The sequence below is a fragment of the Pedobacter psychrotolerans genome (genome assembly GCF_004340665.1).
Taxonomy (GTDB): domain Bacteria; phylum Bacteroidota; class Bacteroidia; order Sphingobacteriales; family Sphingobacteriaceae; genus Pedobacter; species Pedobacter psychrotolerans.
Genome location: NZ_SLWO01000007.1, coordinates 253,062 through 310,732, shown reverse-complemented (window position 1 = coordinate 310,732; position 57,671 = coordinate 253,062). Strand labels below are relative to the sequence as shown.

Here is a 57,671-nt window from a genome sequence, read left to right as displayed (position 1 = left end):
GAGAAGAGATTTCTTCTGGTGGACAATCTACCGTGATCTTTTTATTGTGTCTGATCTTTATTTACTTCTTATTATCTGCTCAATACGAAAGCTATATTTTGCCTTTAGCGGTAATTTTATCTATCCCTGCCGGAATATTTGGGGTATTTGTTGCAATAGGTTTAACTGGAATTGTAAATAATATTTATGTTCAGGTGGCCTTGATCATGCTCATTGGACTGTTGGCAAAAAATGCGATCCTTATTGTGGAATTTGCTGTTCAGCGACGACGAGCAGGTGAACCATTAATCGCTGCCGCATTAGAGGCTGCAAAATCAAGATTACGTCCGATTATTATGACTTCTCTTGCTTTCATCGTTGGTTTAATACCTATGATGGGGGCCACTGGTCCATCGGCGCAGGGTAACCATTCGATTAGTATTGGTGCCGCAGGCGGAATGGTTTCGGGGGTAATTCTGGGCTTGTTCATCATCCCGGTACTCTTCGTGATTTTCCAGGCTTTACAAGAAAAAATTTCAAAATCAAATGAGGTTGTTCATCATGAAGAACCTGTAAAAAATGTAGTTTATGAAACGGTTTAATATATTTATCATCCTGCTCCTTGCTATGATCTGGAGCGGATGTTCAGTTTCTCAAAATCTGGCTTTACCAGAAAGTCTGGCTCCTGGAATGTTTAGAAATTCAATGCCAAAAGATTCTTCAAGCATTGGCGACTTACCGCTAAAGAGCTTTATCAATGACCTTACGGTGCAAAATTTAATTGATACAGCACTGGTTAGAAATTATGATATGCAGATTGCCTTGAAGAACATCGATGCTGCTGAAGTATTGTTCAAACAATCTAAGTTAGGTTATCTTCCAGAATTGAAGTTGCAGGTTACGGGCAGTTCGAGTCGCCCTTCTGATAACAGTTTGAACGGCTTAAGTTTAAATCAATTTACCGGAACTACCCATATCGAAGATTACAATGCGAATCTGGGTGTGTTTTGGGAAGCAGATATCTGGGGTAAAATCCGCAATCAAAAAGCTGGCGCTTTAGCCAGTTTTTTGCAAACCGGAGAGGCTAGAAAAGCGATTCAAACCCGTTTGGTCGCCAATGTAGCACAGGGTTATTACAATTTGCTAATGCTGGATGCACAATTGGATATTGCAAGAAAAAATCTGATGCTGAATGATAGTACTTTAAGGATTATCAACTTACAGTTTGATGCGGGCCAGGTAACTTCATTGGCCATACAACAGGCTGAAGCGCAGCAATTAAATGCGGCTCAACTCATCCCTCGTTTGGAGCAGAACGTAGCCCTACAGGAAAATGCCTTGAGTGTGTTGATTGGAACTTTGCCTAAGTCGATTGTCCGCTTAAGCCGATTAGATCAAATGACCATTCCAAAAGATTTAAATGCTGGTTTCCCTTCTGCGTTATTAAGTAGAAGGCCGGATATTAAATCTGCAGAGTTAGCTTTAAACGTAGCTAACGCCAGAGTAGGTGTGGCCAAAGCAAGTCTGTATCCTTCATTGGTGATTACGGCAAGTGGCGGAATCAACTCCTTTAAAGCAAGTAACTGGTTTAGTATGCCGGCATCATTGTTCGGTATGGTTTCAGGTGGAATTACGCAGCCGATTTTTCAACGCGGTCAGCTTAAATCCAATTTAGAACTGGCTAAAATTGACCGGGAGAAAACGGTGATTCAGTTTCGTCAGTCGGTAATTAATGCAGTGGGTGAGGTTTCTGATGAACTCACTAAGTTTGAGAAACTAAGAACTCAATATAGCATTGCTGAAAAGAGGGCACAGACTTTACAACAGGCTTCCAGAAACGCGAGTTTATTATTTAAAAGTGGTATGGCAAATTATTTAGAGGTGATAACTGCCCAAGGGAATTTATTGCAAAGTGAACTGGAATTAACGACCATTAAAACCGAACAGCTGAATGCGGTTGTAGGTTTATATCGTTCGTTAGGTGGTGGCTGGAATTAAATGCTATTAATTAAACGTATAAGGTCTTTAGGACCTTATACGTTTGCATATCCCTATGTTTGCTTCAAAATCGCCATTGGCATAATCCATGTGTGTGTTATCTTCTCTTCCCACCTTTGCTGTCATCCTGAGGCACGAAGGATCTCTGCGTTTTAATCTACTGACTTCATTCCACACAGAATCTACTATGCCCGATAGCAGTGTGCCAATCAGTTGGTGCGAAGAATGGCTTTTCTCTTTCCCTTTCAGGGGAAAGGTGCCGACAAGCGGATAGGGGTTAGTTCAATGATTCCTCCACTGCGGTAGGAATAACGAGGTTTTTCGAATCGAACCACCCCGCCCGATGGGCACCCCTCCTTAAAAAAAGGAGGGGAGTTGGATTCTACGATAGGGGTCTATGGCTTCTTACTAATATTCACCCTGATGTTCACTTCAAAATCGCCATTGGTATAACCGCTGATTGCAGAGGTTGCGGTGTTGTAATAGGCCATGAAATACAAGGAAGATTTGTAATTCATTCCAAAACCTATGGTGGCATTTTGTGTATTGTGGTACATGGCCATCACATATAGTTTATCATTGGCGAAATTGGCATTTACACCAGCATCCCAAAGGTTATCATAATTTTTAATGCCTCTGAAAACTGCCTTAGGCTCCAGACTAATGGCGTTGATGCCACTGCCGAAGTTAAATTTATAACTAACAGCTGAGTAAAATGTTGGCTTGTTCGCGAAATTCAAATCATCATTTCTGAAAACGGAACGCATATTGGGCAAAGCGCCCTCTACGGTAAGTCCGTTTGAAAGATAAGAAACACCAAAATCGCCATCTAAATAATAACCACGATCATTAAAACGGGCTATTGAAGGGTCATTAATATCGCTGTTCTGCACACTACTTAAATCTAGTTTATCCTGACTGGCACCGAATGAAATCCCGAAATTTAATTGTTGGTTATCGCTGCTTAAGGGTAAATGATAAGCGAAGGTTCCAACGGCTTTGGTGCGTTGCATACCGCCCGATTTTTCATTATAAATATTAACGCCCCAGCCAACTTTATTCACTTGTTGATCTAAAGTTACGCTTTGCGTGATGGGTGCACCAGGAATATTAGACCATTGCTTACGGAAGCTGGCATTGATATTAAAACCTTCATTAACACCCGCCATTGATGGATTAACGAGGTATTTATTCTGAAAATATTGCGCATTTAAAGGGAGGATTTGCGCCTCTGCTGTTTTAGAAAATATGATGCCCGCGGCAAATAGAAACGTTACGCGACTTATTTGCTTTATGTTTTTTGTAATTGCTTTCATGTCTGTAATTAGTCTCTGATGATATTGATATAACCTTTAAATGTTCGGATGCCTGTTCCTAAATCAATGATATAGTAATAGGTTCCTTCAGCAAGCGGACTTCCGTTTACCGTTCCATCCCAATCATTAGCGTAGGCTTGTTTGGTATATAAAATCCGACCGGCTTTATCAAAAATTTTCAGGGTGTTTTTTGGATAGTAATCAATGTTTTTAACAATGAACCGATCGTTATAGCCATCGCCATTTGGCGTAACTACCGTGCTGGCCTCTAATTTATAGTCATCTACCACATTGATGGAAATACTTTGATCGCTTGTGCAGCCGCTGGCATTGGTTACTGTTACTTTATAGTTTCCACTTTGTTTTGGCCTGATGGTGGCAGTAGCTGATGATTGCCCGCTGATGATGTCAGCTCCCGTCCAGCTATATTGTGAACCGCCGGTTGCTGTTAAAACTATGGATTCACCTTTTGAAACGGATACATTGCTGCTGCTGATGTTAATTACAGGAAGTGGATTTATCGTTACCGTTGCAGTTCCACTTTGTGTTTGTGTTGCAAAGGCATCTGTCACACTAATTAAACGATAAACAAATGTGCCTGTAATATTTGTAGGTGCACTTAAAGTAACGGTTGTTCCATTGGTAGTAATTGTTCTATTGCTGCCTCCATTTATAGCATAAGTAAAGGTATATGGAGCGGTACCAGCTGAACCTGTAAAAGTAATTACGGGCGAGTTGGTGAAATTACATACTGAAGAGTTTCCGGTAATGGTTGCTAAAGGTAATGGACGAACTGTTACAGTTGCAGAACCGGTTTGTGCTTGCCCACAATTGGCATCAGCAACATTAACTAAATTATAAACAAAGTTACCAACGGATGTTGTTGGTGCAACAATGGTTGCCACATTTCCTGTTGAGGTGATGGTGTTATTGTTGCCGCCGTTAATGTTGTAGGTGAAAGTATAAGGGGCAGTTCCGTTTGCACCGGTAAAAGTAATGGTTGGTGCAGTGCCATTTTGTGGAATAGCAGTAGATCCGGAAACACTTGCTGTTGCCAATGTTCTAATGGTTATTGTTGCTGTTCCGCTTTGGTTTTGTGCTGCATTTACATCAGAAACGCTTAATAAATTGTAATTGAAACTACCTGCTACATTTGTTGGTGCAACAAGGGTTGCAGTAGTATTTGTAGCAGTAGTGGTAATGGTTTGGCTGGTTCCTCCATTTATATTATAGGTAAAAACATATGGCCCGGTACCGTTTCCACCAGTAAAGGTTACCGTAGGTGCAGCACCATTTAAGCACAGTGCCGTTGTTCCTGAAATGGTTGCAACAGGAATTGGGTTGACTGTTACACTGGTAGAAATATTTTGCGGTTGGGTACTGTAGGCATCGGTAATACTGGTTACGGTATAAGTAAAGGTGCCCACTGTATTGGTAGGTGCTGTAATGGTTACCGTATTGGTGTTTGATGTTGCCGTTTGAGCTGTTCCGCCATTGATGTTGTAGGTAAAAGTAAATGGAGCTGTGCCTGCCGATGCGGTAAATGTGATTACCGGAGCTGTAGCATTAAGGGGAACCGAAACATTTGAACTTACAGCAGCAACTGGTTTAGCATAAATACGCAGGTTGGCGGTTTGATAATCAATGGCATAATTTGCGTTCAATGCCAATGTGCCTTGGGTAATGGCATAATCGCCTGCTGTTTCTCCAGGGTTTCTACTTAAGGCACCTGTGAAAATATCTGTTCCGATTAATGCTGGAGTAGATGTGTAGGTAAAAGCTGGATCTACAGTGGCCTCTACCTTGGTTTTTGCATCAGCAGTTACGGTAATTTTTTTAGGTGCAATGGTTAAAACTTGTTGTTTTGCCACGGCGGGATTGAAAAATGTATCGCCTGCCTGGTTCGCGGTGATGGTAACGGTACCTGCTTTTACAATATGGATATCGTTATTGCTAATGGTTGCAATGTTGGTATCGCTACTGGTATAGGTAATATTAATGTTGGTATTATCGCTTGTTGCACCAATCGGGAAATCAGGATCGCCATAGGTAACTGTTTTTGCAGCTGCAAGGGTGATGGTTTGGTCAGACTTGACGGTTGCATCATCTCTGCTGTACCAAATAGGAGAAGTAATGATCCGGCTTCCGTCTGCTTCTACAAGATCAGCATAGTAATAGCCTGTTGCCAGATTTGCCAGCGCATTATCTGTATAAGTTAAATTGGTGGTGGTGCTTGTGGTTAATTCGACTGGATTTACACCGCTGCCTGGGGTTCCGTAGAAGATTTTAATACTCGTTACCGGGCTGGTTGTAATCGAGTTTAACTCAATAAGTGGTGCGCCAGCTGTTTTGAATACACTGCCAACGGGTTGTTTATTTATAGTAAAGACGATTTTTGCCGCAGAATCCTGCGAAGCATAAAAGCGCATTTTCTTAATCGCATCTAACAAATCATTTTCGGTAAGGGCAGGGGCAAGTACCACTAACCTGGCCTTGGTGTGCCTGCCGAAGGTTAAATTATGGTTATCATGATCGATACTGGCACCCAGGTGATAACCCCTGGCGAGCATTCTGTTATAGTAACTCAGGTAACTCATAGAGCTGGCCGGGTCTGAATAGGTAATGTTGGTTGAAAATGCTGGTCCACTTTCTAAAGCGGCACCTACAATTGCACTGTCTGCACTTAAATCATACGTCGCAGAAATATTGTTATAATCGGTTGTATTAGGGTGTGCCAATGTTGCCACAGCATTTAATCCATGTCTGTTGATGATCCTGAATAATCCAGCAGGGCCGGTATACACACTTTTTGGTACGTAAATCTGATTTTCTCCCGGTTCCCAGCCAATCAATGAGTCAATTCCGTAAACAATCACGTGACCGCCACCACTAATTACGCCCCACTCCATACCGTGCATGGCCACGAAGGTAGATGTAGTGGCTTTCTTAGCAGCATCTATTCCAGGCTGCCAGCTTGCTAACGACATTCCGGCCTGTGTGTGGTTATGCTCCGATATGCCCAGGAAATCTAAATTCATAGAGTTCTTGGCAAATGCATAATCATCTTCAGGCTTTTTGGTTAGATCATCCTTATTTCCGTCAGAATAGCTACTGTGACTATGTAAATTTCCATAATAGAAATTGAGCTTATTTACATCTAAAATTCCGGTTTTAAGATTACCCAAAAGCGGTTGAGTGCTCAGGTATAATGGTCCGCCACTACAAGCACTGTTAATGGAATAGATGAAGAAATAGTAATTGGTATTTTGCGACAAACCATTTCTGATGAAAGTTCCGCCGGTTCCTCTTTTAACCACGATGCCTCCGCCCAATGGATCGCCAATGTTATAGGTCGTTTGATCTACCGGAGAAGTTGTTAAAGTAGGGGTGGTACTCATCACCACCAGGTATTCATCTGCACCGCTGGCTGCTGTAAATGCGCCCTGAATAAAATTATAGTTGGATGAAGTGATGGTAAAATTGGTTGGTTGGGCTACCGGAGTTGCACAGGGCAGCAAGGCTTTGGTAGCCTGGCTTGCGCTTAAAATATCAGTGGTTAAATATTTAGGGCCTCCTGTACAAGAGATGTTATTTAATGGAACAATGAAATAGGTATAGTTCGTTGCATCAGTTAATCCATTATCTGTAAATACGTTAGTCACGATTCTGTTAGCGATAACGCCGCCACCAAATGAGGTACCCACATTATAAACGGTTCCATCAACTGGCAAAGCAGTTAAAGTATTGTTCAGGCTTCTGATGATCAGATATTCGTTTGCATCGGTTGATTTAGTGAAACCTGCCGAAATGCTATTGGTGGTTACACTGTTAAAAGTTAATGCTGTAGCTGGGGTTGATGGCGCTGCGCAAACGGGTAAGTTTGGCGGGAAATGAACACCTAAACGATTTGCATCATCATCATCAATGGCATTTTGAACCAAGGCCATCGTGGTTCTAGTCCAGTCATCATCAATATAGGTCGGGCTTGGTGCCGTAACATTCAAACTTCTTACATAAGAAACATCCTTCGCATTTACCCCTTGCCCAAAAGCATCAATGATATTATTATTGGCATCGAGCAAAGCCACACCGTCGTTTCCATTAAAGTTAATTACGGCATTGCTATTTAATACTGCACTCGCAGTGGTTAGATACGGAATTTCGGTATTGCTATTTCCGGTGTTACCCAACAATACTGATCCACGTGCGGGAATGGTGAAGTTTAAATTTACGATTTGTGATGGTGCACCGGTGATATTGATGTTTCCGGCATCACCAGAAATATTATATAATGCCAGTTTTAATTGTGGTGAAGATGTATTAATAGGGGCATTGCTCAGGTTGGTTAATTCTATCCATTTATTTACAGATGTTCCCTCATAATACTGGCTGATGATAACGGGAGCACTTACCAAAGGTGGGTTGTTTGTAATTCCATCTGCAGTAGTTACAACTGTTTGTAAGTTTCCGGCGGCATCTTGTGCGACTACATAAAAGGTATAAGCTGTTCCGGCTGTTAAGCCAGTTACAGTTACCGAAGCATCTGTATTAGCCGTGTTGGCGAATGAACCTGACTTGAATGCTGCCGTTCCTGATGCATCTACACCAGCTTTTACCTGTGCCGGAGTTGGGGCATTTGCACCTGTAGGGAGTAAAATATAATAGCTGGTTCCAGCTTCGTTGATATTATTGGTTAAGGTCAGTTCTGTTAAAGTTGGATTACTGGTTTTTGGATAAGCACTGGTGGTAACTGGTGGAGAAACATCTCCCACTACACCTGTGCCGGATAAAGCAATATTTACAGTTGCTGCACCTGTGCTAGTAAGGGCAATATTGCCTGATGATGCACCCACTACCGTTGGGCTAAACCTGACATATACTGTTGGTGTTGCAGATATTTCTGCTGGTGTAAATGCAATTGAAGTAGAAAAAACGCTATTATCTTTCGATACTGAAAATGGCGTAGCGGTAGTTATATTGGTATTTGCAGTGGTGTTGGTTCCTTTTGCTGTAAAGCTTTGAGTACCAGAGTTTGTAGCGATGCTTTGGTTTCCGAAGGATAAACTTGTTGTTGATGCAGTTAAGGTAGGGGTTGATACGCCTCCACCCGATGTGAAGGACAAATTAAAATTATCAATACCTGTGGAAGGGCGGTTTCCTGCTCCGGTGGTTGCGGTTATGGTAACAATCCTGATCCAGACCGTATTCGAAATATTATCTAAGGCTGTTCCAAAATCAACATTTACCGTATTATTCGTGAAGGAAGTATTTCCTGTAGTTAATGTCCCGGTAGTGGTTGCTGGAGTAAATGCAGTGGGTGCCGCTCCAATTCCATAATCTACCCGCCAGGTGGCTTGCCTTGGTGATCCAGCATCTAAAGATTGTAAGTTAAAGCTTAGTTTTAAGCCAGTTTTGCCAGTGGTGTTGGCCAGTTGAAAAACAAAAGCCCCGTTAGGATCTCCTACACCTCCGGTTTGCCTTAAACCTAAAGCCCGATCTGTAGCTGAACCCTGAACAGTAGTTGTAGCGGTTGATCCGGCTGTTGCCGATGCAAAATTTTTGAATGCACCAGTTACATTGTTCCAGGCAGTAGCTGCTGTTGTAAGGTTTGCAGATGTTCCTAATGCAGTGGCTGTTGCATTTGTTCTCACGGTGAAACCAGCTGGAAGTGCGGTGCCAATTCCGTCAAAATTTTCGAGATAGGGCGAAGTGTTGAGTGTTACCTGAGCGAATAATCTGCCCGCAATCAGGAACAAGAGGGATAAAAGTAGAATTTTTTTCATACAGTTTTACAGGGATGATAAAGGCCTCCTTCTTGCAGACAAGAAAAGATGAAGCGATAATGGAATCTTTAGTCAGTATTTTAACTTACACGCTTAAAACTTACCGATTAATAGGTTAAGGATAATTGTTGGATCATATCCATAGCAAGATAATTCCACTAAAGGGTGTATCATTTTGCCTGAATAAATGGGAAATTGAATCGCACAGCGAAACAATTTAGCTGGAAAAGCAGCCTATTGAAGTAGATTTTTTTGCATATGGGATGTTTAGGACGTAAAAATAGGGTTCAAATATTAATTCAATATTGAGGGGATGTTAAATTAGTTGTGTTCGGTTATCAATGATAGTTAGCCATTGATGATTTAAATGTAGTTAATTATCAGAATATTAACTGCGATGTTAATAAATTTTTAGTAATGAGTTAATTGATAAATGATTGAATTATAGAATGATTGAATTATTGAATGAAAGAATGGGTGGATTATAAAGTTATTGAATGTGTAAATGGGCTAGGTGCTTAAAGAAAATCTTCAATATTGCCTTTTCCTTCACGGATTACTTCAAATTCGCCATTTGTACAATCCACTACAGTTGAAGCTTCATTATCTCCGAAGCCTCCGTCAATTACCAGATCCACCAGGTTTTCATATTTTTCATGAATTAATTCGGGGTCAGTAGAATATTCAATTACATCATCATCATCTTTAATGGAAGTAGATAGGATAGGATTACCCAATTCCTGTACAATAGCACGTGCAATGTTATTATCCGGAACACGGATACCTACTGTTTTTTTGTTGGAGCTAAGTAGCTTTGGTACATTATTATTTGCATTGAAAATAAATGTAAATGGCCCCGGTAATGCTTTCTTTAATACCCTGAATGCGGTATTGTCAATAGGTTTGATATAATCGGAAATATGCTTTAAATCATGACAGATAAAAGAAAAATTTGCTTTTTCAGGTTTGATTCCCCTCAAGCGGGCAATCTTTTCAATGGCTTTAGGATTGGTAATATCACAACCTAAACCATAAATGGTATCGGTAGGGTAAATAATCAAACCACCTTTCTTTAATACTTCAACCACCTGCTGGATGGCTTTTTCATTTGGGTTTTCTGGATAGATTTTAATAAGCATAGCGTAAAAATAACAATTTAATGGTGTCTGTTGTTTAATAATCATAATCTTTGTATGAACAAAACATACGCTAATCTATCATTATGAGAAAAGCTTTCGTGGCAATTGCCGCATTTTTAATTGCCCTAACCATTATGATGGGCTTATACCACCCATTTTTATGGTGGACATTCCTTTTCACAGGTCCTTTTGTAATCCTTGGTGTTTACGATTTATATCAACCTAAGCACAGTATTGTTAGAAACTATCCTGTTTTCGGTAGGTTAAGGTATTTCATGGAGGAATTAAGACCAAAAGTTTACCAGTATTTTGTAGAAAGCGATACGAATGGTACGCCTTATAACAGGTTAAATCGTTCTTTAATTTATCAGCGTGCTAAAACAGATAATGATACCATTCCCTTTGGAACACAATTAAATGTATACGAAAATGGTTATGAATGGTTAAGTCATAGTATTGCAGCCATTTCTCATCATGAATTAAATTTAGATCCACGGGTGCAAATTGGCGGTCCGGGTTGTAAGAAACCTTATTCTGCCAGTATATATAACATTTCAGCTATGAGTTTTGGCTCTTTAAGTCAGAATGCTATTTTAGCCTTAAATGGCGGTGCGAAGATGGGGAACTTTGCCCATAATACAGGTGAAGGTGGCATCAGTGATTATCACCGTAGGCCAGGGGGTGATTTAATCTGGCAAATAGGAACTGGTTATTTTGGTTGCCGTAATGATGACGGAACTTTTAATTATGATGCTTATGCTGAGCGAGCGCATTCAGATCAGGTTAAAATGATCGAAATTAAACTTTCTCAGGGAGCGAAACCTGGTCACGGTGGAATGTTGCCTGCAAAAAAGGTAACGGCTGAAGTGGCACGCATTCGTTTAGTGCCCGAAGGCAAAGATGTATTGTCGCCACCAGCGCATTCTGCTTTTAATACACCAATTGGGTTACTGGAGTTTGTGCAGAAGCTGAGAGATTTATCTGGCGGAAAGCCAGTGGGTTTCAAGCTATGTATTGGTCGTAAAAGTGAATTTTATGCCATTTGCAAAGCGATGATTGAAACGGGTATTTATCCTGATTTTATTACGGTTGATGGGGGAGAAGGTGGAACAGGTGCAGCACCTCAGGAGTTTTCTAACTCTGTGGGTATGCCATTGCGTGAAGGTGTTGCCTTTGTATATGATGTGCTAAATGGTTTTGATCTTAAAAAACACATTAAAATCATTGCATCAGGTAAGGTGGCGACAGGTTTTGATTTGGTTAAAAACATTGCTTTAGGTGCGGATTTATGTAATGCAGCCCGCGGGATGATGTTTGCCTTAGGTTGTATTCAGGCATTGGAATGTAACAGTAATACTTGCCCTACAGGTGTAGCCACACAAGATCAGAGCCTGATGAAGGGCTTGGTTGTAGAGGATAAAACAGTTCGTGTGAAAAACTTTCATAACCTTACTGTTGCGAGTGCGGTTGAATTGTTGGGCGCTGCAGGTTTACGTGAGCCCCACCAGTTAAGCAGGGCTTATATCAATCGAAGGGTAAGCTCAAGTGTAATGCAAAGTTACCTGGAAAGTTTTCCTTATATCCCTGCAGGAAGTTTATTACAAACCCCATACCCAACTCGTTTCGAACTGGGAATGGCGCTTAGCACTTCACAAAGTTTTGCACCAACAGATTATAAGGTTTCGGCAGTGGATTATGCACATGCAAATCCTTACAATGATACCATGCATGATGATGGAAGGTAGTTATTTCGGTTGGTGAGACACCAACCGATAGATTGAATGATACCATGCATGATGACGGAAGATAGTTATTTCAGTTGGTGAGACACCCAACCGATAGGTTAAAGTTCAAAGATTTCTCGGCTATGCTCGAAATGACGACGAATATTCTTTCTACTGGTTGGTGTCTCACCAACCAGATGTAATAGATGGAGTCTGGGAACGACGAAATAATCTAATTCGCTAAATAGATTGCTTCGACGGCTGAAAAAGCCTTTCTCGCAATGACGAGTGTGTTAGTTTGGCGTACCATCTTTTCTACTGGTTGGTGTCTCACCAACCAGTAGGTTGAAAGTTTCGGCAGCGGATTATGCACATGCAAATCCTTACAATGATACCATGCATGATGATGGAAGGTAATTATTTCGGTTGGTGAGACACCAACCGATAGGTTGAATGATACCATGCATGATGACGGAAGATAGTTATTTCGGTTGGTGAGACACCCAACCGATAGGTTAAAGTTCAAAGATTTCTCGGCTATGCTCGAAATGACGACGAATATTCTTTCTACTGGTTGGTGTCTCACCAACCAGATGTAATAGATGGAATCTGGGAATGACGAAATAATCTAATTCGCTAAATAGATTGCTTCGACGGCTGAAAAAGCCTTTCTCGCAATGACGAGTGTGTTAGTTTGGAGTACCATCTTTTCTACTGGTTGGTGTCTCACCAAGCAGTTGGTTGAAAGTTTCGGCAGTGGATTATGCACATGCAAATCCTTACAATGATACCATGCATGATGATGGAAGGTAATTATTTCGGTTGGTGAGACACCAACCGATAGATTGAATGATACCATGCATGATGACGGAATATAGTTATTTCGGTTGGTGAGACACCCAACCAATAGGTTGAAGTTCAAAGATTTCTCGGCTATGCTCGAAATGACGACGAATATTCCTTTCTACTGGTTGGTGTCTCACCAACCAGATGTAATAGATGGTGTCGGGGAACGACGAAATAATCTAATTCGCTAAATAGATTGCTTCGTCGGCTGAAAAAGCCTTTCTCGCAATGACGAGTGTGTTAGTTTGGCGTACTGGCCTTCTGTACTATGAACGTGAATTCGAGATATTTTTCTTCATGTTAATACCTAGAAATAACACATCATAGGCTGCCAACCAACTTAATCATCAAGTAAGTAGTTTTTTCTGTAAATTGCGTGGAAAGGATAAAAAAAAGAGTTCAAGCCTTTAAAAGCTTGAACTCCTATATGGTCGTTTGTTTACCCTAAACCCTAAACCCTAAACCCTAAACCCTAAACCCTAAACCCTAAACCCTAAACCCTAAAACTCTGCATTTTTAGGAAACCTTGGGAAGGCAATTACATCGCGGATATTCGTCATACCAGTGACGAACAATACTAAACGTTCGAAACCCAAACCGAAACCTGCATGTGGTGCTGTACCAAAACGGCGGGTATCTAAATACCACCAAAGTTCATCTTGTGGAATGTTCAGATCTTCCATTCTCTTTGTTAAACGATCCAGGCGCTCCTCACGTTGAGAACCACCAATCATTTCACCAATGCCAGGGAATAAGATATCCATTGCGGCTACAGTTTGTCTGCCTTCTGCATCAGGTTCATTCTGGCGCATGTAGAACGATTTAATATCAGCCGGATAATCTGTTAAGATTACTGGTTTTTTAAAATGCTTTTCAACAAGGAAACGTTCATGTTCACTTTGTAAATCAGCACCCCATTCATCAATTAAATATTTAAACTGTTTCTTCTGGTTCGGTTTTGATGATCTTAAAATTTTAATGGCCTCTGTATAGGTTAAACGCTCAAAATCATTTGCCAGGCAGAAATCTAATTTCTCTAACAAAGTAAATTCGCTGCGCTCATTCTGAGGTTTTTGTTTATCTTCTTCAGCCAGGCGGGTATTTAAAAATTCCAGTTCTTCTTTACAGTGATCTAAAGCATATTTAATTACATACTTCATCATATCCTCTGCCAACTGCATGTTATCTTCCAGATCAGCAAAGGCAAATTCAGGTTCTACCATCCAGAATTCTGCAAGGTGACGGGTAGTATTGGAGTTTTCAGCCCTGAATGTCGGACCAAAAGTGTAAATTTTTCCAAAGGCCATTGCTGCAAGTTCACCTTCCAGTTGTCCGGAAACAGTTAAGTTGGTTGCGCGTGCGAAGAAATCTTGTGAGAAATCTACTTTTCCATCTTCGGTACGTGGAGTATTGTCGAAATCTAATGTTGTTACCTTAAACATTTCACCTGCACCTTCAGCATCACTGGCTGTAATTACTGGCGTATGCATATACACAAAGCCGCGTTCATTGTAAAACTGGTGTATGGCAAAAGCCAAAGCATGACGTACTTTAAATACGGCATTAAAAGTATTGGTACGGAAACGCAAGTGCGCAATTTCACGCAAAAATTCTAAACTATGCTTTTTAGGTTGCAAAGGGAATTTTTCTGGGTCACTGTCACCCAAAATTTCTACAGTTGTTGCCTTAACTTCTACTGACTGACCTTTTCCTAATGATTCAACCAGGTTTCCAGTGGCAGAAATGGCTGCCCCAGTGGTGATTCTTTTCAACAGCTCATCAGGTAAATTATTAAAATCAATTACCACCTGGATATTGCTCATGCAACTTCCATCATTTAAAGCGATAAACTGATTATTGCGGAAAGTTCTTACCCATCCCATAACCGTTACTTCAGTGCCAAATGCAGTCGATTTTAATAAATCTTTAATTTGCTGTCTCTTAATCATAATGTTATTTGTAAAAGGCGCAAATTTAGGAAAAAAAAGTATATCAGCTGTCAGTTTTCAATTTGTAGTTTGCAGTTTTGAAATGATCACTGAAAACAGCTAAGTGAATTAACAAATTGTAATCTGATAAATATTTGGAAATAGTCTATGATTTTCTGCGCTGAATTGAAAATTAGACGAATCATCACCGGATGAGTACTGGCAAACAGGCTATATTCAACCAATTAGTTTCCTTTAGAACTGAGAACTCTGAGCTAAACGATTAGTCATCGAATGAATACTAACAAACAGGCTATATTCATCCGATGACTTAGAACGCGAACTGAAAATTACCTACTGTTGTTGTTGCTGCTGTTGCATCGCTTCCATATATTGCTGGTAACTATTTTGACTTCTGGTCGTTGCTGTGGTCATTCCGGATGGCTTCGTGTAGTTGACTTCCTTTGGTTGGTAATAATTTTCATTATCGCTAAAATCATCATCGTTATAGCCAACAGATACATTTACTTCCATGAAGTGCTCAAGACCACCCTTATATACTCCTTTTACTGGTGAGCAATTTGTAAAGTTGCGCCCAACAGCCAGGCGAACATGCTTTTCATTTGCGATGCAATTGTTTGTAGGATCTAAACCCAGCCACCCATATTCAGGTAAATAAGCTTCTGCCCAGGCATGAGTAGCACCTTCGCCACGCATGCCATCTTTATTCGGACAGATATATCCACTTACATAGCGTGCAGGGATTCCGGTTAAGCGTAACATTGCAGTAAGAACGTGTGCAAAATCCTGACAAACACCAGCTTTTAGTTTTAAAATTTCATCAATAGTGGTATCTACTGCTGTGATTCCTTTAATGTATTCAAATTGCTGAAAAACATGTGCGCAGTATTTAATAGCCGTTTGATAGGGGGTATCATCGGGAGTTTTAATTTGTAGTGCGGTTTCTTTCAGCTGAATAATGCCCTCAAAAGTTTCCTGACGAAGGTAATCAATATAGGGGACCTCATATTTCATCAAAGCCAGACTATTCCATTGTTCACTGCTAAACATATCGTCCTGTGGAAGTGGTTTTGGGAAAGTCTCCACGCAAACCTTAGAAAATATTTTTAACTGGTTATGTGGTTCATTTTGAGTAAATGTACCTACTTCATTGCCATAATAATCGATAAAGATTTCTATTTCCGGGCTTCCAGAGATATTCAGATCATGTTTCACTACTTTTTGAAAATCGTCTTTAATAGGGAATAAAATGATTTGGTTGGCACTATCCCGAACCGGCGATTCATATTTATAATTGGTGATATGTTTGATTTTAAATATTGGCATAATATAAATTGTTAAATAATTACAATTTTCAGTGCATTATGAATTTGCGAAGTAATATTCGTTAAGCAGGTTTCCGATACCAAAAAGCTCTGTCTTGATATCAGTTAAATAAAGATGAAGCTGATCTTCTGCCATGGTATTTACCGAGCTGTAAGTAATCATGCTTTTCAGCCTTCCTATTTTGAAGGATAAATTATTGTAATCTGCAATATTGCTTTCACTTTTGAGTCTGCTGAAATAACGCTCAATATTGTTCATCGAATAAAGTGCAGACCTTGGGAAATCGTTATTAAGCATTACCAATTCGATGATGTTCTTGGCATCAAATCCCTGTCTGTAAGTTTTAAGGTAGAGTTCATAGCCACCCAGCGAAAGTAGCAAGTGTTTCCAATAGGCTATATCTGTAAGTAAATCGGGATTGGTGCTGATGGAACTGAACTTAATATCTAAAATATCGATTGATTGAATGCTTCTTTCCAAGTGTTTACCAATCTTCATAAAGCTTCTGCTTTCACCACGTTCCATGGTGCTATCTGCCGTTCCATGATAGAGCATTACCTGCTTGATTAAAATGTCCAGGGCAGTAATGGGGTCATCTTTCTGCACATACCAGAGCAATTTTTCATCCTTTACGGTATGATAATACTCATTTAGGCACTGCCATAAGTCTTTTGGAATGTGTTCCTGGACACTTCTGGCATTTTCCCTGGCTAATGTTACAATATTTAAGATTGAATTGGGGTTCTCTCTGTTTAAAAGTAAATACTCAATTACCGCTCTGCTATCATGCTGGATATTGAGAAGTTCATGCTCATCATCCGAAGAAAAAATCCGGATAACGGGTTTCCATGTAAACTCCTGAACGGTGTCCTGAGAAGATGCATAATTAATTTTTAACATGCGCAGCATACCATCGCTGCGTTCTACATACCTACTTAGCCAATATAAACTTGATGCTACTCTACTTAACATATATTACAATCTAAGAAGTTAAAACCCAGGTATCTTTGCTGCCGCCACCTTGCGAACTGTTTACCACCAGCGAGCCTTCTTTCAGGGCTACACGTGTTAATCCACCCGGTACAATTGAAATCCCATCTGGTCCGTTCAATGCAAAAGGACGAAGATCTATTCTCCTTGGTGCCAGTTTGCCATTAATAAAACATGGTGCCGATGAAAGGCTGATGGTGGGCTGGGCAATAAAATTTCTAGGATCTTTGAGAATCTCTATTTTATATGCTTCGGTTTCCTCTTCTGATGCAGCGTGGCCCATTAACATTCCATAACCGCCACTTCCGTTGGTTTTTTTTACGACCATTTCGTTGATATTGGCAAATACATAATCAAGTTCATCGCGGTTACTTAACTGATAGGTGGGTACATTTTTTAGAATAGGCTCCTCATTCAGGTAATATTTAATCATATCCGGAACATAGGTATAAACAGCTTTGTCATCGGCAACACCGTTTCCAACTGCATTTACAATAGCAACATTTCCTTTGCGATATACGCCCATTAAGCCGGCAACACCTAGTACACTGTTCGGATTAAATACCAGCGGGTCCAGATAATCGTCATCTACACGCCGATAGATTACGTCAACCTGTTGTAATCCTGTAGTTGTTTTCATAAATACTTTTTGATTTTTCACGACCAAATCACGTCCTTCTACTAATTCTACACCCATTAAACGCGCTAATGTGGTGTGTTCATAATAGGCTGAGTTGTACATGCCAGGGCTAAGCAATACGATGGTAGGGTTGGAGACGGCCCGTGGAGAAAGTGCCATCAGGTTTTTATAGAGAATGGCCGGATATTCGGTTACGCTTCTTACGCCGCATTGCGGAATTAAATCAGGAAAAAGCCTTTTAGTGATTTCCCTGTTTTCGAGCATATAACTTACACCTGAGGGCGTTCGGAGATTATCTTCTAATACATAGAAAGTGCCGTCATGATCACGAATTAAATCGATACCAGCGATATGGATATAAATATCATGCAGAACATTTACATGATGCATTTCTCTTAAGAAGTGTGGGCAGGAATAAATCACATTAATAGGTACAATTTTATCTTTAAGGATAAACTGATTGCTGTAAACATCTTTCAAGAAGAGGTTTAAAGCCTTAAGCCGTTGTGTAATTCCTTTTTCTATGAACGCCCATTCGCTTGAGGTGATGATGCGTGGAATGATATCAAAAGGGAAAATTTTTTCGATACCCTCTCCGCTATCGTAAACGGTGAAGGTGATGCCCTGACTCATAAAGAGTTTTTTAGCTAACTCTTCCTTCTTGTTTAAATTCTCAAGTGATTCTTTTGAAAAGTTTTTGATAAAATTCTGATAGTGATTTCGATACTGATCACTACTTAAGAACATTTCATCATAAGTTTGTGGATGATTTAAGTAATTTTTTATAAAATTTTCTATCATTTGACTTAAATATTTCCTTAAAGTATGATTTTAAGTGAATAAAACATATTTATTTTATATAAAATCATATTTTTTATCATTAATTACCTTTTTTTATAATTTATAAATAGTTTTAAATGTATCATTTACGATTTTTTTATATTTATTTTAATTTTTTTATAAAAATATATTGATTATGTCGATATAATTACTACTTTTGTGATGCTCGTTAATTATTATTATATATTTGGTTTAAAAAAAGCGCTGGCAACGGCGCTTTTTTTACAGATTTCAAGAGACTTATTCATAATCAACATAAACTAAACAACCTAAACCAAAAGAAGCTTCCAAGGTAACGCCCTGGAAGCTTTCTTTTTTTAACCTTTTCTTTATTTATACATCCTTATAATGTTTTATGCATGAGCTTGATCAGAATATGTAAGAATATAATATGAAACTATGGTATAAAGAAAAAGCTATCTCAATTTTCATCGAGATAGCTTCTATTATATGTTTTGTTAGTGTTTAATTAATCTTCTGAATAAGTGATGTCATTAACATGCTTATCAATTTCCCATCTTCCAGTACCTTCTTCACCAATTACTTCGAACAATTCTAAAGCACGGCGGGCTTTGTACTCTTCTTCACGTTGTTCTTTTAAGAACCAGTTTAAGAATTCCATTGTAACAAAATCTTGTTCCTTCAAGCATCTTGAAGCTAAGTTTTTAAAGCTTTGTGTGATGGCAATTTCTGCTTCCAGGGCATCTTCAAAAACTTCTCTGAATCCAGCAAAATCTGTTTTGATACCAGTAACTTCAGGAGAGATTGCATTTCCTCCCATATCTAAAACATACTTGAATAATTTCAATTGGTGCATTCTTTCTTCTTCAGATTGTTTAGTGAAATAATCTGAGGAGAAATCATAACCATTTTGGTTACACCATGATGCCATTGATAAATATAGTGATGAAGAGTGTGCCTCTTTTTTAATCTGCTGATTTAAAAGTGTTTCAATATCCTGAGATATTAAACATTTAATACGCATTAAATCTTTCATAATTTCTGTGCTTTAATAACAATACAAATGTAACACAGAATTGTTCATTATTGTAAATTATTTGCTATATGAAATTAGTCTAAATTGCTGACTGGTAGGTATTTATAATGAGTTTAAATAGTGATAGCGAGATGGAAGATCAGAAATGGATAATGTAAAGCAATAACGCCAAACGGATACTGATTGGAAGACAGGGGGATAGCTGGTCTTTATGAGTGTGTAGTTTTAGGTTAGAGTATAACTTCAGATGATACGCAATCCCTAATCAATAACTATTGAATTAATAAACTAATCTATAAAGGCAGTCGTTCACCATATGATTTAAGTTAAACATGGTAAAAGTACCGTGCAATAAATCTTTCAAAGCAATAATTTCTAATGCATTTAATAAATAAATATGCTCACATCCATTAAAGGTAACCAATTCGAAATCGGCTCTATGTGTATCTAATAGGAGTGCCTCAATATTAATTTCTTCCACAACTTTCTTCAGTTTTTGAAGAGACAGGCAGTTGTAGCGGGCAAATTTACCACCAAAATCCACATAAAAGCAGTTTAGCTTATCAGATTGATAAACAGCACCTTCGTAATTTGAGAATACGTTAATTAGTTGATTAATATCTATACACGCTTTTTCCATCTGATGCGAAATTGATCATTATTTAGATTAAATACAAATAAAAGTTGAAAAAACTTTAAATGCTCATTTTTGGATGACGTTAAACTTAAATGATTTTTGATTATTGAACTGTATAAACCATGTGATAATACAAGCCGCCCATAAATAATTTTTGGTTTTGTATATTGAAGCCTTTATTTTGATATAGCTTTAAAGCCTTATGGTTCTCCATTTCAACTAATAAGCCAATACGCTTATGGCCAATACGTTTTCCCCATTCAACGCCAGCTTCAATTAACGCTTTACCGATTCCTTTTCCTTGTGCCTTTGGATCAACACTAATGGTATCCAGGTAAAATTCTCCTGCCTCAGTTTCAGGTTCGGGGTGGAAATTGATAAGATTATAGTTCTCGGTCAGGTGATTTAGGAAAGTTTTTCTTAATTCAAGGAGTTTGGCTCCATCATAAGCATTGATAGAGCCCAATACCTGATCATTTTCAATAAAAACTAAAGTATTCTGGTAGCTATATTGGTTATCCTTCTGTTTAAAGAAATGTTCAAATAATTGTTCAATGATTTTGGGATCACTGGAGTTTGCAAATTTACCAGCCAGTTCACCCATGGCCTGAATGATTAACGGCACAACGAATTTATAATCAGAAGGTTCTGCTGGCCTGATCATTTAAAAATCGCTCAGGTTAAAGGTTTCTGCTACTCTCACGCCTTTTTCTGTTCTTTGAAGGGTACAGCATTCATGAATAGGATCATGTTCTAAAAATAAGATGTAATTCTGATCTACTGCTTCTTCCAGAAAAGCTAGTTTTTCTGTGAGTGTTTTTAGTGGAAACATATCGTAAGCCATCACATATGGTAGTGGCAAATGTCCGATAGAAGGTAATAGATCGGCCATATAAATGATTGTTCGTCCTTTATAACTGATTTTTGGCAACATCATTGCATCAGTATGGCCATAAGCAAAGCCAATGTTGATGTTTGGTTGCCAATTTATATTTTCTACCTCTTCTATAAACTTAAGTTGTCCGCTTTCTTGTATTGGCACAATATTCTCCTTAAGAAAAGAGGCCTTCTCACGTGCATTCGGTTCAATAGCCCATTGCCAATGTTTTTCATTGCTCCAGTAGGTTGCATTTTTAAAAGCCGGCGATAATGTATCTTGATCTCTTATTACAGCTCCACCTACATGATCGAAATGTAAATGGGTGAGGAAAACATCAGTAATATCGGCTAAACTAAAGCCCAAGCTACTTAAAGATTTCTCCATCGAATCATCACCATGCAGATCATAATGACTGAAAAATTTTTCATCCTGCTTGTTTCCAATTCCCGTATCCACTAAAATAAGTTTGTTTCCATCTTCAATCAGCAGACACCGCATGGCCCAGGTACATAAATTATTTGAGTCTGCCGGATTGGTTTTTTGCCAGATGGCTTTAGGAACAACGCCAAACATGGCACCGCCGTCTAGTTTAAAAAGTCCGGTATTGATGGTGTGGAGTTTCATGGGGTTAGGTGGTTAGGTGGTTAGGTGGTTAGGTGGTTAGGTGGTTAGGTGGTTAGGTGGTTAGGTGGTTAGGTGGTTAGGTGGTTAGGAAAAAAAGGCCTGTAAAATTACAAAACCCTTTAGAACAATCTAAAGGGTTTTGTAATTTTTACTAATGACTAATGACTAATGACTAATGACTAATGACTAATGACTACAAATGGATCACTTCGCCGTATGCATCAGCAGCAGCTTCCATAATGGCTTCGCTCATTGTAGGGTGGGGGTGAACAGATTTAATCATTTCATGACCAGTTGTTTCCAATTTGCGGGCAACCACAATTTCAGCGATCATTTCAGTAACATTAGTACCAATCATGTGTGCGCCTAATAATTCACCGTATTTAGCATCGAAAATCAGTTTTACAAAACCATCTTTTGCACCGGCAGCACTTGCTTTACCTGAGGCAGAAAATGGAAACTTACCTATTTTTAATTCATAACCTGCTGCTTTCGCTGCTTTCTCAGTATAACCAACTGATGCAATTTCAGGTGTACAATAGGTACATCCCGGGATGTTATTATAATCTAAAGGCTCGGCATGCTGACCTGCAATTTTTTCGACACAGATAATGCCTTCGGCAGAGGCTACGTGAGCGAGCGCTTGTCCGCTAACCACATCACCAATAGCGTAATAGCCTTTTGCTGAGGTATTGTAGAATTCATCAGTAACGATTTTGCCTTTTTCTGTTTTGATTCCAGTCTCTTCTAAACCAATGTTTTCAATGTTAGCCACAATTCCAGCTGCAGAAAGTACTATGTCTGCCTCAATGGTTTGCATACCTGAAGCCGTTTTAACTGAAACTTTACAACCTGAACCACTCGTATCTACTGATTCAACTGAAGCTGAAGTCATCACATCGATACCCACTTTTTTAAGACTACGCAATAATTGTTTAGAAACATCTTCATCCTCTACAGGTACAACGTTTTCCATAAACTCAACAATGGTTACCTTAGTGCCCATAGTTGCATAGAAATAGGCAAATTCAACACCTATTGCTCCTGAACCTACCACAACCATACTTTTAGGTTGTTCAGGGAGAACCATAGCCTGGCGGTAACCAATAATTTTTTTACCGTCTTGCTTTAAGTTTGGAAGTTCTCTTGAACGGGCACCTGTAGCGATAATGATATTTTTAGCTGTTAATTCTTTTTGAGAACCATCAGCGCCTTTAACTTCTAATTTGTTGCCTGGTTTCACTTTACCAGTACCCATGATCACGTCGATCTTGTTTTTCTTCATTAAAAACTGAACGCCTTTGCTCATGCCATCTGCAACCCCACGGCTGCGTTTTACCACGGCTGCAAAATCAGCAGTAGCTTCAGCAGTAGTAATGCCATAATCTGCTGCATGGTTAATGTATTCAAAAACCTGTGCACTTTTTAATAACGCTTTAGTTGGGATACAACCCCAGTTTAAGCAAATACCACCTAGTGATTCACGCTCCACAATAGCAACTTTCATTCCTAATTGGGAAGCTCTGATCGCAGCTACATAACCACCTGGGCCGCTGCCTAAAACAATAACATCGTAATTCATATCTATTATATAGAGATTTGCTTTTTAATTGTTTCTTTTTTATTGATGTAATTTTCTGATGAAAAAGTCTCAGACCTAGAAGGTTGATCTCATTTTAACATCTTTAATGTTTCCATATTATATAGCTAAGCTTTTTCAATTACTCAGCAACAGCCCAAAACTAAAAAAAAAATGTTAATTGATATGGTGATTATTGAGATAGTGATGTAAAAACTACAAAATTTACAATGAAGGTTTGTTACAGATCATAAGAATGAAATTATATTATTTGGCTACCTATTCAAAATTATTCCAGAAAATTTGCTTCTGCTGGTAAATCGATACCAATCATGTCAAAACCTCTTAATTTTTCATCTTTTTCAAATAATATCTGTAAAATTACTATTGATGTATTTATTGTTTGATAAAATTCTTAAAAATCGTTATCGTTAAATAAAGATAATTAGTGAACTAATAGATTTATCCAGCATTTACTGCGTTATCTTTAAATTTTAACTTAGTTTTTTAATAATTATTTTGTTATTCGATCAATCCTTTGATAAAGTGAAAGTTATGGTGTTAAATAGAAAAATGAATTGTTGAAAAGTTTTGAGTTTGTTAACGTAAATTTAACATTGGATGTTAAAATGTGTTAAAGTTTAATACATACATTTGCAGCAATAAAATCACTCCAATTTATTATTCAACAACAAACATTTAAAAAACAAAGGATGAAAAAAACTTTACTATTTAAGATTGTAGTAATTGTTATTGCTTTTGTAGGCTTTATATCTGTTGCAAATGCGCAGGTAACTACATCATCAATGACAGGTACTATCAAGGATGCCAAAGGTGCTCTACCTGGTGCAAGTGTAAAAGCTACCCATACCCCAACCGGAACAGTTTATTCTGTATCAACCAATAGTGATGGCCGTTTCACTATAGGTGGTATGCGTGTAGGTGGACCTTACACTATTGAAATTAGTTTCATTGGGTACAGACCAGAAAAACAAACAGAAGTTTATTTAAAATTAGGTGAGCCTTATTTAGAAAATGTAACTTTAGTTGACAACAGTTCTACTCTTGCAGAAGTTAAAGTTGTTGGTCAAAGTAATAACGCTATTATGAATTCTAATAAGAGTGGCGCTAATACTGTTATAACCAGACAACAAATCCAATCTTTACCAACTATTACACGTAGCGTTAACGATTTAACACGTTTAACGCCTCAGGCAAATGGTACATCAATTGGTGGTGGTAACTACCGCTCCAATAATTTTACCGTAGATGGAGCAAACTTTAATAATCAGTTTGGTATTGGTCAGAATATTCCTGCAGGAGGCTCTCCAATTTCAATTGATGCATTAGAGCAGATTTCAATCAATGTAACTCCTTATGATGTTCGTCAATCTGGATTTACAGGTGGTTCAGTAACAGCTGTTACACGTTCAGGAACCAATACTTTTTCTGGTAATGCATTTTATACCATGAGGAATGAAGACAATCAGGGTAAAAGAATTGGTGAATCTTACAGGATCCCATCTTTACAAAAATTAGATGAGAAAAATTACGGTTTTAGTTTAGGTGGTCCAATTGTTAAAGATAAATTATTCTTCTTCGTAAACTACGAAAAGAAACATACTATTGAGCCAGGAAATAATAGAATCGCTGCAACTTCAAGTTTACCATATAACAGTGGCGTATCGACTGTTGCTCCGGCAACTTCAACTGACTTGGATCGTTTAAAATCTTACCTGCTTTCTACCTATAATTATGATCCTGGTGTTTACCAAGGTTATTCTAATATTAGTGATAATGAAAAGATGTTTGCACGATTAGATTGGAATATTTCAAAAAATCATCGCTTCAGTGTTCGTTATAATCAAGTAGAAAGTAAATCACCAAGTTCAGCTAGTACTTCAGTTACTGGTTCTGGCGTAACGGGTAACTTAGGTTACGGTAACAATAGATCTGGTTCAAATACAAATGCTGGTTTAAATTTTTCAAATTCTAACTACTATCAGGCTGCTAACTTATATTCTGCTGTAGCGGAATTAAACTCCAACTTCGGTAGTAAAATAACTAACGTAGCCCGTGCTACTTATTCTCACCAAAATGATCCTAGAACTTCTGATAGTTCTCCTTTCCCTTTGGTAGATATCTTAAATAACACGCAAAGTGGTACATCTGCAGGTAACGTATTAACTACTTTTGGTTATGAGCCATTTACTTATGGTAACTTAAGAGATGTTAAAGGTTATACTTATAGTGATGATTTAACATTGGCTCTAGGTAAACACAATATTACCTTGGGTGCTCAAGCAGAATTTAGTACAACCAAAAACGGTTTCCAACGTTTTGGTACAGGTTTTTATACTTTTGCTTCTTATGATGATTTTTATAACAACGCCAGACCATTACAATATTCCGTTACTTACCCTTTAACATCAGATGGATCTCAAGCTTTTCCTAGCTTTAAATTCGCTCAATATTCTGCTTATTTACAAGATGAGTTTACCATCTCTGATCGCTTAAAAGTTACAGCTGGTATTCGTTTCGAGCAAGCAACTTATCCAGATGTTTCCGAAATCAAAACACATCCTTTAGTAGCTGCTCAGACTTTTGCAAACGGTCAAAAAATTGATACAGGTGTTTTACCAGATGCTAAATTAACTTATTCTCCTCGTTTTGGTTTCAACTGGGACGTAATGGGTGATCGTTCATTACAAGTTCGTGGTGGTTCTGGTATATTTACAGGTCGTGTGCCTTTTGTATGGATTGTTTCTCAATCAGGTGATGCTGGTTTACTTCAATATACTCAGGTTTATTCAGGTTCTTCAACACCTTTCTTTAATCCTAGCATTGCACCTAACTTAACTACTCCTGCTCCTGCAGCTGGAACAAGTATCCCTGGAACAATCAGTTCAATGGCTCCTGATCTTAAGTTTCCTCAAACCTGGAAATCAAGCTTAGCTGTAGATTTTAAATTGCCAGGCGGAATAGTAGCTACTTTAGAAGGTATTTATGGTAAAGACCTTAACGTAGCAGTTGCTAAAAACGTAAACTTAAAAGATCCAACAAATTTAAACATTGCTGGTTATCCAGATAACAGACCATTCTACGGTAGTTCTGTTAATTCAAGACAAGTAGTCAATATTACTGGTGCTGGTCTTCCAAGTGCAACTGGTACATCTGCATTGAATGTTGTTCAAATGACGAATGCTAAAGGTGGTTACAACTGGCAAGCAACAGCACAATTAACAAAACAATTTAGCAGTGGTTTATCTGCAATGATTGCATACACCCGTTCTGATCAACGTAATTTTGGCGATGGTAGTGGTGATCAGTTGTTAAACTTATGGTCTATTCCATACACCTCAACAAATTCAAATAACCCAACATTAAGTTATTCTCAGAATTTATTGCCTGATCGTATTATCGCAAGTATTTCATACAGAAAAGAATACATTCAGAATTTAGCCACTTCATTCTCTGTATTCTATCAAGGTTCACAACAAGGAAGATATTCTTACTACTATAGTGCAGATTTCAACCGCGATGGACAAACAAATGATTTGATCTACATTCCACGTGATGCTTCTGAAATTACATTTACTAATATTCCTGCTGGAACAACCGGTTATGCCAGAGCATATTCTGCACAAGAGCAAAGTGATATTTTTGCGAACTACATTGAAAATGATCCTTATTTAAGTAAACATAAAGGTCAGTATGCAGAGCGTAATGGTGCTTTGTTACCTTGGAGAAATCAGTTTGATCTTAGATTAACTCAGGAAATTTTCAAAAACTTTGGAAATACTAAGAACTCATTCCAATTTACAGTTGATATCTTTAACGTAGGTAACTTATTAAACCGTAAGTGGGGTAATGTGAACTTTGCAAACAACTCTGCAATCCTTGTTCCTCAAAATGTGTCATCAATCAGCGCTACAACTAAACCAACATTTAGATTGGCTAATACTCAAGGTGATATTGTAAGAGAATCATTTGGTACTTCACAAACCATATCTTCAACCTATTACATGCAGTTTGGTGTACGTTATAACTTTAACTAAGGCTGTAAAATTTTAAATTGATCAAAATGAAAAATATATTATCAAAAGTTATGGTTGCTGCAAGTGTCATTGTTTTATCAATGACTGCTTGTAAAAAGGACCCTAACGCTGAAAAAGAGGTTTCAGGTACTGGCGCAACAACTATCGAATTAGCAAAAGGCACTGCTATATCAGCGACAGGTACAGTTGGAACAAGTGTTGTAACTTTAAATTACATTGTTGGTGAAAAACTTTTCCCATCTAAAGTAATTCCAAAATTAACTGTATATTATCTAACCAATACTCAAACAAGTGCATCTGCGGTAAGTAGTTCTGTAAGAACGCAGCTTTACACAGCAACTAATGTTTCGCTTGCACCAACAGCAACTCCGGTTGCGAGTGCTCCAGTTGTAACAGCAATTGGTGCTTATGGTAATGCTAATAACATTGTTTGGGGGCTTACCTACACATTTAAATTAAGTGATATAGGGAAAGGTTTATTTACAGTAAGTAATAACGTTGCGTCTCAATCAAGAGGAACAAGTATTATTATTGTAGCTCAGGATGCATCAAATACAACTCTTGCTGAGTATACTTTCGCACTTTCTGAATTTGGATTAAGAGCTGCTTTGTAGATTATTGTTAAATCACAATATCTAAGGCGTTAATATCTCAGGGGCGCATTCAAAATTCCCTGTTAAAAGAGGGTAGAAAGGAGTAGGAATTAATCATTCCTGCTCCTTTTTTTATTTTAAAACGAAAAGAGCTTTTTAGCTATATGTATTTATTAATACTATTTATAGCTAATTCCATTTTTAAACAACTCATTCAATACCCCAGCTAAACGGATCCCACCCATTTCTATTCTTTTATTTGCAATAGCGATATGAGATTGGTAATAAGCCTCGTCTAATTTATTATTCTTTTCAACTTCCTGATAAAGCTTAGAGCTGATTTTGTAACTTTCGAATAACCAGTCAACTGGGGTGGCTCTTTGCCATTTCCTTATTTTAGATTTGCCTATATCATCTTTTGCCACGAGCTGAGTAATGCTAAGTCCCTGGTGATCCAACAGACGACTATCCCAAAGGGAGTGAAGGTTAGTTCCTTTTCCATCAAACTGAACCTGGATGGTATTTCCACCCTTATCTTCTGCACGACTTACATGCATGGGCTGATGGGCATCTCCCACTAAATGCACAATAAATTTTAAAGCAATCATCTTCTGATCTTTAGTTGCATTTGGATCTTTGATTATCGATTCATTTAATGCCAACGCTGTTAACAGGTTTTTATTTTTTAAGCTTTCGATGGAGTCTTTGAATCTTCGACGGTTTAAGCCCAAAGGTAGATTAACAAAATGCCATCCGGCTGTATTCTTGTATTCAGGCTGATTGCGAACCTCGTCAGCCCAGGATGCAACATCTGCTAACGTTTCTTTGCCAAGCAACTCTTTAACGGCTTGTTTAGCCTCATCAGTCAGATGTTTTTCTGCGATAGAGGCAACAGTTTTGTGTCCGAAAAATCCCCAGGAGCCAAAAAGGAAGGCCATACATATGAGTGCGCATGTTACAATTATTCTTTTCATGCCACGAAGATATTAATCTGTGCCGACTGGTTTTTCTTGACTTAGAAATATTACAATTATTCTCAAATAAAAATAGGCTTTGGGTTTTATCCAAAGCCTATTTTTATTTAAATGTAATAATCTTAATTATAAATAAAAGTTCCCTTTTCGCTTTTGATGGTAACTTGTTTCTGCTCACTTTTCTCTACACGACCGATTATCTGTGCATCTATATTGAAGCTTTTAGATATTTCAATAATGCTTTCAGCAATTTCCTGTGGTACGTAAAGCTCCATGCGGTGGCCCATATTAAAAACCTTATACATTTCTTTCCAGTCTGTACTTGATTGTTCCTGGATTAATGAAAACAAAGGAGGAACAGGAAAAAGATTATCTTTAATGACATGGATATCATCATTAACAAAATGTAATACCTTGGTTTGTGCACCACCACTGCAATGTACAATACCATTGATTTCTTGGCGATGTTTAGCTAATATTTTTTTAATTACTGGTGCATAAGTACGGGTTGGGGATAGTACCAGCTTTCCAATAGTTGTTTTGCCAAAACCTTCAATTTCGATTTCATCTGTTAATTTCTTTTGACCAGAGAAGACCAAATCAAACGGTACTGCTGAGTCAAAGCTTTCTGGATAATTATTGGCAACTGATTTATCAAAAACATCATGACGTGCAGAGGTGAGTCCGTTGGAACCCATTCCGCCATTGTATTCTGTTTCATATGTAGCTTGTCCGTAGGAAGCTAAGGCCACAATAACATCACCAGATTTAATATTGTCATTACTGATAACATCATCGCGTTTCATCCGGCAGGTCACTGTAGAATCTACAATAATAGTTCTTACCAGGTCACCAACATCAGCAGTTTCACCGCCTGTTGAATAGATGGAAATTCCTTGTTCGCGGAGATCAGTGAGAATTTCTTCTGTTCCATTGATTACTGCAGCAATTACTTCACCAGGAATTAAATTTTTGTTACGTCCTATTGTTGAGGAGAGCAGGATATTATCGGTAGCACCAACGCAAATTAAATCATCAATGTTCATGATAATGGCATCTTGAGCAATACCTTTCCAAACTGAAATATCACCTGTCTCTTTCCAGTAAACATAGGCAAGTGATGATTTTGTACCAGCGCCATCAGCATGCATGATATTACAAAATAACTCATCACCACCTAAAATATCCGGAATAATTTTGCAGAATGCTTTTGGGAAAATTCCTTTATCAATATTTTTGATGGCATTATGCACATCTTCTTTTGAGGCAGAAACGCCACGCTGATTGTACCTGTTATCACTCATGTTGCGGCAAAGATAAGCTTTTGAAGGGAAACACTAAAGTTAAAAGGAGAATGGTTTAATCATTCTTTCTTGTGTTCTACCACTTTAGAAATTTAAGTTTACTTGATGTTTCGGGAGATAAATATGTAATGTTTTACCATATAAGGAATGTAAGAACATTTAAGTTTTAATCTATTGCTAAAAGGAGAATGGTTTAATCATTCTTTTTTGTGTGCATACCACCTGAGAAATTTAAGTTCATTTGTAGTGATAGATATGTAATGTTTTCTCATATAAGAGATGAAAGAAATTTTACACTTTGATCTTATAATCCTCAAATCTTTAAAATCCTGATCAAAAAAAAGGGCGTAAAGTTTTAACCTTACGCCCTATACCTTTAACCTTACGATTTAGATTTATTTCATGAATAACAATTCTCTGAACTTTGGTAGAGGCCAAACGCTGTCATCAACAATTTGCTCCAATTTATCTGCATGATAACGGATTAAATCGAAGTAAGATTTAACTTTCTCGTCGTAAGCAATTGCTTTTTCACGCGTATCTTCAATTTTGTTGGTTACTTTACGTTCTTCTAACATCGCATCGATATTTGTTTTTACGATATCTAAATGCTCGGATAATTTCTTTACAATTTCAAGAGAAGATTTGCTTTCGATGCCTAAATCTTTCAATCCTTTTACGTTTTCAATTAATGAGTTTTGGTAGGCAATTGCAGCAGGAATAATAGCAGTATTTGCCACTTCGCCCATTACACGTGCCTCAATCTGTAATTTTTTGTAGAAATTCTCTAACATGATTTCATGACGGGCATGAATCTCACGAACACTGTAAATTCCTGTTGTAGCAAATAATTCGGCAGATTTTTCTGTTAAATAAGCATCAAGGGCTTTTGGTGTAGTTTTGATGTTAGATAAACCGCGTGTTGCAGCTTCATCTTCCCACTCCTGGCTATAACCATTTCCTTCGAAACGGATTGATTTAGATTCTTTGATGTATTTTTTAATCACTGTTAATAAAGCGATATCTTTTTTATCACCTTTCTTAATCAGTTTATCTACTTCAACTTTGAATTTTGTTAACTGCTCAGCCATGATTGCATTTAAAATCGTCATCGGTGCTGAAGAGTTAGCCGAAGAACCTACTGCTCTTAACTCAAATTTATTTCCTGTAAAGGCAAAAGGAGAGGTACGGTTACGGTCGGTGTTATCCAATAATATTTGTGGAATTTTAGGGATACCTAACCAAAGTGCATTATCTTCTTTGATTTTTTTGCTGATGCGTGAGTGCTCAATCTCATCTAATACATCGTTCAATTGAGAACCTAAGAAGATGGAAATAATTGCTGGTGGCGCTTCGTTAGCACCTAAACGGTGATCGTTACTTACTGATGCAATACTTGCACGTAATAAATCTGCATGTTCACTAACTGCTTTGATTGTATTTACAAAGAAGGCAAGGAACATTAAGTTATTTTTAGGCGTTTTACCTGGTGCCAATAAGTTTTTACCAGTATCTGTAATTAACGACCAGTTATTGTGTTTACCTGAACCGTTGATTCCTGCATATGGTTTTTCGTGTAATAAAACACGGAAATGGTGGCGGCGGGCAACTTTTTCCATCAAATCCATTAACAATTGATTGTGGTCAATCGCTAAGTTGATTTCTTCATAAATAGGTGCACATTCGAATTGAGATGGTGCTACTTCATTGTGACGGGTTTTTAATGGAATACCTAATTTTAAGGCTTCATTTTCGAAATCAACCATGTAGGTGAAAACGCGTTCAGGAATTGATCCGAAATAGTGATCTTCTAACTGCTGACCTTTGGCAGACATGTGTCCGAATAAGGCACGACCTGTTAATAATAAATCTGGACGGGCGTTAAATAACGACTCATCCACTAAGAAATATTCTTGTTCGATACCTAAAGATGCATTCACTTTAGTGATGCTTTTATCGAAGTATTGGCAAACATCAACTGCTGCTTTATCAAGTGCTGCTAATGCTTTTAATAACGGTGCTTTATAATCTAGTGCTTCACCAGTGTAGGATACAAAAACAGTTGGAATACAAAGTGTTTTACCGGCTTTGCTTTCCATAATGAAGGCTGGAGAGGAAGGATCCCACGCAGTATAACCACGCGCTTCGAAAGTATTACGGATACCGCCGTTAGGGAAACTTGATGCATCTGGCTCTTGCTGAACCAATGCGCTACCTGCGAATTTTTCGATAGCACCGTCGCCGCTTGGCTCAAAAAATGAATCATGCTTTTCTGCTGTTGTACCTGTTAATGGTTGAAACCAGTGCGTGTAATGTGTTGCACCTGCACTCATTGCCCAAGCTTTCATAGCCGTAGCAATCTGGTTAGCATCATCAGAATTAATGAGTTCACCTTGGTTGATAGATGAGATCAGTTTTTCATACACGTCCTTAGATAAGAAATCTCTCATTTTTTTCTTATCAAATACATTAGCGCCAAAAAAATCAGAAATTTTTGAAGATGGTGATTTAACTTCTGGTGAAATTCTGTTTTGAGCCTCTTTTAATGCGATGGTTCTTAAGCTTTTCATTAATTTGTTATGTTTTTTGTCAAAAATAGGATATTTAATTAATTTTTATAAAACAATCGTAAGAAATATATCAATTTTATTGAAAATGAAATAAAAAAATGTTTTAGAGATCAAAAATTTCATTTTTGGTAAAGAATGGAGATTTTTTAACTGTTTTATGGAATCGATGATTTTGTTACATCATGCTTAAAACTTAAAAGCTATGTTCAATTCTTCAATCAATGTGTACAAAACCGAGTGGCTCGATCTTGTATTTGCTAACCGCAACAAAAACTATGGCGCCTATGAATTAAGGTCTAAATCTTCTAAAATTATGACCAGATCGCTATTTATAGTCAGTGGATTATTTCTTTTAGCTGGCTTTGCTCCACTGGTTTATAGTAAAATGTTTCCGACAGTTATCGAAAAGACAATTCCTCCTACAGTAGTGGATTTGACTAATGTGATTCATACGATGGAAAAAAAAGTTGAACCGGAGAAAAAGGTTGAGCCTGCAAAAGCTGAACCTGTTAAAGTGAAAACAGTGAACATGACATCGAATATTGTGGTGGTTGATAGACCGGAAATCAAAGATCCGCCTACTATAGACGAAATTAAGAATGCTGTTGTTAGCAATGTTACTCAAGATGGAGATATTAAGCCAAATTTAGTACTTAATAAAGCTGTGGTTACGGGCAATGGTGATGGTTTGACTAAAGAAGATACATCTGGCGGCGACTCAAATGCTATTGTTGGTACAGACGGCGTGGATGAATATCCTGAATTTACAGGTGGTATGAAAGCTTTTGCTAAATACATGGAACGTAATCTGCGTTATCCTTCACAAGCACAAGATGATGGGGTTCAAGGTAAGGTATTTATCAGTTTCGTGGTTGAAAAGGATGGTTCAATAACCGATGTTAAAGTATTAAAGGGGATTGGTTATGGATGCGATGAGGAAGCTATGAAGGTGATTAAAAAATCTCCACTCTGGAAACCTGGGAAAAACAAGGGAATTCCGGTAAGGGTTAGGTACAATATGCCGATTAATTTTAATTTGATGTAGAGGTGGTTAGGTGAGGAGTTGGTTAGATGTTTAGGGGTTTAGTTAGTAAGGCGGCTAGAAACTATCAGTTATTGAAGGTTCGTCATTTCGACTGCAGTGGAGAAATCTTGAACTTCGCTTTTGGCAAATGAATAATCAGAAGAAATCCATTTGAAAAGATCTCTCCATTTCGCACTGCCTGAAGGAGGCAAGTGCTACAGTCGAGATGACGACAATTGGTTTTTAGGAGAAAGGTGGAGAGTTGGTTAGGGGTTTAGTTATTATGGTGGCTAGAAACTATCAATTACTTAGGGTTCGTCATTTCGACCGCAGTGGAAAAATCTTTGAACTTTGCTTTTTGCAAATGAATAATGAGAAGAAACGCATTTGAAAAGATCTCTCCATTTCGCACTGCCTGAAAAAGGCAGGTGCTACAGTCGAGATGACGACTTTGGCGTATATCCCGTCTTCCTGAACTTGATTCAGGATCTTAAATTGAGGAGTTTTTTATAAAAGATGCTGAAATAAATTCAGTATGACGGATTTACGAAGTAATGTTCAAAAATAAATTATAATTGTAAGGTTGGATGAAAAGTGAAAAGGCTTGAGTGTTTGCTCAAGCCTTTTTCATGTAATTTCAATCTATTAAAGTTTAGGAACCATTAACCTTCAACTTTTTCTTCAATCCATTTTCTGGCGTTTACAAAAGCTTCCATCCATGGTGATACTTCATCTTTTCTGCCAGCAGGATAGTTTGCCCAATGCCACTGGAATAATGAACGTTCAATGTGTGGCATCATGACTAAATGACGGCCAGTTTCATCACACATCATCGCAGTGTTGTAATCAGAACCATTCGGACTTGCAGGATAACCTTCGTATGCATATTTGGCTACGATTTTATATTGATCTTCCGCATAAGGTAATGAGAATCTTCCTTCTCCATGTGATACCCAAACGCCTAAAGTACTACCTGCTAAGGTAGAAAGCATCACTGAATGATTTTCTTGTAAGGTTAATGAAGTGAAAATACTTTCGTGCTTACCGCTTTTGTTGTGCAGCATTTTTGGTTTCTCATCGTGGCTTTTGTTAATCAGGCCAAGCTCTATAAATAATTGACAGCCATTACAAATACCAACGGATAAAGTATCAGGGCGGGCAAAGAATTTTTCTAAAGCTACCCTGGCTTTTTCATTATATAAAAATGCGCCAGCCCAACCTTTGGCTGATCCTAAAACATCAGAGTTAGAGAAACCTCCAACAGCACCAATAAACTGGATGTCTTCCAGTGTTTCGCGGCCTGTGATTAAATCCGTCATGTGAACATCTTTCACATCAAAACCTGCTAAGTACATCGCGTTAGCAAGTTCACGCTCAGAGTTACTTCCTTTTTCACGGATAATCGCTGCTTTCGGACGGGGTTTCGTAGCATCAATTACAGGTTTCTTTCCATCAAACTGAGATGGGAAATTATATTTTAAGGCCTGATTTTTATAATTGTCGTAACGTTTTTTCGCTAAACCATTACCCGTTTGCTTGGCGTCTAGTAGGTATGAAGTTTTAAACCATACATCACGTAAGTGGTTGATTTCAAAGTTGAAACTATTTGTTTCATTCTTAACCTCAAGAGTAGCTGATGATGTCACTCTTCCAATTTTATGGAAATTAACACCTGCACTGGTTAGTGTATTTTCTACTGAGGCATATGCCTGGAAAACCAAAGCGATATTTTCAGCAAATAATAATTTAATAATGTCTTGTTCACCTAAAGAGGAAAGATCAATTGAAGCGCCTAAATCGCGATCGGCGAAACACATTTCCAATAACGTAGTAATTAAACCACCGCTACCAATATCGTGTCCGGCCTGAATTTTATCTTCTTTAATTAATTGCTGAATAGTGTTGAATGCTTTCGAGAATTGACCTGCATCTTTAATGTCTGGTGTCTCTGTTCCAATCTTACTTAGGATCTGCGCAAAAGAAGATCCTCCTAATTTATAAGTGTCATTAGAAAGGTTGATGTAATAAATGGATCCTCCATCTTTTTGAAGTACGGGTTCTACCACCTGTGTAATGTCATTACAATTCGCACCAGCAGAAATAATCACTGTTCCTGGTGCAATTACATCACCGTCTTTATATTTCTGTTTCATCGAAAGCGAATCTTTTCCTGTCGGGATGTTGATTCCTAAATCGATGGCAAAATCAGAACAAGCCTTTACTGCTTCATATAAACGGGCATCTTCTCCTTCATTTTTACAGGCCCACATCCAGTTTGCTGAAAGTGAAACACTTTTCAAGCCTTCTTTTAAAGGTGCCCAAACTATATTAGATAAGGATTCTGCAATCGCATTTCTGCTTCCTGCAGCCGGGTCAATCAGTGCGGAAATCGGGGCATGGCCAACTGAGGTTGCAATCCCTTCTTTACCTTGAAAATCTAAAGCCATCACCCCACAGTTGTTCAGTGGCAACTGCAATGGGCCAGTAGTTTGTTGTTTCGCTACGCGGCCACCTACACAACGGTCAACTTTATTGGTTAACCAATCTTTTGATGCAACAGCTTCTAACTGTAAAACCTGCTCTAAATAAGTATGAAGTTCTTTTTGATCGTAAGCAAGTGCTTCGTATTGGCGATTAATGGTTTGGTCATCCATCACGATTTTTGGCGAACTGCCGAACATGTCTTTCAGTTCCAGGTCCATTGGCTTAATGCCTGTCGTTTCAGATTTGAAAGTAAAACGATGATCACCGGTTACTTTACCTACCGTATACATAGGGGAGCGTTCGCGATCAGCAATTTTCTGTAAAGTTTCAATGTGTTCGTTACCAATTACTAATCCCATTCTTTCCTGAGATTCGTTTCCGATAATTTCTTTAGCTGATAGGGTAGGATCGCCAACAGGTAATTTATCTAAGTTGATTAATCCACCTGTTTCTTCTACCAGTTCTGATAAACAGTTTAAGTGTCCACCTGCACCATGATCGTGAATAGAGATGATTGAATTGTGTTCACTTTCTACCATGCCACGAACTGCATTGGCAGCACGCTTTTGCATTTCGGGATTAGATCTTTGAATGGCATTTAGTTCAATGCCTGATCCGTGTTGACCGGTATCAGCAGATGAAACTGCTGCACCACCCATTCCGATTCTATAGTTTTCACCGCCCAGAATAACGATGTTATCGCCTTCTTGTGGTTTTAATTTTTGTGCCTGACTGGCTTTTCCGTAGCCAATACCACCTGCAAGCATGATTACTTTATCGAAACCTAATTTGCGGGAATCTTCTTCATGTTCAAAAGTTAACACTGACCCCGTGATGAGTGGCTGGCCGAATTTATTTCCAAAATCTGTTGCGCCGTTTGATGCTTTGATCAGAATATCCATTGGGGTTTGGTATAGCCATGCTCTTTCTTCCACACCTTTTTCCCATGGGCGGTTTTCTTCCAACCTGGAAAGTGCTGTCATGTAAACCGCGGTTCCTGCTAAAGGTAAAGAACCTTGTCCGCCAGCTAAACGATCTCTGATTTCGCCACCCGAACCCGTTGCTGCACCATTAAAAGGTTCAACAGTAGTTGGGAAGTTATGGGTTTCTGCTTTTAAGGAGATGACTGAGTCGAAATCGCTGGTAGCGTAATAATCTGGAATATCGGCTCTTTTTGGTGCGAATTGTTGTACCGTTGGGCCTTTAATAAAAGCAACATTATCTTTATAGGCGGAAACAATATCATTTGGATTTGCTTCTGATGTTTTCCTGATTAATTTAAACAGTGAGGATGGTTGTTCCACTCCATCGATTACAAATTTTCCGTTGAATATTTTATGACGGCAATGTTCAGAATTTACTTGCGAGAAACCAAAAACTTCTGAATCTGTTAAAGGTCTTCCCAAATTGGTGGCTAAAGTATTCAGGTATTCTACTTCTTCATCACTTAATGATAAGCCTTCTTGTTTGTTGTAGGCTGCAATATCAGTGATTTCTAAAATGGGCTCCGGCTTAATATCAATGGTGTAAATGCCTTGATCAAGCTTGTCGTATTTTTGAGCGAGCATAGGGTCGTAATCAGAGAAATCTTCAGCTACTGCTTTAAATTCTTCGATTCTGATGATGCCTTGCATGTCCATGTTCTGGGTAATCTCTACCGCATTTGTGCTCCATGGCGTAATCATGGCTGCCCTTGGTCCGACGAAAAAGCCTTTTAGAGCTGTTTCTGCTGATATTTTGGCACCGCCAAATAACCATTCAAGTTTAGTAATATCATTGGTAGTAAGCGTTTTGTCTGTTTGTAATACAAAAACCGCCTGCGATTGACTAAGGAAGAAATGAATCATGCTTTTTTTTTGAAAGTGCAAATTTAGGTTTTTTAGATTTAATGCGTGAATGATTGCATAATAGAATGGGAGAATGTGGAAATAATGACGAGATTGTGGAGAGTTAATCATAGAAGGAAAGAGTGAATGGATGATTAAATGATGGTCGGATTGTGATAGAGATTAATAGGGAAGGGAAAGTTGATAAGGAGAATAGTAAAAAGGTAACCAAGCTCCAAGCCTTTGGTTTGTTGGTTCACTAACCAAAACGCTTTATCTTCCCACCTTGCTGTCATTCAGAGCGCAGAGAAGAATCCCTGCGTTTTAGTCTACTGACTTCATTTCATACAAAGCCAACTATATTGGATAGCTAGTTGTGAAGAATGCTTTTTTCTTTCGCCCTTTCCCTCCCGGGGAAAGGTGTCGACAGGCGCTTTTTCTCCTTCGGATAGGGGCTTGGTAACTTTTCTCCACTTTACTAGCCTAGTTGAAGAATTCTTTTGTCTTCATAATTTTTCTGCAACTTTGTCCTTCAAATTTATTCATTAAAAATCCACTCATTATATATGTTCAACCGGATTCATCACATTGCCATTATCTGTTCTGATTATGAAAGATCAAAAAATTTCTATGTCAATAAGCTGGGCTTTACCATATTGGCTGAGGTTTATCGTGAAGAACGTAAATCGTACAAATTGGATTTAGCTGTGAATGGGTTGTATCAGATTGAACTATTTTCCTTCGAAAATTCACCCGCCAGGCCATCTAGGCCTGAAGCCCAAGGTTTAAGGCATCTTGCTTTTGAGGTAGATGATATTGAACAGGAAATTGACAGGTTAAGTGATGCAGGAATTATCACAGAACCCATTCGTGTTGATGAGTTTACGGGTAAAAGATTTACTTTTTTTAATGATCCGGATGGTTTGCCTCTGGAATTGTATGAGGGGTTAGAGGTTTAGGAGGTTAGTTGGGCAGGCGGTAAGTTGGTTAGGTGTTTGAGGTGTTGAATTGGTTGTTATGAGTATTTTTAAATTTAAGCAGTTTGAAGTTGACCAAACGGGTTGCGCCATGAAGATTAATACCGATGGGGTGTTGATTGCTGCAATGGCCAATCATGAAGGGCCTCAACATATCCTGGATATTGGAACGGGGACGGGTGTGATCGCGCTCATGCTTGCGCAGCGTTTCCCTGAAGCTGAAGTTGAGGCGGTAGAAATTGATCTGCAAGCTGCGCAAACTGCGGGAAGGAATTTTCAGTTATCCGTTTTTAATAGTCGGTTGAAAGTTCATCATCTGGGGATTCAGGAATTTCATAGCATTCCAAAATTTGATTTGATTGTATCTAATCCGCCTTTTTTTGTAAATGACCTCAGAAACGATGAAGAAAGAAAAGGCATCGCCCGGCATGCTGATCAATCATTTTTCGAGATGCTTATTCGTAAGGCAAACGATTTATTGGCACAGAATGGTAAACTCTGGATAATTCTACCAGTGAAACAAGCTGATGAGGTAGTTAAAATTGCTGCTACCTATTCACTTCATCTTGTTGAAAAAGTTAATCTTCATTCTGATCTTCAAAAACCGACTTTCAGGCAAATTATTTGTTTGGCAAAAAATCAAGCGTTGTGTGTGGAAAGTGATTTCTATATTTATGAATCGCTGAAAATGCATAGTTCATCATATAAATACTTATTAAAAGATTTTTTTCTGGCATTTTAGTTGGTTTAAATTGGTGATCAAATGATGCATTAATAACCTGCCGTTTTCCGTGCAGATGATGATGTAAAATTGCATCAATTTTTTTGGTGTGCAAACACGATCACTGTAAATTGGCTTCAAAAATTTGGTGTATGGCCAGCACAATTAAATTCACAATATGAGAAAAATAGGATTAATTTCTGATACGCATGGTTACCTGGATGATGCGGTTTTTAAGCACTTTGATCAGGTTGATGAAATTTGGCATGCCGGAGATTTTGGACCTGATGTAGCTGCTCCATTAGCTGCATTTAAACCTTTGCGAGGCGTATTTGGAAATATTGATGATGCTGCAATTCGTTCTGAGTTCCCGGAGAAAAATCGATTTAGCTGCGAACTGGTTGATGTTTGGATGACACATATTGGTGGTTACCCGGGTAAATATTCTGCTTATGTTAAACCAGAAATTTACACTAACCCGCCGAAATTATTTATCACCGGACACTCTCATATTTTAAAAGTGATGTTCGATGAAAAAATAAAATGTCTGCATATAAACCCTGGTGCGGCGGGAAAACAGGGCTGGCACAAAGTGAGAACACTGATTAGATTTTGCATTTCTGAAGAAAATATTCATACCTTAGAAGTTATAGAGTTATCAGGTAGATAATGTAAAATATACACTAAGTATGGGTTTTGGGGTAGTCACATTAGGGCAATTTATTATTGAAAAACAAGCAGATTTTCCCTATGCAAAAGGAGAACTTTCGAGGTTGTTGCGGGATATTGCAATTGCTGCAAAAATTGTAAACAGGGAAATCAACAAAGCTGGTTTGGTTGATATGATTGGCCATGTAGGTACGATCAATATACAAGGTGAGAAACAAAAAAAACTTGATGTATACGCCGATCAACAATTTATAGCGGCCCTAACCAGTGGTGGCGAATGTTGTATCATTGCCACTGAAGAGGAGGAAGAGATTATTCATATTGATTCGCCTGTTTCGCAGAATGCTAAATATATAGTTTGTATTGATCCAATGGATGGTTCTTCCAATACGGATGTTAATGTTGCAGTGGGTACGGTTTTTTCAATTTACCGGCGTAAATCTTTAGAAGGAAAGGCCAGTATTAAAGATGTGTTGCAGAAGGGTACGGAACAGGTGGCGGCAGGATATATCATTTATGGCTCTTCTACCATGTTGGTTTACACCACTGGAAAGGGTGTGAATGGTTTTACGCTCGATCCTTCCATTGGTGAATTCTGTCTTTCTCACCCGGAAATGAAAATCCCGGAAACGGGTGCTACTTATTCCATCAATGAAGGAAACTACGTTCATTTTCCTGAGGGTGTTAAGCAATATATTAAGTATTGCCAGGTGGAAGATGAGGCTTCTAACAGACCTTATACTTCACGTTACATCGGCTCTATGGTTGGAGATATTCATAGAAGTTTGATCAATGGCGGAATATATATCTACCCTACTACAGCCCGCTCACCTGAAGGCAAGCTGAGATTGCTTTATGAATGTAATCCTATGGCCTTTATTATTGAGCAGGCTGGGGGCAAAGCAAGTACCGGTTTTGAACGGATTTTGGAAATTCAGCCTACAGAGGTTCATCAACGCGTTCCTATTTTTATCGGTTCTATCCGGATGGTGGAAAAGGCAGAAGAAATGATGTTAAATGGTATTTCCAGATCTGATCGGGTGGAAGCTAAATTGGAAGGAATGGGTGTAATAGGCGGTATAGACTAACATCAAGGTTTTAATCATTTCCCATTATTTTCAAAAAATAGACGAACTAAAGTTGTGGCTGTCTGATTGAATAAATCCATCGGCAGCCACAAAATCATTACCTGGGTAAATTTCACTTAAACGAGCTTTCTATTTACTTAAAGCATTTTTTTTCGCTCTGCCTCAAAAAATGTGTCTATTGCCAGGTTTTGTTTGTCTTGTGAAGCAAATACCGCTAGTCTGTCGCAGCGCTCATTTTCAGGGTGATCATTGTGGCCTTTAATCCAAATGAATTTCACCTTATGCAGTTTGTATAATTCGAGGAAGCGGATCCAGAGGTCCTTGTTTTTTTTATCCTTAAAGTTTTTAGTTACCCAACCGAAAAGCCATTTCTTTTCTACTGCATCTACTACATATTTTGAATCGGAGTAAACCGTTACTTCCTGATTTAAACTTTTCAGTGCTTCCAGACCTTTAATTACGGCCAATAATTCCATGCGGTTATTGGTGGTCATTCTGAACCCGCCACTTAATTCTTTATAGTGTTGTCCTGCTCTTAAAATAGTTCCCCAGCCACCTGGTCCGGGGTTTCCACTGGCTGCTCCGTCTGTATAAATCTCAATCATAAACAGGGTAAAGTTATGTTTTTAGGTTTAAAACTGGTTGTTTTATGTGGATGTGAAAAATTATTTTCATTTCAAATAATTGAATTTTAAGCAATTAAAAGTTAGTTATTAATTCTTTGATAAAAATATTTGCAGAGATTAGTAAAAATCGTACTTTTGTGACACTAAAAAATACGGTGGTTGTAGCTCAGTTGGTTAGAGTATTGGTTTGTGGTGCCGAGGGTCGTGGGTTCGAGCCCCATCAGCCACCCAGAATTTTGAAAGGTCTTGACATACGTTGAGACCTTTTTTTTTGACAGTTTGCTCTTAAAATACATTATTCGGTTATTTCATCAATTGATTGTGTTCGACATCGGACTCCAATTTATTTCAATCTTCTAAAAAATAAACGACTTATTCAGGATTCATTAATTTATGGGCCGAACACTCAAGCCTGAATTGGAAATATGATCGCTGGAATTCAGAAATCAAACTGATGATTATGATTTTAAAATCCATCTCCTTTCAAATTGCTGCATCATTTTTTAAAGATCTGATTGAGCAAGATTTAAGTCTTATTCATTTTTTGTTCGTATTTGTTTAGCCTTTGGCCAAAGGATAGTATTGCACAGGATTCTAGCAGCATCTTCATTTGTTGCCAAAATATAAAGTAGCACATCAAACAATATGCTATCATATACGAAGCAAAGGCTAAGTATAGGTGGATCAAAGGTGGGTTAAAGGTGGGGTTAATGTGGAATGGAGGCGGGGTAAAGAAATCTATTTTTTTTGGATAAGCAGGAAAAATGCTATATTTAATTGATCATTCCCTTGCTTACGCTAATATACTCAATTATTATGGCAACATTAAATGGAATGATCAGTTTTCCTGGTAAACTGGGCGACCTTGTTTTTTACAATCGGGGAAAAACAAAAGTTGTGCGACAGCAAGTGACGTCTTATCAGCTTTCTAAGAACAGCAAGAAAAGCGGTCGAGATTTTGGAGCGGCCAGTCGCACGGCAGCTTATATCAGAGCGGCCTTTTCGCCCCTCGTTAAATGATATGCGGATGGGGATCTGGTCAATCGCCTTAATAAAAAGGTGATGGAGATTTTTAAAGCATCCACAAAGCGCACGCTGGAAATAAAAAGCTCATTGATGGGAACCTTGGCCTGCTTCGGAGCTTTGAGTTCAATGTTGTTGCGCCTTTAAGTAAGCTATTGTTCCAACCACTGGGCACTAAAATTCAGTCTGATGGGATACTCGAACTGGAATTTTCTAAAACTAAGCTTGAGCAGTTTGTCCGGGTTATACCTAAGGCCAGTTGTGCGGTATTACAGGTTATGGTTTTTAATTTCGAACTGGATGGAGAACATTGTGAATTGATTAAAGTTAATGATATGGAAATTCCGCTAAATCTTACAGATTTCCCAAGGGCAAAATTAATGCTAAAAACAACGCAAAAAGGTGCCAGAGCACTGATCATTGCTTTGGGTATTTCTTACTTGAGCGAGGGAATACCAAATGACGACAAACGCTATTATGGCTGCCAGATTTCTCATGCCTGGCATTTGCAGGATGGGGTGGAGGTTGAGTTTGTAACGTTAGTGGAGGAAAAAATAGAAGTAGTTGAAAAGGTAGGTGGCATCAGTTGGGAAATGGGCTGAACAGGTTGCGTTAATTGTAGCGACTCTGAAAATATTGAGGGACTATATTTATGGGGATAGATTAATTACTTTTTGGAAATGGCAATGGGAAAGAATACATAAAGATACAGATGATATGAAATCAATAGATAAATATAAAAAAAATGAAGCTAAAAAATAAAACATCGATAATATCTCAGATATTAATACTAACCATTTTAGCAATAAATTGCCATTCAAATAGTCAAAATATGCAGGAAAATAATAAATCGGTTGATAAGTTTAATACCTCAGAACTGTATCCAAATAAAAAACAAGCATATGTAAAAAATGGAGATGTTGTGTTACTTTATGCTCCAACAAACCGACATATAGTTTATATGGAAACTAATCTGAAATCATACACTTTTGATGTAAGAGATCCTTTATTATTTAATACAAATGATTTAATAATGATTAGTAATACCAAATATTTTTTACCAAAAAAATATTCAACTTTTTATAAATATTCAATCAATCAAAGTGGAACAGCAGGAGGAGACTTTTTTACATTCATAGAATTTAATGATTTGGGGTTAATGAGAAGTATTGAAAAAAATCTTCCAAACGGAAAAAGTAAATATTCGTATGAATATAATAAATATGGTCAACTCCTGAAAATTATTGAAGATAAGATCATTGATAAAACATTGATGGAGAATAAGTATGATGAAAAAGCAAGACTTGTTGAGCAGGAAAAAAATTATTCTGAATTAAAATCAAAAAGAACTTATACCTACAATGATAAAGACCAAATTGTAAAAGAAAGTGTATGGCAAAAAGAAATAGCTCCAAATGGCAATATCATCCGAGATGAAAGATATATATTAAATTACGAATATGATTCCAAAAATCAATTAGTTAAAAGACAATCTGAAGATGGGAAAAAAAGTTTTCAATATAATTACAATGAGAAAAGCTTACTAGTAAAAGAATTAATTTATGAGACAATTTATAAAAAAGAGGAAGAAACTGCAAAAACAACAGTAATTAATGATTTTAAAGAAAATTTGCTTGAGTATGATGAAGAAAATAAATTAGTCAAAGAAATTAAGAAAGAAGCTCATTTCAATAATTCTACCAAACTTGTAAATCAGCAATGGCAGGATTTGAATGAAAAAGAACAAACTGAATATGCGTGGGAAGAATATAAAAAAAATAAAAATTTCTTTACTTCAATAACTAACTTTTCATATCAATATTCAGGAAAGAATCTTACCAAGTCAACAAAAAAGGTTATAAATCATTTCAGTAACGGAAATAAATATGTTGAAGAGGAACAAATTTACTTGCAAGAAAAAATTAATTATGCTTATAATAATTTAGGACAAATAGTAAAAAAAGAAATTATCAGCAATAATTCAGATGAATCTGAAACTTATTCCTATTAGTACAGTAAGAAAACCAATTAATCAAGATATTCCAATTCTTTTTTGGAGTTAAAAAAAACATTTCTTTAAAATTCTGAAAATCCCTGAAGTTGGCGATCAGGTGATGTTGGGCTTTGTGCACAACCATCCGGACAGGCCATTCGTCATGGGCGGCATGTTCCACGGTGGCGTTGGTCTTGGTGGCGGCGCGGACAACCGCATCCTTGGACAATTGGAAAGGTATGCAAATAACACATTCTATTAGGAAGTCTTATTTGCAACCCGAAGATAATTTTGAGCAACTAACTCCCAACCCTGGAGTAAACATTGTTCTCTGTAAAGGAATCGACTTTTCGAAATTCAAGCTTTTTTAGAGTCTTTGCTTTAGCGAGCATAACTTCACATTCAATGTTCGAAGAATTTAAGCTTTCTGAGGAACAAGAAGAGGAATTGAGGCTCTCAGTATTGAAACATAGCCCTCTTAGTGAAGCGTCATTTCCCTGTGTAATGATGACATGTGTAAATGTAGAGTTAGAGACGGACTTTGTTGGTATTGACCCGGGTAATAACGGAATGGTTAAATTTTATATAAATGAATTTACCTATACTTTTTATTGGGGTGCCGACAAAGTAAATGATGAAACAATTTCAATGGCACTTCGTAGTGACGACACAATGGTTGTGGTTAAGCTATCAGAAAAGGACTGGCAAAATATACGGACTTCAATAGTAAAGGCATTTAAAGCGGCATATTTATAAAGCCTTCTTGATACGATAATTTTGCAATAAAATTTGCGATGACTGCTGAAACTGATGCTTAATTTTTTACTGATACCAATTGATTATTTCTATTGTTGCTACTATTCAAACCAACTTATATATTTAGAATATTGCCTTTTAGATAGGCTTACCTGTAGTACCATAGGAACTGATTTTTCGGTAAATCCAGGTGCTGGTGTAGCATGGATTTTTTTGATGTTCATTTCTTGTTTTGTCAGGTAATCTATCGCCATTTTCAAAGCTTAGGTTAATCAGAAATGGTTATCTCCACTTACGCATTGCTGGTTGGAACATTCAGAAACTTGTTCAGGCCGAAATCTGGTATTCTTGGTTTTGCCGATGTTTAGCTCCCCAATTGCTTAATTGTAACCAGATAGGGATTAGCTCCTTGGACATGGTACTAAGCTCATAATCAACTCTTGGAGGAACTTCTGCATAAACTGTCCGTTTCACCAACCCATCTTTTTCAAGTTCCCGAAGTTGGAGGGTCAGCATGCGTTCACTGATATTGGGGATCAATTTTTTGATTTCTCCAAACCTTAGCTTGCCGTGCTCAAGCTTACATAGAATAAGCAGTTTCCATCGGCCGCCCATTTTACAAACCGCATAAGTGAGGTCACAGCCTTCGGTAATGCATTTTTCATTGACCATGTTGGTTGAACTTTCTTTCCTTTTTCCCATTACTTACAAATTTGTTAGCACCGAACAATTGACTGTGTTGCGAGCAAAAGTAACAAGTGCCCTATACATTTGCACTTCAATTTTAAATTTTTACGAAATACATATATATGCAGTTATCATCGCAGGTGCAGCAAGCACTGACCTACATCGGTTCCATAGAAGTAAACGACAACATAAATCTCTGGGAAAAAGGAAGAGCGTTTTATGAAAAGTTTATTCCCTTGGCAGGAGAAAAAGAAGCTGTTTTTAAGGTTGAGGATATCATAATTCAGGGAGAAGCTGACCAGATCAGGCTTAGGGTTTACCGTCCTTCCGGACAGGATAATCTACCTGTAATTGTTTATTTTCATGGAGGGTGGTTTAATTCCGGAGATCTGGAGACACCCCACTGCGCAGGCTGTCAAATCTGTCCTTGGCCGTTATTATTGCTGTTGATTACAGGCTGGCTCCCGAGCATCCCTTTCCTGCCGGTTTAAACGATGGAATCATTGCACTGGAGTGGTTGTTTGAAAATGCGGCAGCGATCAATGTTAACCCTAACAAAGTCTCACTCGCCGGAGATAGTGCAGGCGGGGCTTTGGTTGCTACATTGACTGGTAAGTTTGCAACAAAGATCAATTGCCAGTTATTGATCTATCCGGTAACGGACTGCTCACTTGAAACAGGTTCCTGGGAAATGTTCAAAGATGGACCACTGCTTGATGCAAAAAGCGGGGCTCAGGCATGGCGGTGGTATTTGTCAAATGCGGATGATTGTTTCAATCCTGATGCCGTCCCTTTGTTGCAGACTAGTTTTCGCGGATTGCCTCCGACTTTTATTGCTACTGCCGAATATGATCCGCTAAGGGATGAAGGTATTATGTACGGGGAGAAGCTAAAGCAAAATGGTGTAAGTATTACTGAATTAACTTATGATGGCATGATACATGGGTTTTTTCAAATGGGTGGAGTGATCGATCAGAGCGCTGCCTTAATGGATGATATGGTTAGGTTTTACACTCAACACAGCGTATAGAGATGAAAAAGTATGCTTACATCGGTTGCCTTGGTTTTATTGGGGTAATCACCACTGAATTCGGTGTGATTGGTATTTTACCACAAATCGCTGATTACTACAAAATAAGTATTGATATTGCTGGGTATCTTTTAAGTGCGTTTGCATTAATTATTGCCTTGACCGGACCTTTCATGACCTTACTGGCATCTGGTTTCGATCGTAAAAAAATCATGCTGACAGCTATTTCTATTTTTGTGCTAACTGGATTGGTGTCATCGTTTTCTCCACCTTTTTGGCTATTGATGCTGGTGAGAATCTTGCCTGCATTTCTCCAGCCAGTTTATATCGCAACGGCATTGTCGGTAGCAGTTTCAGGCGCAGATAAAAAAAATGAAAACGGCCTCATGAGTATTGTTTTTAGTGGTGTTGCTATTGCGATGGTTACTACGGTTCCCTTTGCTACCTACCTGGCAAGCCTGTGGTCATGGGAATATTCTTTTTTTGTACAGACTATAGTAAGTGTTATCGCCTTCGCAGGAATTTATTTCATACTGCCAGACATGCCTGTAAAAGAAAAGAAGTCTTTTGGTAGCCAGGTGAGGATACTTGGTAAACCGACATTTATCGTTAGTATCGCAATGAATTTGTTCATGATCATAGCTTGGTTTTCAACGTACAGCTATTTTGCCGAATACCTGAACAAGTCGAAGGGGATGGATGATAAGCGGGTGAGCCTGATGCTGCTGATATTTGGAATTATGGGGGTTTTGTCTACCTGGATTTCAGGTAAAATGCTGAATAGAAACATCACCGGAACTACTGCCTTTTTTCTTTCAGGAACTATACTGGTTCCTATATTATTGCATTTCTCGGGAGGAAATACTACTGCGACTTTGATTGTGGTCGCAATCTGGGGCTTCCTGTATTCTCCAAGTTTTCTGAATGCATCTACATACATGATTTCCGCTGCCCCTAATTCGCTGGAATTTGCGAATAGTTTGGCCACTTCGTTTGGTAATTTTGGAGTGACCATAGGAACAACTCTTGGAGGGTGGATGATTGTATCTAAAGGGGTTGTTTACAATCCCTGGATTGGCCTTGTATTTGGTGCTCTGGCTTTTATGATGATTGCCTTAAGGAGTTATTTGGAAAAAGGAAGAGTTTTGCGTTCCAAAACTATATAAAAGTTTTCTACGCTCTAATAACTCGCCAGTAAAATTAAATTCGTGCCTTGTTAGGTAATTAATTGTAGTTGCTGGATTCTTCTCACATAGTTAGAGATCATGACTTTGAAATTTTCGTGAAACCGCCTTTCCAATCAATTCATCAACAAATTGGTTCGAATTGCTCACCATTATTGACCGAATTTAAAGGTTCATTTCGAAAGATTTGAACCTTTTTTATTTATAGAGTTGTCTGGCTGTTGATAACACCAACCAGAGGTTAAAAAAGATGGTTTATTTTCCGGTTTTTACTCTTTAAATGCTGTATCACAAGCATCCCTCTATCTCTTATTTAATTCTCTAACAATCAATCACTTTTATCGGGGGTAATTATAAAGCGTTATGTTATTTCTTCATCGCATAGTTAATTTTGCTGTAGTGCAAAAGCTTACTATTGCTCAATATTTGCCTATGGTTAGAAACATTGATCTATTTTTTTTGTTCTAGGGCTAAAATATAACTGAATGAAAAAAATATACTTTCTAACGTGCTTCATGCTTTTTTTAACTTTAAAACTCTGGGCTCAGGAGAAGAAAAGCATATCCTATAATCTATTTCGCCCGGTGCCAAAAGCTGAACTCAGGGAGATGGAAACCGAAAGACCTGATGTTACGGAATCTCCCATCACCTTGGATGCCGGCCATTTTCAGTATGAAAGTGATCTTTTTAGGCTCGAAAGAGAACCGGGAGAAAATGCTCAGACCAATACTTATCTTTTTAATCAGGCTAACCTGAAATTGGGACTTACCCGTTCAACAGCTATTCAGCTTGTTGTTCAAAGCTTCGTATACCAAAGGGAAAAGTCAGTAGAAGATGGAACGATAGAACGTTCTCATGGATTTGGAGACCTTACCCTGCGCATTAAGCAGAATTTCTTAGGAAATGATAAGGGGAATTTTGCTATAGCAGTAATACCTTATATTAAATTTCCGACTTCGCATGTGGAAGAAGAGAACCGCTACGAAGGTGGGCTGATCATACCCATGTCTCTGAAACTTCCCAGCGAATGGAATGTGGGCATGCAGATGGAGGTGGACAGGTTGCAGGATACTGAAGGTGCAGGATTGCATACGGAAATTCTTCAGTCTTTTACAATCGGACATAGCCTTATGGATCACGTTACCGGAATTGCAGAGACTTATTATAGATATGATCTCTCGCATCACCATTGGGGTAATTTTTTAAATGCCGCCTTGCAGGTCGAACTTGCAAAGGACGTTAAGCTGGATGGTGGATTAAACTATGGGCTCCAGCATGATGCCATGAAGAGTTATTTTCTTGGCCTGTCTTTCAGGCTTTAGATCAGCAACACAAAAAGTAGGCTCTTTGTGTAAGCTTTTAAATTCTATCAATTTCATCACGAATTGATAATTTCTGTTGGTTAGGATATAGTATCCTCACGCCTGATGATGAAAAATAGGGGAATCACTTCCCAACTCTATTAACTTTGAATTCGATTATTATTGATTTTAACACCCCGATCTGCGACCACCCCTCTGAAAGACTATCATGTGGACACGATTAATTTGTAAAGATTTTTTTGTCCGCTCTTTGCCGCGGAAACATGGTAATTTTTCACAGTTAATATTGTTTTTAGCGGTGTTCAAGAATGCTGCGCATTTTGGAACACCAATTACCCAAAGCGCTTTGTCAATCCAGCTAGGGGCCTTTTACAAACCTTACACACACCAGAAAACAGCGACAATTGTTTTGTGTTCAGTATTTTTTTAAACTTCGAACCTACATTTATGAACGCAAAACCACTGTGTTTAAGGTTTGTTAGCGTTATCTATATTAGATATTAATTTTATTCTTTTACTGATCACCTGCCTAAGGTGTTGTTCGTTATCATCACCCCATTTGCCTAAGGCACCAATAACCGGGATCAAGGTTTTGCCAAATTCGGTCAGGCTGTACTCAACTTTTGGTGGCAGTACAGGATAAATTACTTTGGTAATCAGTTCGTGCGCTTCCAGTTCATTTAACTGCACATTCAGAATCCTTCTTGAAGCTTCCGGAATTTTTCGCTGTAATTCGCTAGGGCGCTTAAATCCTTCGTTAATAAACCATAACAGACGGATTTTCCATTTACCGTAAAGTACCTCGCCAACCAGATCTAGTCCGCAGTTGAGGCTCATTGGTATTTTCCTTTCGTACATAGTACAAATGTAAGGCTATGGAACAAAATGGCAAATAGGGGATAAATTTATCCCTATCTGATTCGTTCTTCCGTACTTGCAGGGACTGCCTGTATGTCTGAAATTTGTTGTAAATAAATGATCTATGAAAGATTTTAATTTCGATAATGAGCTGTCTGGCAAAATAGTATTAGTGACTGGCGGTACCAAAGGAGCTGGCAAGGCTATAGCAGAACGCTTGCTTAGCGCAGGAGCAACGGTTGCCATTAGTGCAAGGAACAGACCGGAGGAACAGAACGATCACCTGCATTTTATTGCTGCCGATCTGAGTACGCCGACCGGAACACAAAAAGTGGTTGAGGAGGTTTTACAGAAATTTGGAAGGCTGGATATTCTGATCAATAATCTAGGTAGTTCAGAAACCGTTGGTGGTGGATTTGCAGTATTGACTGATGAGCAGTGGGAAACTACCATTAATGCAAACTTATTGGCACCCGTCCGTTTGGACAGAGGCTTTCTGCCACAAATGATTAAGCGCGGAAATGGGGTCATCATCCACATCGCCAGTATACAGGGCAAACTGCCTTTGTACGATTCTACCTTGCCTTATGCGGCGGCAAAAGCAGGATTGATTAATTACAGTAAAGGTCTTTCCAACGAGGTTTCATCAAAAGGTGTCCGTGTGCTAACGGTTTCACCGGGATGGATCATGACCAATTCTGCAATACGGATGATGGAAAGAATTGCTGAAAGTTCTAACAGTACTGTTGAACAGGCCACCCAAAGTGTGATGGATGCCTTAGGCGGTATACCTTTCGGCAGGCCAGCTAAACCAGAGGAGGTTGCGGAATTTGTGGGGTTTTTGGTTTCTCCAAGGGCTGGCTATTTAACGGGAACGGAGTATGTTATTGATGGGGGAACGATACCAACTATTTAATTTATAACATAAAAACTAAAACAATGAATTTACCAGACCTTATTTCTGCCTTTGTTAAGGCTGAAAATGACTATGAAATCGATGCTTATGTAGCCTGTTTTACGCCAGATGCCGTTGTTTTCGATGAGGGCAAGAACCATCAGGGAAGAAACCAGATCAAAACATGGAAGGAAGAGACAAATGAAAAATACCATACGGTTATGGAGCCCATTGAATATTCAGGCTACGACGATATGGGTAAGCTCAGCGCCATGATTTCTGGAACATTTGAGGGCAGTCCGATACTGTTCAGCTTCCAGTTCAAATTTGCCGATGGCCTGATCCAGTCTTTAAAAATAACGAACTGATCATTACGAAATCATCGGTTATTGCCTGTTGAGCAAAATCTGATTGGGAGATCTTCAAAACCGACTTCGAGGTAAATCTCAGTCGGTTTTTTCCTTCTTTTGGATAGATAATAATATGATAATTGGAGCTTTTTTAAATATTAAATTAAGAAAGACTTAACTCCTTAATTTTCTCTTTTATAAATGCTTCCTTGTCTTTTTTCACTTCATCAATCATTTCTTTTCTTTCTGGAGGTAGGGTGAAATATTTATCAGCCCATAAATTTATCTCCACCATTATTGGAAGCAGGTCAATACCTTTTTGAGTGAGCTTGTATAATACTTTTGCCTTGCTTTCAGGATGATCTTGTTTGGTAATTATCCCATTGGTTTCCAACATCTGTAATCTAGCAGCCAGGATATTTGTCGCAATTTTTTCTTCAGATTTTAGGAAATCTCCATAAGTGCATTGTTTAGCACGCATTAAATCTCTAATGATCAGCAATGACCATTTGTCTCCCCAGATATCCAATGAGCAGCTAATAGGGCATTCAGACCTCTTTTTTGTCTCTATCATAAAATATTAAATAAAATCACTTGCAAATTGAAAGTTGTTTATATATTTGCACTTGCAAAACGCAAGCAAATTTACATAAATATATCATCAATACCATGAAAACAACAGGAAATACCCTTTTTATTAGCGGAGGAAGTGCTGGAATTGGTTTAGCTATCGCTAAAAAATTTAATGCAGCAGGTAACAAGATCATCATCAATGGTCGAAGTGAGGAACGTCTTCAAAGTGCTTTGAAAGAATTAAACAATGCAGTGGCGATACAAGGAGATTTGTCTATACAGGCAGATCGGGTCCGCATTGCAGAAGAATTAAAAAACAATCATCCTGATTTAAACATCATTATAAACAATGCTGGTGCTGCCTTTATGAATGATTTGAGTGACCAGAACAATCATGCTGCTGAAAAAGCCTATCAGGAAATTAATACCAACTACATCAGTATCATAGATTTTACGGCCCTAACTTTACCATTGCTTTTGCAACAGGATGATGCAGCAATTGTGAATGTTTCTTCAATAGCTGTTTTTAGATCGAACCAATACTTGCCTACTTATTCAGCAAGTAAGGCGGCGTTGCACCATTATACACAAGGCCTTAGAGATACATTTTCTGAAACTGCGCAACTTAATGTGTATGAGCTTTATCCTCCTTTGGTTAACACTGAATTTTCTGAACCGATTGGTGGTGCCAATGGTATTTCTCCATCTGAGGTAGCCGATGAGTTGTTTGCAGCGATGGAAAAAAATCAATTCGAAGTTCCGGTAGGGGACAGTAAAAAAATACACGCTTTGATCAATCCTTTGATAGAGGGGATGAGTCATTAATTCTTACTGAGATATAAAATTCGAAAATTATGAACTTAAAGGGGAAAACGATCCTGATCACAGGTGGGGCATCAGGAATAGGGCTGGAAGCTGCCAGACAATTTTTAGCTATTGGTGCAAAAGTAATTATTACAGGAAGGAATCAGGTAAAACTAGATACTGCTAAACAATTATATCCAGCTATAATCGCCATACAAAGCGATGCGGGGAATGAAGCAGATGCTAAATCACTCTATCATAAAGTGAATGAATTGGGTGGTATTGACATTTTGTACAACAATGCTGCGGTGCTGGTTTCACCATCAAATCTTGGTATTGCGAATGAAAAACATATTGAAGGTGCTGCATACGAAATGAAGGTTAATTATCTGGGCGTGGTGAGGCTAAATAATCTTTTTCTTGATATGCTCAAGTCCAGAGAAGAAGCTGCAATTATTAATACGACCTCAATTCTGAGTCAGGCTCCTTCCTTAATTGAAGCTACCTATTCTTCATCAAAAACAGCACTGGCTTTTTATACGGTATCACTTCGTGAACATTTAAAGATCATTGGGAGTAAAGTGAAAATCTTTGAATTGATCCCTCCGCTTGTTGCGACGGAAATGACGGCAGAAAGAAAGGACAAAAAAATATCCCCTATGGAAATGGTGAAAGGCTTGATCAACGGTTTATCAAAAAACGATTATACCATCCGCATTGGCGACGCAAAATTGTTTAATCTGGTGAATAGGTTTTTACCTAAAACGGCCTTTAATATACTCAATCCAAAAAAAGATCATCATCTCTTAAAAAATTAAAATGAAAGCATTTGTCATTAACCATTATACCAAAGGGGGTCTTCAGCTTGCAGATGTTCCTGTACCTGAAATTAGTGAGCATGAAGTTTTGGTAGAGGTTCACGCAGCAAGCGTTAATCTTTTGGATGAAAAAATAAAAACCGGGGCGTTTAAATTGATTTTGCCCTATAAATTTCCACTTATTTTAGGGCATGATGTAGCAGGTGTAATTACACAGGTTGGAAAAAATGTACAGCAATTTAAGATAGGGGATGAGGTTTATTCACGTCCATCAGACTTCAGTATTGGTACGTTTGCAGCATTTATTGCAATTAATGAAAATGACGTAGCCTTTAAACCAAAGAACCTTTCTATGGAAGAGGCTGCATCTATTCCTTTGGTTGCACTAACTGCCTGGCAAGCTTTGGTAGAAAGGGTAAATCTTAAAAGTGGACAAAAAGTATTTATCCAGGCAGGCTCTGGAGGTGTGGGTACTGTTGCTATACAATTGGCTAAATATCTTGGGGCAACTGTTGCGACAACTGCAAGTGAAAAAAGCTTTGGTATGTTGAAAGGCCTTGGAGCAGATGTGCTGATTGATTACAAGAAACAGGATTTTGAAACTATCCTTAAAGATTATGATGTGGTGTTGAATAGCCAGGATAATAAAACCCTCCAAAAGTCTCTACGAATATTGAGACCGAAAGGTAAAGCAATCTCCATTTCTGGCCAACCAACTGCTGATTTTGCCAAAACAATTGGAGCGCCATGGTTTGTGAGGTTAATCTTATTCCTGATCAGTTCAGGTATCAGGAGAAACGCCAAGAAATTAGATGTTGATTATTCGTTTCTGTTTATGAAGGCAAACGGCAAACAGTTGAATGATATTACCAAACTGATTGAACAGGGGGTGCTCAGGCCAGTGGTAGATCAGGTATTTCCATTTAATCAAACCAATGCAGCGTTGGAATATGTAAGAAGTGGACGGGCAAAAGGAAAAGTTGTGGTTAAAATAAAATAAGGTTTGTTATTAAATGATGATGTTATTGCCAACGCAATTCGATTATTATTATTATTATTGGAAAGATAGCAATATGACCAATTGGGGAGAGAATTTTGGCATTTATATTTCCGATGATTAAAAACAGGGGAATCACTTCACAATTCTATTACCTGAATTCGATCATTATTGATTTTAACACCCCGGTCTGCGACCACCCTCCGATGCATCGGAGGGAATTACGCTTACCTGTAAAAAATAACGAACTGATCATTACAAAATCATCGGTTATTGCCTGTTGAGCAAAATCTGATTGGGAGAAACTCCGTATCTCTTTTTGAAAATAAAGGAAAAATGGGAAAGGTCTTCAAAACCGACTTCGAGGTAAATCTCAGTCGGTTTTTTCTTTTTTTCTGCCAGGTAATAATAAGCTAGTTCCAGTCTTTTATCCGTCAGCCATTTTTGGGGCGTGGTATTGAACAGTTTTTTGAAATCTCTGTTGAATGTAGATAGGCTACGACCTGTTAGGTAGCCGAGTTTTTCCAGAGGCATGTTGAACATAAAATTGCGTTGCATAAAATCGACCAGATCGATTTTGCCCGGAACATCAAAATTGGCTAAAACACTATCTATGCTGGGATCGATCAACCTGAGGATATTGATTGCTTCTTCAATTTTGAGTGTTGCCAAACTTTCTGGAAATTCACTTTCTACATCAAAATAGGGGATCAGTGATGCCAGGCAGCTTTCTAGTAATGGATGATTGTTGAAATGGTATATCTTCTGGTGGGGCTGTGTTTGCCTTTTATAGTCAATTTTTTTATAGAATTTCTTTAACCGCTCAGATGATAAATGCATTACCACCGTTTTATGTGGCAAACCACTTTTGGGATAGTTGATGATCGTTGCCAGTTCGTTCCTTGGAATCAGGAAAATATCACCTGTTTTGAAACTGAAGGTGGATTCTGCCTGTATGATCTTTGTTTCTCCCGAGATAAACCACACCAGCATGTGGTCAACAAACATCAAGTCTGATTTGAACAGTTTGTCCTCATAGCTGGAAAGCTTGATGTCCTTTGTCAGGTATTTGGATATGTGTTCCATTGTGATAAAGTTATTGGTTTTTGCTCAACTTCCCCTCAACGCACTGGCCGCCATCGATTATAAATTTAACCCCTGTCATTTCTTCAGTCAAGTCCCATAGCCTTTTTGCATCGTATTCATTCAACGAATAGGCCATTACACCGCTTTGATGAAGTTTAGCATTCGTTTGAACTGATGTGTCTTCTGGAAGAAGTTCGGCTATATCTGCATCTTCGCAATAAACGCCACCGATATGATTAAGCAATGGGGTAGTTGCGACCCAAACAGTAGTTGCAGCGCCTTGGGGGATGGTTTTAAGGCTGGCCTGTATTTCCGGACGAATGTTTCCACTTTCATCAAAAAAGCCCATCTGTTTAAAAAGCTCTATATCGGCATCCCTGGCCAGCTCAGTTCCGGCAATTGATCCAGGATGTAAAGAGTAGGCTCTTACCTGATGTGCTTTTACTCGGGTATCCAGTTCCAGCGCGAACAGGTTGCTGGCTGTTTTTGACTGTCCATATCCAAGAAGTGTTTGGTATTCTCTATGCTTAAAGTTTGGATCGTTGAAATTGAAAGGTGCCATATGGTGCCCCAGAGATGAAACATTTATTACACGTGCTCCATTGGCTTTTTTAAGTGCTGGCCATAATCTTGCCACGAGTTGAAATTGTCCAAGGTAATTGGTTGATAGTTGTGATTCTATACCTTGGCTGTTCCTTTGCAGCGGCACCCACATGATGCCAGCATTGTTGATCAACAAGTGTAGTGGTCTGCCGGAAGCTAAGAATTTTTCGGCAAAAATATCGATGGTATCAGGCTTAGAGAGGTCTATTGCTTCAATTTCAACGTTTGGAATGCCTTCCAGATTTTTCTTTGCTTTTTCAATATCTCTGGACGGTACGATCACGATTGCGCCCGCCGCTGCCAGTGCTTTCGTAGTTTCTAAACCGATACCAGCGTTGCCGCCGGTTACGATTGCGATTTTTCCGTTAAGGTTAATGCCTTTGATAACCTCTGTTGCTGTTGAGGTCGCACTAAAACCTGAACCTAGTGGGTGTTGTAATGTGCCTTGATAATTGCTCTTTTTCATTTTGTTTTGATTAAATGTTACAGGACAAATTTAGGCGGTTAACCAAAGGTGCATTTTGTTTAACG

At 38.3% G+C, this 57,671-nt stretch carries 45 protein-coding genes and 1 tRNA gene (1 of these 46 only partly in view); 24 read left to right on the top strand and 22 right to left on the bottom strand.

Annotated elements, in window-relative coordinates; all coding sequences use genetic code 11:
• Together EV200_RS18150 and EV200_RS18145 are read left to right on the top strand one after the other, a co-directional pair.
• On the top strand, window positions 1–581 hold the 3' end of the coding sequence (locus EV200_RS18150; protein ID WP_132535199.1) for an efflux RND transporter permease subunit. 2,605 nt of this gene lie to the left of the window's left edge; only the last 581 of its 3,186 coding nucleotides appear in the window; its start codon lies beyond the left edge, outside the window; the stop codon is at window positions 579–581.
• Window positions 568–1,977 carry a TolC family protein gene (locus EV200_RS18145; protein WP_132535197.1) on the top strand — a complete coding sequence of 470 codons (1,410 nt, stop codon included), beginning with the start codon at window positions 568–570 and terminating at the stop codon, window positions 1,975–1,977. Before EV200_RS18150 ends, EV200_RS18145 begins: the two co-directional genes overlap by 14 nt.
• A gap of 395 nt (window positions 1,978–2,372) precedes the next feature.
• Here the strand turns inward: EV200_RS18145 and EV200_RS18140 are convergent, their stop codons facing one another.
• The 3 genes from EV200_RS18140 to EV200_RS18130 form a co-directional block, all read right to left on the bottom strand.
• Window positions 2,373–3,293: a PorP/SprF family type IX secretion system membrane protein gene (locus EV200_RS18140; RefSeq protein ID WP_132535195.1), complete on the bottom strand. Its 921-nt coding sequence runs from the start codon at window positions 3,291–3,293 to the stop codon at window positions 2,373–2,375.
• Window positions 3,294–3,301: 8 nt separating this feature from the next.
• Window positions 3,302–9,076 carry a T9SS type B sorting domain-containing protein gene (locus EV200_RS18135; RefSeq protein ID WP_132535193.1) on the bottom strand — a complete coding sequence of 1,925 codons (5,775 nt, stop codon included), beginning with the start codon at window positions 9,074–9,076 and terminating at the stop codon, window positions 3,302–3,304.
• 518 nt (window positions 9,077–9,594) lie between these two features.
• Window positions 9,595–10,215: an L-threonylcarbamoyladenylate synthase gene (locus EV200_RS18130; RefSeq protein WP_132535191.1), complete on the bottom strand. Its 621-nt coding sequence runs from the start codon at window positions 10,213–10,215 to the stop codon at window positions 9,595–9,597.
• A gap of 83 nt (window positions 10,216–10,298) precedes the next feature.
• Here EV200_RS18130 and EV200_RS18125 point away from each other — a divergent pair, with 83 nt between their 5' ends.
• Window positions 10,299–11,960 carry an FMN-binding glutamate synthase family protein gene (locus EV200_RS18125; protein WP_132535189.1) on the top strand — a complete coding sequence of 554 codons (1,662 nt, stop codon included), beginning with the start codon at window positions 10,299–10,301 and terminating at the stop codon, window positions 11,958–11,960.
• 1,325 nt (window positions 11,961–13,285) lie between these two features.
• Here EV200_RS18125 and asnS read toward each other — a convergent pair.
• From asnS to lpdA, 9 genes are all read right to left on the bottom strand, one after another.
• Window positions 13,286–14,734 (bottom strand): asparagine--tRNA ligase, encoded by a 1,449-nt coding sequence (asnS, locus tag EV200_RS18120; protein ID WP_132535187.1) that lies wholly within the window; start codon window positions 14,732–14,734, stop codon window positions 13,286–13,288.
• Between the two features lie 333 nt (window positions 14,735–15,067).
• Window positions 15,068–16,060, bottom strand: a complete 993-nt coding sequence (locus tag EV200_RS18115; protein ID WP_132535185.1) for a transglutaminase family protein — start codon at window positions 16,058–16,060, stop codon at window positions 15,068–15,070.
• A gap of 36 nt (window positions 16,061–16,096) precedes the next feature.
• Entirely contained in the window at window positions 16,097–17,032 is a 936-nt protein-coding gene (locus EV200_RS18110; protein ID WP_132535183.1) for an alpha-E domain-containing protein, read from the bottom strand.
• Between the two features lie 10 nt (window positions 17,033–17,042).
• Window positions 17,043–18,491 carry a circularly permuted type 2 ATP-grasp protein gene (locus tag EV200_RS18105; RefSeq protein WP_132535181.1) on the bottom strand — a complete coding sequence of 483 codons (1,449 nt, stop codon included), beginning with the start codon at window positions 18,489–18,491 and terminating at the stop codon, window positions 17,043–17,045.
• 508 nt (window positions 18,492–18,999) lie between these two features.
• Window positions 19,000–19,527 (bottom strand): ferritin, encoded by a 528-nt coding sequence (locus EV200_RS18100; protein ID WP_132535179.1) that lies wholly within the window; start codon window positions 19,525–19,527, stop codon window positions 19,000–19,002.
• Between the two features lie 280 nt (window positions 19,528–19,807).
• Complete coding sequence (locus tag EV200_RS18095; RefSeq protein WP_132535177.1) at window positions 19,808–20,167, bottom strand: hypothetical protein; 360 nt, start codon at window positions 20,165–20,167, stop codon at window positions 19,808–19,810.
• 100 nt (window positions 20,168–20,267) lie between these two features.
• Window positions 20,268–20,828 carry a GNAT family N-acetyltransferase gene (locus EV200_RS18090; RefSeq protein ID WP_132535175.1) on the bottom strand — a complete coding sequence of 187 codons (561 nt, stop codon included), beginning with the start codon at window positions 20,826–20,828 and terminating at the stop codon, window positions 20,268–20,270.
• A complete protein-coding gene (locus tag EV200_RS18085) occupies window positions 20,829–21,668 on the bottom strand; it encodes an MBL fold metallo-hydrolase (protein ID WP_132535172.1) in 840 nt (279 codons plus the stop codon).
• A gap of 193 nt (window positions 21,669–21,861) precedes the next feature.
• Window positions 21,862–23,250 carry a dihydrolipoyl dehydrogenase gene (lpdA, locus tag EV200_RS18080; RefSeq protein ID WP_132535170.1) on the bottom strand — a complete coding sequence of 463 codons (1,389 nt, stop codon included), beginning with the start codon at window positions 23,248–23,250 and terminating at the stop codon, window positions 21,862–21,864.
• Window positions 23,251–23,960: 710 nt separating this feature from the next.
• On the opposite strand from lpdA, the gene EV200_RS18075 reads away from it, so the two are divergent.
• Window positions 23,961–27,305, top strand: coding sequence for a TonB-dependent receptor (locus EV200_RS18075; protein WP_132535168.1), 3,345 nt, complete (start codon window positions 23,961–23,963; stop codon window positions 27,303–27,305).
• 26 nt (window positions 27,306–27,331) lie between these two features.
• The gene (locus tag EV200_RS18070) at window positions 27,332–27,919 is read left to right on the top strand and encodes a hypothetical protein (protein ID WP_132535166.1); all 588 of its coding nucleotides are present in this window, start codon (window positions 27,332–27,334) and stop codon (window positions 27,917–27,919) included.
• A 158-nt stretch (window positions 27,920–28,077) separates the two neighbouring features.
• Here EV200_RS18070 and EV200_RS18065 read toward each other — a convergent pair whose 3' ends face one another.
• The 3 genes from EV200_RS18065 to EV200_RS18055 all read right to left on the bottom strand — a co-directional run bounded on the left by EV200_RS18065 (window position 28,078) and on the right by EV200_RS18055 (window position 32,746).
• Entirely contained in the window at window positions 28,078–28,872 is a 795-nt protein-coding gene (locus EV200_RS18065) for a S1/P1 nuclease (RefSeq protein WP_132535164.1), read from the bottom strand.
• Between the two features lie 122 nt (window positions 28,873–28,994).
• Window positions 28,995–30,176, bottom strand: coding sequence for an AIR synthase related protein (locus EV200_RS18060; protein WP_132535162.1), 1,182 nt, complete (start codon window positions 30,174–30,176; stop codon window positions 28,995–28,997).
• A gap of 395 nt (window positions 30,177–30,571) precedes the next feature.
• The gene (locus EV200_RS18055; RefSeq protein ID WP_132535160.1) at window positions 30,572–32,746 is read right to left on the bottom strand and encodes a glutamine synthetase III family protein; all 2,175 of its coding nucleotides are present in this window, start codon (window positions 32,744–32,746) and stop codon (window positions 30,572–30,574) included.
• A 202-nt stretch (window positions 32,747–32,948) separates the two neighbouring features.
• On the opposite strand from EV200_RS18055, the gene EV200_RS18050 reads away from it, so the two are divergent.
• Window positions 32,949–33,791, top strand: coding sequence for an energy transducer TonB (locus EV200_RS18050; protein WP_132535158.1), 843 nt, complete (start codon window positions 32,949–32,951; stop codon window positions 33,789–33,791).
• 641 nt (window positions 33,792–34,432) lie between these two features.
• Here the strand turns inward: EV200_RS18050 and purL are convergent.
• Window positions 34,433–38,101: a phosphoribosylformylglycinamidine synthase gene (purL, locus tag EV200_RS18045; protein WP_132535156.1), complete on the bottom strand. Its 3,669-nt coding sequence runs from the start codon at window positions 38,099–38,101 to the stop codon at window positions 34,433–34,435.
• 545 nt (window positions 38,102–38,646) lie between these two features.
• Here purL and gloA2 point away from each other — a divergent pair.
• The 4 genes from gloA2 (at window position 38,647) to fbp (ending at window position 41,535) form a co-directional block, all read left to right on the top strand.
• Window positions 38,647–39,039, top strand: coding sequence for an SMU1112c/YaeR family gloxylase I-like metalloprotein (gene gloA2, locus EV200_RS18040; RefSeq protein WP_132535154.1), 393 nt, complete (start codon window positions 38,647–38,649; stop codon window positions 39,037–39,039).
• A gap of 58 nt (window positions 39,040–39,097) precedes the next feature.
• Complete coding sequence (locus tag EV200_RS18035; RefSeq protein WP_132535152.1) at window positions 39,098–39,799, top strand: tRNA1(Val) (adenine(37)-N6)-methyltransferase; 702 nt, start codon at window positions 39,098–39,100, stop codon at window positions 39,797–39,799.
• Between the two features lie 157 nt (window positions 39,800–39,956).
• Window positions 39,957–40,448, top strand: a complete 492-nt coding sequence (locus EV200_RS18030; protein WP_132535150.1) for a metallophosphoesterase family protein — start codon at window positions 39,957–39,959, stop codon at window positions 40,446–40,448.
• 19 nt (window positions 40,449–40,467) lie between these two features.
• Window positions 40,468–41,535: a class 1 fructose-bisphosphatase gene (fbp, locus tag EV200_RS18025; protein ID WP_132535148.1), complete on the top strand. Its 1,068-nt coding sequence runs from the start codon at window positions 40,468–40,470 to the stop codon at window positions 41,533–41,535.
• A 137-nt stretch (window positions 41,536–41,672) separates the two neighbouring features.
• On the opposite strand, the gene rnhA is transcribed toward fbp, so the two are convergent.
• Window positions 41,673–42,140, bottom strand: a complete 468-nt coding sequence (gene rnhA / locus EV200_RS18020; protein WP_029284927.1) for a ribonuclease HI — start codon at window positions 42,138–42,140, stop codon at window positions 41,673–41,675.
• Between the two features lie 176 nt (window positions 42,141–42,316).
• On the opposite strand from rnhA, the gene EV200_RS18015 reads away from it, so the two are divergent.
• From EV200_RS18015 to EV200_RS18000, 5 genes are all read left to right on the top strand, one after another.
• Window positions 42,317–42,390, top strand: a tRNA-His gene (locus EV200_RS18015).
• A gap of 949 nt (window positions 42,391–43,339) precedes the next feature.
• Window positions 43,340–43,786, top strand: coding sequence for a hypothetical protein (locus tag EV200_RS18010; protein ID WP_132535146.1), 447 nt, complete (start codon window positions 43,340–43,342; stop codon window positions 43,784–43,786).
• 143 nt (window positions 43,787–43,929) lie between these two features.
• Window positions 43,930–45,195, top strand: coding sequence for an RHS repeat domain-containing protein (locus EV200_RS18005; protein WP_132535144.1), 1,266 nt, complete (start codon window positions 43,930–43,932; stop codon window positions 45,193–45,195).
• Window positions 45,196–45,265: 70 nt separating this feature from the next.
• Window positions 45,266–45,439 (top strand): phage baseplate assembly protein V, encoded by a 174-nt coding sequence (locus EV200_RS22245; protein WP_373287835.1) that lies wholly within the window; start codon window positions 45,266–45,268, stop codon window positions 45,437–45,439.
• Between the two features lie 143 nt (window positions 45,440–45,582).
• Entirely contained in the window at window positions 45,583–45,933 is a 351-nt protein-coding gene (locus EV200_RS18000) for a hypothetical protein (protein ID WP_132535142.1), read from the top strand.
• Between the two features lie 327 nt (window positions 45,934–46,260).
• On the opposite strand, the gene EV200_RS17995 is transcribed toward EV200_RS18000, so the two are convergent.
• Complete coding sequence (locus tag EV200_RS17995; RefSeq protein WP_132535140.1) at window positions 46,261–46,635, bottom strand: winged helix-turn-helix transcriptional regulator; 375 nt, start codon at window positions 46,633–46,635, stop codon at window positions 46,261–46,263.
• A gap of 107 nt (window positions 46,636–46,742) precedes the next feature.
• Here EV200_RS17995 and EV200_RS17990 point away from each other — a divergent pair, with 107 nt between their 5' ends.
• From EV200_RS17990 to EV200_RS17975, 4 genes are all read left to right on the top strand, one after another.
• A complete protein-coding gene (locus EV200_RS17990) occupies window positions 46,743–47,111 on the top strand; it encodes a hypothetical protein (RefSeq protein WP_132535138.1) in 369 nt (122 codons plus the stop codon).
• Window positions 47,048–47,650: an alpha/beta hydrolase gene (locus EV200_RS17985; protein ID WP_165877967.1), complete on the top strand. Its 603-nt coding sequence runs from the start codon at window positions 47,048–47,050 to the stop codon at window positions 47,648–47,650. The genes EV200_RS17990 and EV200_RS17985 overlap by 64 nt, the downstream gene beginning before the upstream one ends.
• 2 nt (window positions 47,651–47,652) lie before the next feature.
• Window positions 47,653–48,816, top strand: coding sequence for an MFS transporter (locus EV200_RS17980; RefSeq protein ID WP_132535134.1), 1,164 nt, complete (start codon window positions 47,653–47,655; stop codon window positions 48,814–48,816).
• Between the two features lie 503 nt (window positions 48,817–49,319).
• On the top strand, window positions 49,320–50,156 hold the full coding sequence (locus EV200_RS17975) for a transporter (protein WP_132535132.1): 837 nt from the start codon (window positions 49,320–49,322) through the stop codon (window positions 50,154–50,156).
• A gap of 468 nt (window positions 50,157–50,624) precedes the next feature.
• On the opposite strand, the gene EV200_RS17970 is transcribed toward EV200_RS17975, so the two are convergent.
• Window positions 50,625–51,014 (bottom strand): winged helix-turn-helix transcriptional regulator, encoded by a 390-nt coding sequence (locus tag EV200_RS17970; RefSeq protein ID WP_132535130.1) that lies wholly within the window; start codon window positions 51,012–51,014, stop codon window positions 50,625–50,627.
• Window positions 51,015–51,138: 124 nt separating this feature from the next.
• On the opposite strand from EV200_RS17970, the gene EV200_RS17965 reads away from it, so the two are divergent.
• Both EV200_RS17965 and EV200_RS17960 read left to right on the top strand, forming a co-directional pair.
• A complete protein-coding gene (locus tag EV200_RS17965; RefSeq protein ID WP_132535128.1) occupies window positions 51,139–51,930 on the top strand; it encodes an SDR family oxidoreductase in 792 nt (263 codons plus the stop codon).
• A 23-nt stretch (window positions 51,931–51,953) separates the two neighbouring features.
• Window positions 51,954–52,277, top strand: a complete 324-nt coding sequence (locus tag EV200_RS17960) for a nuclear transport factor 2 family protein (RefSeq protein WP_132535126.1) — start codon at window positions 51,954–51,956, stop codon at window positions 52,275–52,277.
• A gap of 145 nt (window positions 52,278–52,422) precedes the next feature.
• Here the strand turns inward: EV200_RS17960 and EV200_RS17955 are convergent, their stop codons facing one another.
• Window positions 52,423–52,833, bottom strand: a complete 411-nt coding sequence (locus EV200_RS17955; RefSeq protein ID WP_132535124.1) for a winged helix-turn-helix transcriptional regulator — start codon at window positions 52,831–52,833, stop codon at window positions 52,423–52,425.
• A gap of 95 nt (window positions 52,834–52,928) precedes the next feature.
• Here EV200_RS17955 and EV200_RS17950 point away from each other — a divergent pair, with 95 nt between their 5' ends.
• From EV200_RS17950 to EV200_RS17940, 3 genes are read left to right on the top strand one after another with little or no spacing between them, the layout of a single operon-like run.
• On the top strand, window positions 52,929–53,657 hold the full coding sequence (locus tag EV200_RS17950; RefSeq protein WP_132535122.1) for an SDR family oxidoreductase: 729 nt from the start codon (window positions 52,929–52,931) through the stop codon (window positions 53,655–53,657).
• A gap of 29 nt (window positions 53,658–53,686) precedes the next feature.
• A complete protein-coding gene (locus EV200_RS17945) occupies window positions 53,687–54,454 on the top strand; it encodes an SDR family oxidoreductase (protein WP_132535120.1) in 768 nt (255 codons plus the stop codon).
• Between the two features lies 1 nt (window position 54,455).
• Window positions 54,456–55,454 (top strand): NADP-dependent oxidoreductase, encoded by a 999-nt coding sequence (locus tag EV200_RS17940; RefSeq protein WP_132535118.1) that lies wholly within the window; start codon window positions 54,456–54,458, stop codon window positions 55,452–55,454.
• 267 nt (window positions 55,455–55,721) lie between these two features.
• On the opposite strand, the gene EV200_RS17935 is transcribed toward EV200_RS17940, so the two are convergent.
• Window positions 55,722–56,537, bottom strand: a complete 816-nt coding sequence (locus EV200_RS17935; protein ID WP_132535116.1) for a helix-turn-helix domain-containing protein — start codon at window positions 56,535–56,537, stop codon at window positions 55,722–55,724.
• A 10-nt stretch (window positions 56,538–56,547) separates the two neighbouring features.
• Window positions 56,548–57,606 carry an SDR family NAD(P)-dependent oxidoreductase gene (locus EV200_RS17930; RefSeq protein ID WP_132535114.1) on the bottom strand — a complete coding sequence of 353 codons (1,059 nt, stop codon included), beginning with the start codon at window positions 57,604–57,606 and terminating at the stop codon, window positions 56,548–56,550.
• Between the last annotated feature and the right edge of the window lie 65 nt (window positions 57,607–57,671).

Bases quoted from the DNA above. Each gene is read 5' to 3' on its own strand.
- EV200_RS17970 (WP_132535130.1), bottom strand. From the start codon at position 51,014: ATGTACGAAAGGAAAATACCAATGAGCCTCAACTGCGGACTAGATCTG.
- EV200_RS18105 (WP_132535181.1), bottom strand. From the start codon at position 18,491: ATGATAGAAAATTTTATAAAAAATTACTTAAATCATCCACAAACTTAT.
- EV200_RS17965 (WP_132535128.1), top strand. From the start codon at position 51,139: ATGAAAGATTTTAATTTCGATAATGAGCTGTCTGGCAAAATAGTATTA.
- EV200_RS17935 (WP_132535116.1), bottom strand. From the start codon at position 56,537: ATGGAACACATATCCAAATACCTGACAAAGGACATCAAGCTTTCCAGC.
- EV200_RS18095 (WP_132535177.1), bottom strand. From the start codon at position 20,167: ATGGAAAAAGCGTGTATAGATATTAATCAACTAATTAACGTATTCTCA.
- EV200_RS18005 (WP_132535144.1), top strand. From the start codon at position 43,930: ATGAAGCTAAAAAATAAAACATCGATAATATCTCAGATATTAATACTA.
- EV200_RS18000 (WP_132535142.1), top strand. From the start codon at position 45,583: ATGTTCGAAGAATTTAAGCTTTCTGAGGAACAAGAAGAGGAATTGAGG.
- fbp (WP_132535148.1), top strand. From the start codon at position 40,468: ATGGGTTTTGGGGTAGTCACATTAGGGCAATTTATTATTGAAAAACAA.
- EV200_RS18090 (WP_132535175.1), bottom strand. From the start codon at position 20,828: ATGATCAGGCCAGCAGAACCTTCTGATTATAAATTCGTTGTGCCGTTA.
- EV200_RS18110 (WP_132535183.1), bottom strand. From the start codon at position 17,032: ATGTTAAGTAGAGTAGCATCAAGTTTATATTGGCTAAGTAGGTATGTA.
- EV200_RS17990 (WP_132535138.1), top strand. From the start codon at position 46,743: ATGCAGTTATCATCGCAGGTGCAGCAAGCACTGACCTACATCGGTTCC.
- EV200_RS18135 (WP_132535193.1), bottom strand. From the start codon at position 9,076: ATGAAAAAAATTCTACTTTTATCCCTCTTGTTCCTGATTGCGGGCAGA.
- EV200_RS17930 (WP_132535114.1), bottom strand. From the start codon at position 57,606: ATGAAAAAGAGCAATTATCAAGGCACATTACAACACCCACTAGGTTCA.
- EV200_RS17950 (WP_132535122.1), top strand. From the start codon at position 52,929: ATGAAAACAACAGGAAATACCCTTTTTATTAGCGGAGGAAGTGCTGGA.
- lpdA (WP_132535170.1), bottom strand. From the start codon at position 23,250: ATGAATTACGATGTTATTGTTTTAGGCAGCGGCCCAGGTGGTTATGTA.
- EV200_RS17955 (WP_132535124.1), bottom strand. From the start codon at position 52,833: ATGATAGAGACAAAAAAGAGGTCTGAATGCCCTATTAGCTGCTCATTG.
- EV200_RS18145 (WP_132535197.1), top strand. From the start codon at position 568: ATGAAACGGTTTAATATATTTATCATCCTGCTCCTTGCTATGATCTGG.
- EV200_RS17940 (WP_132535118.1), top strand. From the start codon at position 54,456: ATGAAAGCATTTGTCATTAACCATTATACCAAAGGGGGTCTTCAGCTT.
- EV200_RS18085 (WP_132535172.1), bottom strand. From the start codon at position 21,668: ATGAAACTCCACACCATCAATACCGGACTTTTTAAACTAGACGGCGGT.
- EV200_RS18130 (WP_132535191.1), bottom strand. From the start codon at position 10,215: ATGCTTATTAAAATCTATCCAGAAAACCCAAATGAAAAAGCCATCCAG.
- rnhA (WP_029284927.1), bottom strand. From the start codon at position 42,140: ATGATTGAGATTTATACAGACGGAGCAGCCAGTGGAAACCCCGGACCA.
- EV200_RS17975 (WP_132535132.1), top strand. From the start codon at position 49,320: ATGAAAAAAATATACTTTCTAACGTGCTTCATGCTTTTTTTAACTTTA.
- EV200_RS18070 (WP_132535166.1), top strand. From the start codon at position 27,332: ATGAAAAATATATTATCAAAAGTTATGGTTGCTGCAAGTGTCATTGTT.
- purL (WP_132535156.1), bottom strand. From the start codon at position 38,101: ATGATTCATTTCTTCCTTAGTCAATCGCAGGCGGTTTTTGTATTACAA.
- EV200_RS18075 (WP_132535168.1), top strand. From the start codon at position 23,961: ATGAAAAAAACTTTACTATTTAAGATTGTAGTAATTGTTATTGCTTTT.
- asnS (WP_132535187.1), bottom strand. From the start codon at position 14,734: ATGATTAAGAGACAGCAAATTAAAGATTTATTAAAATCGACTGCATTT.
- EV200_RS18060 (WP_132535162.1), bottom strand. From the start codon at position 30,176: ATGAGTGATAACAGGTACAATCAGCGTGGCGTTTCTGCCTCAAAAGAA.
- EV200_RS18100 (WP_132535179.1), bottom strand. From the start codon at position 19,527: ATGAAAGATTTAATGCGTATTAAATGTTTAATATCTCAGGATATTGAA.
- EV200_RS17960 (WP_132535126.1), top strand. From the start codon at position 51,954: ATGAATTTACCAGACCTTATTTCTGCCTTTGTTAAGGCTGAAAATGAC.
- EV200_RS18035 (WP_132535152.1), top strand. From the start codon at position 39,098: ATGAGTATTTTTAAATTTAAGCAGTTTGAAGTTGACCAAACGGGTTGC.
- EV200_RS18055 (WP_132535160.1), bottom strand. From the start codon at position 32,746: ATGAAAAGCTTAAGAACCATCGCATTAAAAGAGGCTCAAAACAGAATT.
- EV200_RS18030 (WP_132535150.1), top strand. From the start codon at position 39,957: ATGAGAAAAATAGGATTAATTTCTGATACGCATGGTTACCTGGATGAT.
- EV200_RS17995 (WP_132535140.1), bottom strand. From the start codon at position 46,635: ATGGGAAAAAGGAAAGAAAGTTCAACCAACATGGTCAATGAAAAATGC.
- EV200_RS18065 (WP_132535164.1), bottom strand. From the start codon at position 28,872: ATGAAAAGAATAATTGTAACATGCGCACTCATATGTATGGCCTTCCTT.
- EV200_RS18050 (WP_132535158.1), top strand. From the start codon at position 32,949: ATGTTCAATTCTTCAATCAATGTGTACAAAACCGAGTGGCTCGATCTT.
- gloA2 (WP_132535154.1), top strand. From the start codon at position 38,647: ATGTTCAACCGGATTCATCACATTGCCATTATCTGTTCTGATTATGAA.
- EV200_RS18125 (WP_132535189.1), top strand. From the start codon at position 10,299: ATGAGAAAAGCTTTCGTGGCAATTGCCGCATTTTTAATTGCCCTAACC.
- EV200_RS18115 (WP_132535185.1), bottom strand. From the start codon at position 16,060: ATGCCAATATTTAAAATCAAACATATCACCAATTATAAATATGAATCG.
- EV200_RS17945 (WP_132535120.1), top strand. From the start codon at position 53,687: ATGAACTTAAAGGGGAAAACGATCCTGATCACAGGTGGGGCATCAGGA.
- EV200_RS18140 (WP_132535195.1), bottom strand. From the start codon at position 3,293: ATGAAAGCAATTACAAAAAACATAAAGCAAATAAGTCGCGTAACGTTT.
- EV200_RS17980 (WP_132535134.1), top strand. From the start codon at position 47,653: ATGAAAAAGTATGCTTACATCGGTTGCCTTGGTTTTATTGGGGTAATC.